56 protein-coding genes and 1 tRNA gene (2 of these 57 running past the window's edge) are annotated in these 55,071 nt (G+C 65.9%); 25 read left to right on the plus strand and 32 right to left on the minus strand.

Annotation, left to right across the window (positions count from 1 at the left end):
• The 3 genes in view from ACP156_RS12710 to dacB are tightly spaced (at most 47 nt apart) and all read left to right on the plus strand, a layout consistent with a single transcriptional unit that may run on beyond the window.
• Positions 1–1,903: the 3' portion of a cytochrome c3 family protein gene (locus tag ACP156_RS12710; protein WP_425051703.1), read on the plus strand. It extends 35 nt beyond the left edge of the window; the window shows 1,903 of its 1,938 coding nt (coding positions 36–1,938); the start codon falls outside the window, past its left edge; the stop codon is at positions 1,901–1,903.
• Between the two features lie 47 nt (positions 1,904–1,950).
• Positions 1,951–2,553 carry a nicotinate-nucleotide adenylyltransferase gene (locus tag ACP156_RS12715; protein WP_425051907.1) on the plus strand — a complete coding sequence of 201 codons (603 nt, stop codon included), beginning with the start codon at positions 1,951–1,953 and terminating at the stop codon, positions 2,551–2,553.
• A 29-nt stretch (positions 2,554–2,582) separates the two neighbouring features.
• Positions 2,583–4,088, plus strand: coding sequence for a D-alanyl-D-alanine carboxypeptidase/D-alanyl-D-alanine endopeptidase (gene dacB, locus ACP156_RS12720; RefSeq protein ID WP_425051704.1), 1,506 nt, complete (start codon positions 2,583–2,585; stop codon positions 4,086–4,088).
• A 144-nt stretch (positions 4,089–4,232) separates the two neighbouring features.
• Here dacB and ACP156_RS12725 read toward each other — a convergent pair whose 3' ends face one another.
• The 4 genes from ACP156_RS12725 to ACP156_RS12740 form a co-directional block, all read right to left on the minus strand.
• Positions 4,233–4,931, minus strand: coding sequence for a helix-turn-helix transcriptional regulator (locus tag ACP156_RS12725; protein WP_425051705.1), 699 nt, complete (start codon positions 4,929–4,931; stop codon positions 4,233–4,235).
• A 4-nt stretch (positions 4,932–4,935) separates the two neighbouring features.
• Positions 4,936–5,301 (minus strand): VOC family protein, encoded by a 366-nt coding sequence (locus ACP156_RS12730; RefSeq protein ID WP_425051706.1) that lies wholly within the window; start codon positions 5,299–5,301, stop codon positions 4,936–4,938.
• 87 nt (positions 5,302–5,388) lie between these two features.
• Positions 5,389–6,144 (minus strand): hydroxypyruvate isomerase family protein, encoded by a 756-nt coding sequence (locus tag ACP156_RS12735; RefSeq protein ID WP_425051707.1) that lies wholly within the window; start codon positions 6,142–6,144, stop codon positions 5,389–5,391.
• Entirely contained in the window at positions 6,141–6,719 is a 579-nt protein-coding gene (locus tag ACP156_RS12740; RefSeq protein WP_425051708.1) for a DUF1285 domain-containing protein, read from the minus strand. The genes ACP156_RS12735 and ACP156_RS12740 overlap by 4 nt, the downstream gene beginning before the upstream one ends.
• 88 nt (positions 6,720–6,807) lie before the next feature.
• On the opposite strand from ACP156_RS12740, the gene ACP156_RS12745 reads away from it, so the two are divergent.
• From ACP156_RS12745 to ACP156_RS12770, 6 genes are all read left to right on the plus strand, one after another.
• Positions 6,808–7,815: an AAA family ATPase gene (locus tag ACP156_RS12745; protein ID WP_425051709.1), complete on the plus strand. Its 1,008-nt coding sequence runs from the start codon at positions 6,808–6,810 to the stop codon at positions 7,813–7,815.
• Positions 7,812–8,687 (plus strand): DUF58 domain-containing protein, encoded by an 876-nt coding sequence (locus ACP156_RS12750; RefSeq protein ID WP_425051710.1) that lies wholly within the window; start codon positions 7,812–7,814, stop codon positions 8,685–8,687. The genes ACP156_RS12745 and ACP156_RS12750 overlap by 4 nt, the downstream gene beginning before the upstream one ends.
• Entirely contained in the window at positions 8,688–11,462 is a 2,775-nt protein-coding gene (locus ACP156_RS12755) for a DUF4159 domain-containing protein (protein ID WP_425051711.1), read from the plus strand.
• An 84-nt stretch (positions 11,463–11,546) separates the two neighbouring features.
• On the plus strand, positions 11,547–13,640 hold the full coding sequence (locus ACP156_RS12760; RefSeq protein ID WP_425051712.1) for a hypothetical protein: 2,094 nt from the start codon (positions 11,547–11,549) through the stop codon (positions 13,638–13,640).
• Between the two features lie 92 nt (positions 13,641–13,732).
• Positions 13,733–15,739 carry an alpha/beta hydrolase gene (locus tag ACP156_RS12765; RefSeq protein WP_425051713.1) on the plus strand — a complete coding sequence of 669 codons (2,007 nt, stop codon included), beginning with the start codon at positions 13,733–13,735 and terminating at the stop codon, positions 15,737–15,739.
• 506 nt (positions 15,740–16,245) lie between these two features.
• Entirely contained in the window at positions 16,246–17,433 is a 1,188-nt protein-coding gene (locus ACP156_RS12770) for a Hint domain-containing protein (RefSeq protein WP_425051714.1), read from the plus strand.
• A 116-nt stretch (positions 17,434–17,549) separates the two neighbouring features.
• On the opposite strand, the gene ACP156_RS12775 is transcribed toward ACP156_RS12770, so the two are convergent.
• Both ACP156_RS12775 and ACP156_RS12780 read right to left on the minus strand, forming a co-directional pair.
• Positions 17,550–17,906, minus strand: coding sequence for a hypothetical protein (locus ACP156_RS12775; RefSeq protein WP_425051715.1), 357 nt, complete (start codon positions 17,904–17,906; stop codon positions 17,550–17,552).
• On the minus strand, positions 17,903–18,601 hold the full coding sequence (locus ACP156_RS12780; RefSeq protein ID WP_425051716.1) for a DUF599 domain-containing protein: 699 nt from the start codon (positions 18,599–18,601) through the stop codon (positions 17,903–17,905). Before ACP156_RS12780 ends, ACP156_RS12775 begins: the two co-directional genes overlap by 4 nt.
• Before the next feature lie 87 nt (positions 18,602–18,688).
• Between ACP156_RS12780 and ACP156_RS12785 the strand changes: the two genes are divergently transcribed.
• The 6 genes from ACP156_RS12785 (at position 18,689) to ACP156_RS12810 (ending at position 25,124) form a co-directional block, all read left to right on the plus strand.
• The gene (locus tag ACP156_RS12785) at positions 18,689–20,122 is read left to right on the plus strand and encodes an FAD-linked oxidase C-terminal domain-containing protein (protein WP_425051717.1); all 1,434 of its coding nucleotides are present in this window, start codon (positions 18,689–18,691) and stop codon (positions 20,120–20,122) included.
• Between the two features lie 80 nt (positions 20,123–20,202).
• Positions 20,203–21,321 (plus strand): glycolate oxidase subunit GlcE, encoded by a 1,119-nt coding sequence (gene glcE, locus ACP156_RS12790; protein ID WP_425051908.1) that lies wholly within the window; start codon positions 20,203–20,205, stop codon positions 21,319–21,321.
• Positions 21,322–21,410: 89 nt separating this feature from the next.
• Positions 21,411–22,709: a glycolate oxidase subunit GlcF gene (gene glcF, locus ACP156_RS12795; protein ID WP_425051718.1), complete on the plus strand. Its 1,299-nt coding sequence runs from the start codon at positions 21,411–21,413 to the stop codon at positions 22,707–22,709.
• Between the two features lie 63 nt (positions 22,710–22,772).
• A complete protein-coding gene (locus ACP156_RS12800; RefSeq protein WP_425051719.1) occupies positions 22,773–23,591 on the plus strand; it encodes a trypsin-like serine peptidase in 819 nt (272 codons plus the stop codon).
• Positions 23,588–24,391, plus strand: a complete 804-nt coding sequence (locus tag ACP156_RS12805; protein ID WP_425051720.1) for a trypsin-like serine peptidase — start codon at positions 23,588–23,590, stop codon at positions 24,389–24,391. The genes ACP156_RS12800 and ACP156_RS12805 overlap by 4 nt, the downstream gene beginning before the upstream one ends.
• Positions 24,392–24,650: 259 nt before the next feature.
• Positions 24,651–25,124: an Hsp20 family protein gene (locus ACP156_RS12810; protein ID WP_425051721.1), complete on the plus strand. Its 474-nt coding sequence runs from the start codon at positions 24,651–24,653 to the stop codon at positions 25,122–25,124.
• A gap of 72 nt (positions 25,125–25,196) precedes the next feature.
• Here the strand turns inward: ACP156_RS12810 and ACP156_RS12815 are convergent, their stop codons facing one another.
• The 15 genes from ACP156_RS12815 to ACP156_RS12885 form a co-directional block, all read right to left on the minus strand.
• Positions 25,197–25,592, minus strand: coding sequence for an ester cyclase (locus ACP156_RS12815; protein WP_425051722.1), 396 nt, complete (start codon positions 25,590–25,592; stop codon positions 25,197–25,199).
• A gap of 53 nt (positions 25,593–25,645) precedes the next feature.
• Entirely contained in the window at positions 25,646–26,419 is a 774-nt protein-coding gene (locus ACP156_RS12820; RefSeq protein WP_425051723.1) for a metallophosphoesterase family protein, read from the minus strand.
• Between the two features lie 151 nt (positions 26,420–26,570).
• Entirely contained in the window at positions 26,571–28,550 is a 1,980-nt protein-coding gene (locus ACP156_RS12825; protein ID WP_425051724.1) for a vWA domain-containing protein, read from the minus strand.
• Positions 28,547–29,086 carry an RNA polymerase sigma factor gene (locus tag ACP156_RS12830; RefSeq protein ID WP_425051725.1) on the minus strand — a complete coding sequence of 180 codons (540 nt, stop codon included), beginning with the start codon at positions 29,084–29,086 and terminating at the stop codon, positions 28,547–28,549. The genes ACP156_RS12825 and ACP156_RS12830 overlap by 4 nt, the downstream gene beginning before the upstream one ends.
• 164 nt (positions 29,087–29,250) lie before the next feature.
• The gene (locus tag ACP156_RS12835) at positions 29,251–29,688 is read right to left on the minus strand and encodes a molybdenum cofactor biosynthesis protein MoaE (RefSeq protein WP_425051726.1); all 438 of its coding nucleotides are present in this window, start codon (positions 29,686–29,688) and stop codon (positions 29,251–29,253) included.
• Position 29,689: 1 nt separating this feature from the next.
• Positions 29,690–29,938: a molybdopterin converting factor subunit 1 gene (gene moaD, locus ACP156_RS12840; RefSeq protein ID WP_425051727.1), complete on the minus strand. Its 249-nt coding sequence runs from the start codon at positions 29,936–29,938 to the stop codon at positions 29,690–29,692.
• The gene (gene pgsA, locus ACP156_RS12845) at positions 29,935–30,606 is read right to left on the minus strand and encodes a CDP-diacylglycerol--glycerol-3-phosphate 3-phosphatidyltransferase (RefSeq protein ID WP_425051728.1); all 672 of its coding nucleotides are present in this window, start codon (positions 30,604–30,606) and stop codon (positions 29,935–29,937) included. Before pgsA ends, moaD begins: the two co-directional genes overlap by 4 nt.
• Before the next feature lie 114 nt (positions 30,607–30,720).
• Positions 30,721–32,028 (minus strand): esterase-like activity of phytase family protein, encoded by a 1,308-nt coding sequence (locus ACP156_RS12850; protein WP_425051729.1) that lies wholly within the window; start codon positions 32,026–32,028, stop codon positions 30,721–30,723.
• A 163-nt stretch (positions 32,029–32,191) separates the two neighbouring features.
• Positions 32,192–34,072, minus strand: a complete 1,881-nt coding sequence (gene uvrC, locus ACP156_RS12855) for an excinuclease ABC subunit UvrC (RefSeq protein WP_425051730.1) — start codon at positions 34,070–34,072, stop codon at positions 32,192–32,194.
• 309 nt (positions 34,073–34,381) lie between these two features.
• The gene (locus ACP156_RS12860; protein WP_425051731.1) at positions 34,382–35,164 is read right to left on the minus strand and encodes an SDR family oxidoreductase; all 783 of its coding nucleotides are present in this window, start codon (positions 35,162–35,164) and stop codon (positions 34,382–34,384) included.
• 13 nt (positions 35,165–35,177) lie between these two features.
• On the minus strand, positions 35,178–36,164 hold the full coding sequence (locus ACP156_RS12865) for a calcium/sodium antiporter (protein ID WP_425051732.1): 987 nt from the start codon (positions 36,162–36,164) through the stop codon (positions 35,178–35,180).
• Positions 36,165–36,170: 6 nt separating this feature from the next.
• Positions 36,171–36,332 carry a hypothetical protein gene (locus ACP156_RS12870; protein WP_425051912.1) on the minus strand — a complete coding sequence of 54 codons (162 nt, stop codon included), beginning with the start codon at positions 36,330–36,332 and terminating at the stop codon, positions 36,171–36,173.
• Positions 36,329–37,129 carry a S49 family peptidase gene (locus tag ACP156_RS12875; protein ID WP_425051733.1) on the minus strand — a complete coding sequence of 267 codons (801 nt, stop codon included), beginning with the start codon at positions 37,127–37,129 and terminating at the stop codon, positions 36,329–36,331. The genes ACP156_RS12870 and ACP156_RS12875 overlap by 4 nt, the downstream gene beginning before the upstream one ends.
• A gap of 105 nt (positions 37,130–37,234) precedes the next feature.
• The gene (locus tag ACP156_RS12880) at positions 37,235–37,996 is read right to left on the minus strand and encodes an ABC transporter permease (protein ID WP_425051734.1); all 762 of its coding nucleotides are present in this window, start codon (positions 37,994–37,996) and stop codon (positions 37,235–37,237) included.
• On the minus strand, positions 37,993–38,925 hold the full coding sequence (locus tag ACP156_RS12885) for an ABC transporter ATP-binding protein (protein ID WP_425051735.1): 933 nt from the start codon (positions 38,923–38,925) through the stop codon (positions 37,993–37,995). The genes ACP156_RS12880 and ACP156_RS12885 overlap by 4 nt, the downstream gene beginning before the upstream one ends.
• 187 nt (positions 38,926–39,112) lie before the next feature.
• Between ACP156_RS12885 and ACP156_RS12890 the strand changes: the two genes are divergently transcribed.
• Positions 39,113–39,952 (plus strand): sulfotransferase family protein, encoded by an 840-nt coding sequence (locus ACP156_RS12890; protein WP_425051736.1) that lies wholly within the window; start codon positions 39,113–39,115, stop codon positions 39,950–39,952.
• A gap of 3 nt (positions 39,953–39,955) precedes the next feature.
• Here ACP156_RS12890 and ACP156_RS12895 read toward each other — a convergent pair whose 3' ends face one another.
• Positions 39,956–40,582 (minus strand): hypothetical protein, encoded by a 627-nt coding sequence (locus ACP156_RS12895; protein ID WP_425051737.1) that lies wholly within the window; start codon positions 40,580–40,582, stop codon positions 39,956–39,958.
• 53 nt (positions 40,583–40,635) lie between these two features.
• The gene (gene deoD / locus ACP156_RS12900) at positions 40,636–41,340 is read right to left on the minus strand and encodes a purine-nucleoside phosphorylase (protein ID WP_425051738.1); all 705 of its coding nucleotides are present in this window, start codon (positions 41,338–41,340) and stop codon (positions 40,636–40,638) included.
• An 81-nt stretch (positions 41,341–41,421) separates the two neighbouring features.
• Between deoD and ACP156_RS12905 the strand changes: the two genes are divergently transcribed.
• Together ACP156_RS12905 and ACP156_RS12910 are read left to right on the plus strand one after the other, a co-directional pair.
• Entirely contained in the window at positions 41,422–41,892 is a 471-nt protein-coding gene (locus tag ACP156_RS12905) for an excalibur calcium-binding domain-containing protein (RefSeq protein ID WP_425051739.1), read from the plus strand.
• A gap of 73 nt (positions 41,893–41,965) precedes the next feature.
• Complete coding sequence (locus ACP156_RS12910) at positions 41,966–42,388, plus strand: zf-TFIIB domain-containing protein (RefSeq protein ID WP_425051740.1); 423 nt, start codon at positions 41,966–41,968, stop codon at positions 42,386–42,388.
• 18 nt (positions 42,389–42,406) lie between these two features.
• Here the strand turns inward: ACP156_RS12910 and ACP156_RS12915 are convergent, their stop codons facing one another.
• On the minus strand, positions 42,407–42,739 hold the full coding sequence (locus ACP156_RS12915) for an EamA family transporter (protein ID WP_425051741.1): 333 nt from the start codon (positions 42,737–42,739) through the stop codon (positions 42,407–42,409).
• A gap of 173 nt (positions 42,740–42,912) precedes the next feature.
• Between ACP156_RS12915 and ACP156_RS12920 the strand changes: the two genes are divergently transcribed.
• The gene (locus tag ACP156_RS12920) at positions 42,913–43,185 is read left to right on the plus strand and encodes a GlsB/YeaQ/YmgE family stress response membrane protein (protein WP_425051742.1); all 273 of its coding nucleotides are present in this window, start codon (positions 42,913–42,915) and stop codon (positions 43,183–43,185) included.
• 6 nt (positions 43,186–43,191) lie between these two features.
• Here ACP156_RS12920 and ACP156_RS12925 read toward each other — a convergent pair whose 3' ends face one another.
• From ACP156_RS12925 to uvrB, 5 genes are all read right to left on the minus strand, one after another.
• The gene (locus ACP156_RS12925) at positions 43,192–43,590 is read right to left on the minus strand and encodes a GFA family protein (RefSeq protein WP_425051743.1); all 399 of its coding nucleotides are present in this window, start codon (positions 43,588–43,590) and stop codon (positions 43,192–43,194) included.
• Positions 43,591–43,688: 98 nt separating this feature from the next.
• Entirely contained in the window at positions 43,689–43,961 is a 273-nt protein-coding gene (locus ACP156_RS12930; protein WP_425051744.1) for a hypothetical protein, read from the minus strand.
• Between the two features lie 316 nt (positions 43,962–44,277).
• Complete coding sequence (locus tag ACP156_RS12935) at positions 44,278–45,033, minus strand: DUF6782 family putative metallopeptidase (RefSeq protein WP_425051745.1); 756 nt, start codon at positions 45,031–45,033, stop codon at positions 44,278–44,280.
• A gap of 66 nt (positions 45,034–45,099) precedes the next feature.
• Positions 45,100–45,453, minus strand: coding sequence for a hypothetical protein (locus tag ACP156_RS12940; protein ID WP_425051746.1), 354 nt, complete (start codon positions 45,451–45,453; stop codon positions 45,100–45,102).
• On the minus strand, positions 45,450–47,642 hold the full coding sequence (gene uvrB / locus ACP156_RS12945; protein WP_425051747.1) for an excinuclease ABC subunit UvrB: 2,193 nt from the start codon (positions 47,640–47,642) through the stop codon (positions 45,450–45,452). The genes ACP156_RS12940 and uvrB overlap by 4 nt, the downstream gene beginning before the upstream one ends.
• Before the next feature lie 511 nt (positions 47,643–48,153).
• Between uvrB and ACP156_RS12950 the strand changes: the two genes are divergently transcribed.
• Positions 48,154–48,465 carry an ETC complex I subunit gene (locus tag ACP156_RS12950; RefSeq protein ID WP_425051748.1) on the plus strand — a complete coding sequence of 104 codons (312 nt, stop codon included), beginning with the start codon at positions 48,154–48,156 and terminating at the stop codon, positions 48,463–48,465.
• Positions 48,466–48,571: 106 nt separating this feature from the next.
• A tRNA-Arg gene (locus ACP156_RS12955) sits at positions 48,572–48,648 on the plus strand.
• Positions 48,649–48,805: 157 nt separating this feature from the next.
• Here the strand turns inward: ACP156_RS12955 and ACP156_RS12960 are convergent.
• Genes ACP156_RS12960 through ACP156_RS12970 form a run of 3 tightly spaced genes read right to left on the minus strand, consistent with a single transcriptional unit; the run spans position 48,806 to position 50,865 of the window.
• Complete coding sequence (locus ACP156_RS12960; protein WP_425051749.1) at positions 48,806–49,993, minus strand: hypothetical protein; 1,188 nt, start codon at positions 49,991–49,993, stop codon at positions 48,806–48,808.
• The gene (locus ACP156_RS12965) at positions 49,957–50,508 is read right to left on the minus strand and encodes a hypothetical protein (protein WP_425051750.1); all 552 of its coding nucleotides are present in this window, start codon (positions 50,506–50,508) and stop codon (positions 49,957–49,959) included. Before ACP156_RS12965 ends, ACP156_RS12960 begins: the two co-directional genes overlap by 37 nt.
• 6 nt (positions 50,509–50,514) lie before the next feature.
• Complete coding sequence (locus tag ACP156_RS12970) at positions 50,515–50,865, minus strand: hypothetical protein (RefSeq protein WP_425051751.1); 351 nt, start codon at positions 50,863–50,865, stop codon at positions 50,515–50,517.
• Positions 50,866–51,264: 399 nt separating this feature from the next.
• Here ACP156_RS12970 and ACP156_RS12975 point away from each other — a divergent pair, with 399 nt between their 5' ends.
• The 4 genes from ACP156_RS12975 to ACP156_RS12990 form a co-directional block, all read left to right on the plus strand.
• A complete protein-coding gene (locus ACP156_RS12975) occupies positions 51,265–52,686 on the plus strand; it encodes an amidase (protein ID WP_425051752.1) in 1,422 nt (473 codons plus the stop codon).
• Positions 52,687–52,968: 282 nt separating this feature from the next.
• A complete protein-coding gene (locus ACP156_RS12980; protein WP_425051753.1) occupies positions 52,969–53,199 on the plus strand; it encodes a hypothetical protein in 231 nt (76 codons plus the stop codon).
• A gap of 12 nt (positions 53,200–53,211) precedes the next feature.
• The gene (locus tag ACP156_RS12985; RefSeq protein WP_425051754.1) at positions 53,212–54,654 is read left to right on the plus strand and encodes an ABC transporter substrate-binding protein; all 1,443 of its coding nucleotides are present in this window, start codon (positions 53,212–53,214) and stop codon (positions 54,652–54,654) included.
• Positions 54,655–54,763: 109 nt separating this feature from the next.
• Positions 54,764–55,071: the 5' portion of an ABC transporter permease gene (locus tag ACP156_RS12990; RefSeq protein WP_425051755.1), read on the plus strand. The gene runs 661 nt beyond the window's last position; only the first 308 of its 969 coding nucleotides appear in the window; it begins with the start codon at positions 54,764–54,766; its stop codon lies off the right edge, out of view.

Here is a 55,071-nt window from a genome sequence, read left to right on the forward strand (position 1 = left end):
CGCCGTGCTGGCGTTGACCGCCGCCGCCGGTGTCGCCGGTGTCGCCGGGGCGGGCGAGATCTACGGCATACCTGTCACCGAAGGGGATGTTCCGGGCTACGTGCCCGACGCCACCTGCGGCACCTGCCATGGCGAGATCGCCGCGCGGTTCCCGACCATCGGCATGGGACGGTCGTTCTACCGACCCTCTGCCGAGACGGCGATCGAGGATTTCGATGCGCCGCCGTTCTATCATGCACCCAGCGACCGACATTACCGGATCGACCTGCGCGACGGCGACTATTGGTTCAGCCGCTGGCGCGCGGGACCTGAGGGCGCGCGGCTTGACCTGTTCGAGCGGCGGATCGACTGGGTCGTCGGCTCGGGCAACCGGTCGCGGGTCTACCTGTACCGGGTCGAGAACGGCACGATGTTCCAGTTGCCGCTGGCCTGGTACTCGCAAGAGGCGAAGTGGGCGATGGCGCCGGGCTTCGAGTTCGCCGACCATCCGGGCGTGTCGCGGCTGGTGCGGCACCGCTGCATGACCTGCCACAACGCCTATCCCGAGGTGCCGCACGGCGCGGGCGATTTCGGGATGCCCGAGGTGTTCCCGGCGGAGTTACCGGAAGGCATCGGTTGCCAGCGGTGCCACGGGCCGGGCGCGGCGCATGTCGAAGCGGCGTTCGACGAGGGGATCTACGGCAGCGACCTCGACGCGGTGCGGGCGGCGATCGTGAACCCCGCCAAGCTGTCAGAGGATCGGGCGCGGGACGTCTGCTATTCCTGTCACCTGCAACCCAGCGTGCCCTTGCCCGCGACTTTGCGGCCCGGGCGCGGAGTTTACGATTTCCGGCCGGGCGAGGCGCTGGACGCGCATATTGTGCAGGTCGATATCGTCGACGCCACCCGCGCGCCGGACGCAAGGTTCGAGATCAATCACCATCCCTATCGAATGGAACAAAGCCCCTGCTTCATCGAAAGCGGCGGCGCCTTCGGCTGCACCAGTTGCCACGACCCGCACGGCAAGGCGCCAGTGGAAGAGCGGCAGGCGACCTACCGGGCGGTTTGCGCCGGCTGCCACGAGACGGCAGAGGTGCATCCCGACCTTGCGGCCGACGCGGACTGCACCAGTTGCCACATGCCCGCGCGCCGCCCGCAGGACGTGCCGGAGCTTTGGGTGACCGACCACCGCATCCAGTTGCCGCCCGAGACCGACCCGCTTGCGCCGCTGGACAAGCGGCCCGCCGAGGTGACCGAGGCGTTCCTGTATCACCCGCCTGCGGACCTGCGCCCCGGCGAAGCGGTGATCGCGCAGACCTTCAGCATCCTGAACTACACCAACAAGACGGCGGATCATGCCGCGGCGGCGCTGGGCCGCGTCTTGTCGGCAGAGGACCCGGCCGAATTCGAGCCGTGGCTGGTCTTCGCCGAAAGCGCGCTGCGGCTGGGAGAGTTCGAGACGGCCTATGCCGCGGCAGAGCAGGCGGCGCTGCTTGCACCGCACCACCCGGTGCCGGTGAAGATGATGGGACTGGCGAAGCTGCAACTTGGCGATCTGGACGCAGCGCGGGCGCTGACCGAGCGCAGCCTCGGGATGGCGGGCGACATGGCGGAGCAGCACCTGAACCTTGGTCTGATGCTGGCGCGGGCAGGAGATACCGAGGCGGCGCTGGCCTCGGCCCGGCGGGCGCTGTCGCTGAACGACACGATACCGCAGGCATGGCGGCTGATCGCGCGGCTGGCCGAAGCGCGTGGCGACCGCGCGGCGGCGGCCGAGGCGTATGAGGCGGCGCTGCGGATCGACCCCGGCGCGATGGCCGACCGCGAAGCGCTGGTGGCGCTGTTGCAGGCGCTGGGCCGCAGCGGCGATGCGCTGTTGCACAGGGCGCTGTTGTTGCGCGATATGCGGACGACGGCGGAGTGATGGAAGAAACCTTGCAGGACGAACAAGTCGAGCCGCGCTGGCCGCCGATGCGGTCGAACATTCCCTGGGCGCGCCCGGGGCTGACGGTCGGTCTGCTGGGCGGGTCGTTCGATCCGCCGCACGCGGGCCACGTGCATATCACCCGGCAGGCGCTGCGGCAGTTCGGGCTGGACCGGGTCTGGTGGCTGGTGTCGCCCGGCAACCCGCTGAAGGCCGAGGGGCCCGCCCCGCTGGCCCGGCGGATGGAGCGGGCGAAGACCCTGATGCGGCATCCGCGGGTCGAGATCACCGACCTCGAGGCGCAGATCGGAACGCGGTTCACCGCGCAGACGCTGGCGGCGCTGCTGCGGCTGTATCCCGGCGTGCGGTTCGTCTGGCTGATGGGCGCCGACAACCTTGCATCGTTTCACAAATGGGAACAGTGGCAGGAGATATTCGAGACAGTGCCCATCGGGGTGCTGGCCCGCCCCGGCGACCGGACCGCCGCGCGTTGCTCTGTTGCAGCAGCGCGCTACGTGAACCGCCGTCTGCGCGCCTCGCAAAGCAGACTGTTGCCTTGGGTGTCGCCACCTGCATGGTGCTTTGTTAATGTACCGATGGTAAATTTCTCGTCTACCGAGATCCGGGCGCGCGGCGATTGGGTGCGCTGAGGGCGGGTGGATAAAAGGTATGAAGACGTATGCGTGACGGATCTTCGCCCCTGCGCCTGACGCGGCGCGCGGTGCTGGGCGCGCTCATGGGAACGGCCGCGGGGGCTGCATTTGCGAATGCCCCGGTCCGTTCGATCCGGCCCGAGCCGCGGGACCCGGAGCTTGCGCGGAACTTCGTGAAGCCGGTTCAGGCCCTGATCGACGAGATCGGGCTGACCGGAAAGGTTGGCTTTCTGGTGGCCGACGCCGAGACCGGCGAGGTGCTGGAGGCGCGCAGCCCGTTGCTGCCCCTGCCACCTGCCAGCGTGACCAAGGCGATCACCGCTTGCTACGCGCTGGACGCGCTGGGACCGGACCACCGGTTCAAGACCCGCATTCGTGTGACCGGGCCCGTGGTCAGCGGCACCGTGCAGGGCGACATCGTCCTGGTCGGCGGCGGCGATCCGGGGCTGGACACCGATGCGCTTGGCGACATGGCGCGCGATCTGAAGGCCGCGGGCGTCAGCGCGCTGACCGGCGCGTTCCGCGTCTGCTCGGAGGCGCTGCCGACTTTCGCGTCGATCGACCCGGAACAGCCGGAGCACGTCGGTTATAACCCGTCGGTTTCGGGGCTGAACCTCAACTACAACCGCGTGCATTTTCAGTGGAAGCGCGAGCAGGGCGACTACACCGTGTCGATGGACGCGCGGGCGCAGCGGTTCAGCCCGACCGTCTCGGTCGCACGGATGCGTGTCGTGGACCGCCGCGAGCCGGTCTACACCTATTCAGACGCAGGCGGATCTGACGAATGGACCGTGGCGCGCCCGGCACTGGGGCAGGGCGGCAGCCGCTGGCTGCCCGTCCGCAAACCGGAAGCCTACGTCGCCGAAGTCTTCGAGGCGCTGGCCCGCGCGCACGGTATCGCGCTTCCGCGCGCGGAGTTCGCGGGCACCCCGCCCGAGGGCGAGGACCTTGTCGTCCGCGAAAGCAAGCCGCTGGACGAGATCCTGCGCGAGATGCTGCTGTGGTCGACCAACCTGACGGCCGAGGTCGCGGGGCTGTCCGCCACCGCCGCGCGTGGCCGACAGCCTGCGACGCTGGCGGACTCGGCCGACGAGATGAGCCAATGGGCGCGGGACGCATTGGGCGCGGGGCACGCGGCGCTGGTGGATCATTCGGGCCTGTCCGACGCCTCGCGCGTCAGCGCCCGCGACATGGTCGATGCGCTGCTGGCCGCGCGGAAGATCGGAGCGCTGCCGGGGCTTCTGAAGGAAATCCCGATGCGCGACGAGGCGGGCAACGTCCTGCCGGACCACCCGGTGAAGATCCGCGCCAAGACCGGCACGCTGAATTTTGTCAGTGCGCTGGCAGGCTATGTCTCGGTCGCGGGGAAGCGCGACCTTGTGTTCGCCTATTTCAGCGCGGACATGGATGCCCGGACCGCGTCCGAGAACAGCGACGACGAGGTTCCGGCGGGCGCGCGGACGTGGAAAAGCCGCTCGCGGCTGTTGCAGCAAAAGCTGATCGAACGCTGGGGGACCGCGTTCAGCGCGTGACCCTACAATGCGCGCGGCGTCTTCGCAGCCGGTTTCGGGTGACGCGAAGGTGGCAGGGGGCGCTGCCCCCGTCGCGCAGCGCGCGACTCCCCCGGGATATTTCCGGACCAAAGAAGCCGGGGTGCGGCGCGCTTTTCCGGGTCGTCAGGGCTCGGGCGGGGCGCGGCGGCGGCGTTCGCGGTCGAGATAGGCGGCGAGGCTGATTGACGGGTCGGGGCGGAACGTGCCCTGCGGCGTCGCGCGGGCGATGCGGTCGAGACGGAACATGCGGAAATCCTCGCGCATTTCGCACCAGGCGAGCAGCGTCCAGACCTTGCCCCAGAAGCCGAGGCCGAGGGGGCGGACGATGCGCAGCGTCTCGGCGCCTTCGGCGTCGCGGTAGGCGAGTTCCATGCGGTTGCGGGCGTCGGTCGCGGCCTCGAGCCGGTCGATCAGGGCGCGGGTCTCGTCCGAGAGCGGCTCGGTCGTCAGCGCGTGGATCTTGACGGCGTCCGCCCGGTGCCGTTCGGCCTCGGGCAGGACGGCGGCGATCTTGACCAGCGCCTCTTCGGCGGCCTGCGCCATCGCGAGACCGCCGAAGGCGCGGATCAGGCGGGCGCCGGCCACGAGAGCCACGACTTCGTCTCGGGAAAACATCAGCGGGGGCATCTCGTAGCCGTCGGCCATGACATAGCCGTAGCCGGACGCGCCCTCGACGGGCACGCCCGAGGCCTGAAGGTCGACGATGTCGCGATAGATGGTGCGTTCGCTGACCTCCAGCGCCTCGGCCAGTTGCCGCGCCGTCCGGAGACGGCCGCCCCGAAGGGCCTGCACGATCCGGAACAGGCGGTCGGCGCGGCGCATCGGGTCAGGCGGCCTTGTGGGGTTCGAACAGGCCGATGCGGTTGCCGTCCGGGTCGTGCACGATCACGTAGCGGCCGGGGCGGACTTCCATCTCGTCGCCCTCGATCTTGGCGCCGGCTTTCTCGGCCCGCGCGCGGGTGGCGGCGAGGCCGCCGGGGGCGAGCATGTGGATGACCGTGCCGCTGCCAGCGCCGGGCGCGCCTTCGACGAGGTTGCCGCCGATGCCGTCCTGACCGAAGGCGGCGACGGTCTCGCCCGCCATCTCCATCGGCTCCATGCTCCAGTTGAAGACGGCGTTGTAGAAGGCGATCGAGGCGGACAGGTCGGAGACCGGGATCTCGGTCCAGACGACGGTGGGTTGGGTGCTCATGGCGATTCTCCGTATGGGCGTTGCGATGGCATCCTTGTCGCACAGGCCCCCTGACAGCGTTCTGTCAGCATCTGTCAGGGCGCGGTTTCAGGCCAGCGACGACAGCCAGCCAAGGCTGCTTTCGGTGTCCTTGTCCGGATTGTATTCGCCGCTGATCCAGCCGTCGTAGCCGGTGTCCCGGATCGCGGCGAACAGGGCCGGGAAATCGACGGTGCCGTTGCCGGGGGTGTTGCGGTCGGGGGCGTCGCCGACCTGCACGTGGCGTACGCGGGGCGCGTGGTCGTGCCAGACCGCCACCGCGTCGCCGTGGATCATCTGGGCGTGGAAGCTGTCGTACTGCAGCCCGACGTTCGGCGCGCCGACGGCGTCGATGATCCCGGCGGCGAGCGCATAATCGTTCAGGAAATAGCCGGGCATCGAGACGGGGTTCAGCGGCTCGATCGTCAGGCTTTGCATGGGGGCTTCGGCGGCGGCCCATTTCAGGTTGGCGATGAAAGTGTCGCGCGCAGCCTCGCCTTCCCCGTCACCGGTCATGATGTGGATGTGTTGCGGTTTCAGGCGTTGCGCATAGCGCATCACCCGCCGGAAATCGCTGCGGAAGCGGTCGGTCAGGTCGGGCACGGCGGCGAAGCCGCGCGGTCCGCCGGTGTAATTCGGCGGCGGCGCATTGATCAGGGCAAGCGGCAGCCCGGCAAACTGCAACCGGCCAAGGATGTCGGCCGCGGGCATATCGTAGGGAAACAGGATCTCGACGCCCTCGAATCCTGCATCGGCGGCAGCCTGGAACCTGTCGAGGAACGGCAGGTCCTTGAACAGGAACGTCAGGTTGGCGCAGGGCTTCACGAGGGAAGCTCCGCCGCCGGGATCACCTGGAAGAAGGTGCCGCCGGACCACAGGCCGAACCAGCCGGTGCCGTCGACGTCTTCCGTCGTGCCAAGGTCGACCAGCCGGTAGAAGCTTTTGCGGTCGATCAGAGCTTCGAGGTTTGCGCGGATCAGGATGTAGGGCGAAGGCTCTCCTGTTTCCGGATCTCGCGCAACGCGGATCGGGTGGTCCGGCCCGGCGGTGGCGACGTCGTCCACGTGGGTCAGGAAGGTGAGGCGCTGGTCCCGGCCTTCCCCCTCGACCTCGAAGTCGATGGCGACGAAGGGCGCGTCCTCTACCCGGATGCCTACTTTTTCGACCGGAGTGACCAGGAAATAGTCGTCGCCATCTTTACGAATTATTGATGAGAAGAGCTTTACCAGCCCTTTGCGTCCGATCGGCGTGCCAAGATAGAACCACGTGCCGTCGCGGGCGATCCGCATGTCGAGGTCGCCGCAAAACGGGGGATTCCAGAGGTGTACGGGCGGCGGGCCCTTCTTGCTTGCAGCCTTCGCCGCCTCGGCGATTCCGTCAGCCGAGGGTCTCACGATCATTTGTGCGCTCTCGCGTTTTGTCATTTGTCTTTTCAGGCGATACCTGCCGATACTGAGTGTCGAGAATAGCATTTGCGGGAGCTTTGTCATGGCCGATACCGAGAACCTCGTCGCCGAGATCGAGGCGCTGGGCGCCAAGATGCAGGAGGCCGAGGAATCGATCGCCAAGCGGTTCATCGGCCAGAAGAAGGTGGTCGACCTTGTGCTCTCGACGCTGGTCTGCGGTGGCCACGGCCTGTTGATCGGCCTGCCGGGGCTGGGAAAGACCCGCCTGATCGAGACGCTGGGCACGGTGATGGGCCTGTCCGAGGCGCGGATCCAGTTCACGCCGGACCTGATGCCCGCCGATATCCTTGGCTCGGAAGTGCTGGAGACGGCCGAAGACGGCAGCCGGGCGTTCAAGTTCATCAAGGGGCCGGTGTTCTGCCAGCTTCTGATGGCGGACGAGATCAACCGCGCCAGCCCGCGGACCCAGTCGGCTTTGTTGCAGGCGATGCAGGAGAAGGCCGTGACCATCGGCGGCCAGCCGCACCAGCTGCCGAAGCCGTTCCACGTGTTGGCCACGCAGAACCCGATCGAGCAGGAAGGCACCTATCCGCTCCCCGAGGCGCAGCTTGACCGGTTCCTTGTGCAGATCGACGTGGAATACCCGACCCGCGACTACGAACGCGAGATCCTCGTCGCGACCACCGGCACCACCGACGAGAAGGCGCATGCCGTGTTCTCGATGGAAGACCTGATCGCGGCGCAGACGCTGGTGCGCCGGATGCCGGTGGGCGAGGGCGTGGTTGAACTGATCCTTGATCTTGTGCGGTCGTGCCGTCCGGGGCAGCCTGAGGCGCCCGAGATCGTCAACCGCTCTGTCGGCTGGGGCCCCGGCCCGCGCGCCGCGCAGGCGCTGATGCTGACGGTGCGCGCCCGCGCTCTGCTGCAGGGCCGTCTTGCGCCGTCCGCCGAGGACGTGCTGGCGATGGCGCGGCCGGTTCTGAGCCACCGTATGGCGCTGACCTTCGCGGCGCGCGCCCGGGGTGAAAGCCTTGGCACGGTGATCGACACCGTGGCCGAGCAGGTGACGCGGGTCGAGGCCGCGGCGTGACCTCAGCCGCCGGGTATCGCCAGCGGGCGGAAACCCTTGCCGGCCCGCTTCCACCGCTACTTGCCGAGGCGGAACACCTTGCGCAGGCGGTGCTGATGGGATTCCACGGCCGCCGGCGCGGCGGTATGGGCGACGAGTTCTGGCAATACCGGCCCGCCCGCGCGGGCGACGAGGCGCGGTCGATCGACTGGCGCCGGTCCGGCCGGTCGGACCAGCATTTCGTGCAGGAAAAGGAATGGCAGGCGGCGCAGTCGGTGTTCATCTGGCTGGACGAGTCGCAGTCGATGGATTTCACCGGCGAGAAGAATCGCGTGACCAAGATCGAGCGCGCCCGCGTTCTGGCTCTGGCCATCGCGATCCTGCTGATCCGGGGCGGCGAGCGCGTGGCGCTTGCGTCGTTGGGCACGCCGCCGCGGTCGTCGGAACTGCAACTGCTGCGGATCGCACAGTCCTTCGAGATGGAGAACGAGCGCCCGGACTACGGCGCGCCGGAAGTGCGCAACCTGCTGCCGCACTCGCGGGCGCTGTTCGTGTCGGATTTCATGGGCGATCTCGGGCCCTTGGAGACGCAGCTTGCGAAGGCTGCCGACCGGGGCGTGCGCGGTGTGCTGTACCAGGTGCTGGACCCGATTGAAGAGGCGTTCCCCTTCGACGGGCGCACCATCTTCGAGAGCATGGGGCACACGGTGCGTCATGAAACGCTGAAGGCGGGCGACCTGCGGGACCGGTATCTTGAACGGCTGGCCGAGCGGAAAGCGCGGCTGGACGAACTCGCACACGTGACGGGATGGCAGTACGCGTGCCATCATACCGGCGACAGCGCCCAGTCGGCGCTTTTGTGGATTTATGGTGCTCTGGAGCACAAGCTGTAGATGTTCACGATCGGCTCCATCGGTTTCACGGCCCCCTGGCTTCTGATTGCGCTCGCCGCGCTTCCGATCCTGTGGATCCTGCTGCGCGCGGTGCCGCCTGCGCCGATCCGCCGGATGTTTCCCGGCGTCGCGCTGCTGCTGGGGCTGACCGATGACGAAAGCCAGACCGACAAGACGCCGTGGTGGCTGTTGTTGCTGCGGACGCTGGCGGTGGCCTTGGTGATCCTTGGGTTTGCCGGCCCGGTGCTGAACCCCCGCGAGGAAGGGCTGGGCGACGGGCCGCTGCTGCTGATGGTCGACGGGACCTGGGCCGACGCGCGCGACTGGGCCGCGCGGATGGACCGCGTCGAGGCGGCGCTGGACGAGGCGGGGCGGCTGGGCCGTCCGGTGGCGTTGGTGTCGCTGACCGATCTGCCTGCGCCGGGCGAGCTGCCGTTCCGGGCCGCCGACGCTTGGGCGGTGGAACTGCCAAGCATGTCGCCGAAGCCGTGGCTGCCGGATGCCGAGGCGGTGACCGAGTGGATCGACGCGCTGCCGGGTGAGGATTTCGACACGTTCTGGATGTCCGACGGGCTGGCCCGCGACGACCGCGCGCCCTTGCTGACGGCGCTGGAAGGGCGGGGCGACGTGACGGTGTTCGAAAGCCCGCGCGCGCTGTACGCGCTGCGGCCCGCCGGGTTCGTCGAGGGCGCGGTCGCGGTCACCGCCGCGCGCACTGTGCCGGGAGAGATGGCCGTCGTGACGCTGTCGGCCCGTGGGCTGGACCCCTCGGGGATCGAGCGGGAACTGGCGCGTGAAGACCTGACCTTCGAGGCGGACGCGACCGAGGCCACGCTGGAGCTGGACCTGCCGCCGGAGCTGCGCAACCGCGTCACGCGGTTCGAGATCGCGGGCGTCCGGTCCGCCGGGACCGTCACCCTGACCGACGACGCCCTGCGCCGCCGCGAAGTCGCGCTGATCGCCGGTCGCGACGACCGCGAAGGGCTGGAACTGCTGTCGCCGCTGCACTATCTCGAGCGCGCGCTGGAGCCGACCGCCGACCTGATCGAGGGCGACATGCTCGACATCCTGCTGGCCAATCCCGACGTGCTGATCCTTGCCGACGTCGCGACGGTCAGCGAGGGCGAGCAGGAGCCGCTGCTGGAATGGGTCGAGAGCGGGGGCATGCTGCTGCGCTTTGCCGGACCGCGCCTTGCCGGGTCGGACGTGAGCCGCGGCACCGAGGACCCGCTGATGCCGGTTCGCCTGCGTGCCGGTGGGCGCAGCATCGGCGGCGCGATGAGCTGGGGCGAGCCGAAGAAGCTGCGGCCCTTTGCCGACACCTCGCCATTCTACGGCCTGCCGATCCCGGAAGAGGTGACCGTGTCCAGTCAGGTCATGGCGCAGCCGGACCCGGAACTGTCGTCGCGGGTGATCGCTTCGCTGGCCGATGGCACGCCCTTGGTGACCCGCAAGCGCGTGGGGCAGGGGCAGGTGGTGCTGTTCCACGTCACCGCCAACGCCGAATGGTCGACGCTGCCGCTGTCGGGGCTGTTCGTTCAGATGCTGGAGCGTCTGGCGGTCTCGACCCGGCCGGCGCAGCCGTCGGAAGAGGATCTGGCCGGAACGGTCTGGGCGCCCGACGCGGTGCTGGACGGCTTCGGCACGGTGCAGGACGCGGGCACGCTGCCGGGCGTTCCCGGCGAGCGCATCGCGGCGGGCGTCCCCGCCGCCGACATGCCGCCGGGGCTTTATACCGGCGAGGACCGGCGGATCGCGGTCAATGTCGTCTCGGCCGACGCCGAGATCGCGCCAACCGCATGGCCCTCGGGCATCCCGGTGGTCGGGCTGGAACTGCTGGACGAGGTGCTTCTGAAGGGCTGGCTTCTGGCGCTTGCGCTGGCGCTGCTGTGCGCCGACATCCTTGCGTCGCTATGGATCGGCGGACGGTTGAGCCGCGCGTCGCGCGGGCTGGCCGCGGCTTTGACCGCGCTGGCCTTGCTGATGCCGCAGGGGGCCGACGCACAGGATACGCCGGACGACGAACTGGCGCTGGCCGCGACCGCCGAGGTGGTGCTGGGCCACGTGATCACCGGCAACGCGCAGGTCGACCGGGTGTCCGAAGCCGGGCTTCGGGGGCTGAGCGAGGTGCTGTGGGCGCGGACCTCGATCGAGCCCGCGAACCCCATCGGCGTGAACCTCGAAACCGACGAACTGGCGTTCTTCCCGTTCCTGTACTGGCCGGTGACCGAGGATCAGCCGATCCCGTCCGACGAGGCCTATGCCAAGCTGAACCGCTATCTGCGGCACGGAGGCATGATCCTGTTCGACACGCGGGATTCCGACATCGCGGGCTACGGCGCATCCAGCCCGAACGGCCGCAAGCTGCAAAGGCTTGCCGCGCCGCTGGACATTCCGCCGCTGGAGCCGATCCCGCAGGACCACGTGCTGACGCGCACCTTCTATTTGTTGCAGGACTTCCCCGGCCGCTACATGGGCCGCGACGTTTGGGTCGAGGCCTCGCCGCCGGACGCCGAACTGGTCGAGGGCATGCCGTTCCGCAACCTGAACGACAACGTGACCCCGGTGGTGATCGGCGGCAACGACTGGGCCGCCGCATGGGCGGTGGACGAGAACGGCGGGCGCATGTTCCCCATCGGCCGCGGCTTTGCGGGCGAGCAGCAGCGCGAGGTTTCGCTGCGGTTCGGGGTGAACCTGATCATGCATGTGCTGACCGGGAACTACAAAAGCGACCAGGTGCACGTTCCGGCGCTGCTGGACCGCATCGGACAATGACGCTGGGGCTATGAAACTGGGGCGAGGCCGGGGGCGCCGCCCCCGGACCCCCGGGATACTTGAGGACCAAAGAAGGGCATCTCCTTGACCGGCTCGATCATCTTCGACCCTCTTCTGGAATGGCCGCTCGTCTGGGCGGCTCTGGCCGTTGCCGTGCTGTTCGTGGCCGCCGCCGTCTGGCGCGGTCTGTCCGGCTGGTGGCTGCGCGGACTGGCCGCGGCGGTTCTGGTGGTGGCGCTGCTGAACCCCTCGCTACAGCAGGAAGAGCGCGCACCGCTGTCGGACATCGTGATCCTCGTGGTCGACGAAAGCGCCAGCCAACGCATCGCGGGACGTCCCGACCAGACCGCCGAGGCTATCGCTCGGGTCGAGGCAGAGGTTGCGGGGCTGGAGAACACCGAGTTGCGCGTCGTGCCGCTGGGCGATGGCGAGGGCGACGAGGGCACGCTGCTGATGACCGCGCTGGCCGAGGCGATGGCCGAAGAGCCGCGCGCGCGGCTGGCCGGCGCGATCCTGCTGACCGACGGGCAACTGCACGATGTCGACCGCACGCCCGACCTGCCGGCGCCGCTGCATGTGCTGCTGACCGGGGAAGAGACCGACTGGGACCGCCGCCTGATGGTGACCAACGCACCGAGCTTCGCCATCCTCGGCGAACCGGTGACGCTGACGCTGCGGGTCGAGGATCAGGGCGCGCTGCCGGAGACAGAGACCGGGTTCGCGCCGCTGGAGATCGCCATCGACGGCGGCGAGCCGCAGCGGTTCGACGTGCCCGTGGGCGAGGATCTGGAACTGCCGATCACGTTGCCGCATGGCGGGATGAACGTGATCCAGTTCACCGTGCCCGAGGCCGAGGGCGAGTTGACCGACCGCAACAACGCCGCCGTGGTGCAGATTAACGGCGTGCGGGACCGGTTGCGGGTGCTGCTGGTGTCGGGCGAGCCGCACCCGGGCGAGCGGACGTGGCGCAACCTGCTGAAATCGGACTCGTCGGTGGATCTTGTCCACTTCACCATCCTGCGTCCGCCCGAGAAGCAAGACGGCGTGCCGGTAAACGAGCTTTCGCTGATCGCCTTCCCGACGCGCGAGTTGTTCATCGACAAGATCGACGAGTTCGACCTGATCATCTTCGACCGCTACAAGCGGCGCGGTATCCTGCCTTCGCTGTATCTCGACAACGTGCGCCAGTATGTCGAGGACGGTGGCGCGGTGCTGGTCGCGGCGGGCCCGGACTTTGCCACTGCGAACTCGCTGTATCGCTCGCCTCTGGCCGAGATCCTGCCGGCGGCGCCGACAAGCATCGTGCTGGAGGAAGGCTATAAGCCCGAGATCACCGAGTTGGGCGAACGCCATCCGGTGACCGCCGGGCTGGAGGCCTATTCGCCGGTCGAGATGGTCGAAGGCGAGGGCGACGCCGAGGATGACGGTCCGCGCTGGGGGCGTTGGTTCCGGCTGGTCGATCTAGAGGCGACCTCGGGCAATACCGTGATGAGCGCCATGGACGGCCGCCCCCTGCTGGTGCTGGACCGCGTCGGCGAAGGGCGTATCGCGCTGCTTGGCTCGGACCATGCGTGGCTGTGGAACCGGGGCTTCGAGGGCGGCGGGCCGCAACTGGAACTGCTGCGGCGGCTGGCGCACTGGATGATGAAAGAGCCCGAGCTTGAGGAGGAGGCGCTTAGCGCCACCGCCGAGGGGCAGACCATGACGATCGTGCGCCGCACGCTGGAGGACGGCGTGGGCGAGGTTGAACTGACCGCGCCCGATGGCACCGTGATGATGGTGCCGCTGGAAGAGGTTCGGCCTGGACGGTGGGAGGCCACCGTCGAGGGACCGGAGATCGGGCTGTACCGCCTGCGCGAGGGCGAAGAAGAGTCCGTGATCGCCCTTGGGCCCGCGGCGCCGCGCGAGTTCGAGGCGACCATCGCCAGCGACGAACTGCTGGCGCCCGAGGTCGAGGCGACGCGCGGCGGGGTCGCGCGGATCGAGGACGGTGTGCCCGACCTGCGCGCCGTGCGCGCCGGACGCCCGGCATCGGGGCGGGGCTGGCTGGGGATCACCCCGCGCGAGGCTTATCTGACCGCTGACGTGCGGCTGACACCCTTGGTGTCAGGCTGGCTGTTCCTGCTGCTGGCGGGTCTGTTGATGGTTGGCGCCTGGCTGCGTGAAGGGCGGAACTGAGCTTAGGTTGTGCTGTCATCTGGGTTTCGCGTGACGTAAGGGTAGCGCTCGCCTTAGGCTAACCATGTTCAGTTTACATGGGGGCCTTTCAGATGCGATTCGACGAAATCATTGCGACCGTTGCCGGCTTGCTGGCCCCCGATCCTGCCGCGGACGGGTTTCCCGAGCTTGTCGCCGGCGGTTTCGATCCGGCCTATCCGGTCGAGATCGCCCCCTGTCCGCGACCGCTGTTGGCAAGCGAGATCGAGGGCGAGACCGTGATCTGCGGCAGGATCTCGATGCCCGAGGATCACGACGCGCCGGACGGTCAGCGCGTGAGGCTGTTCTTCACGGTGCTCAAATCGCATTCCGACTATCCGTCTCCGGACCCGCTGGTGCATCTGCACGGCGGGCCGGGAAGCGGCATTCTCGGCAGCTTCGCCGGGTTCTCGCAGTTGTTCGACCCGTTCCGCCAGACGCGTGACGTGGTGATGTTCGACCAGCGCGCCGCCGGTCTGTCGGGCACGAGCACCAGCTGTTTCGAGGCGCTGCGCGCGCATATCGACGTGCTGGTCGCGCCGGGCTTCGATGGCTACGGGGTAGAGCCGATTGCCGATGGCGAGGGGCTGACGGCGGCTTGCTCGGCGGAGTTGCGTGCGCAGGATATCGACCTGTCGAATTACAACACGCTGGAGAACGCTCTGGACGTGCGGGCCGTGATGGCGGGGCTCGGGTACGAGACCTACAATCTTTACGGCATCTCTTATGGCACCAAGCTGTCGCTTGAGGTGATGCGCTCGGCGCCCGAGGGGCTGCGGGCGGTGATCATCGATGGCGTCGCCCCGCCCTCGGTGAAGCTGTACGACACCGTCGCGCAACCGCTGGACGAGGCGATCCAGATGGTCGTCGATCTGTGTGGCGCCGATGCGGACTGTGACAAGGCCTATCCCGATCTGGGCGGTGTCATCCGGCAGGTGCTGGAGACCGCAGCCGCCGGGGATCTTGTGGTGGCGGGCGAGCCAATGCCGGTTGAGGGCGCGATGTTGCCGTTCATGATCCGGAACGGCGCTTACCGGAAAGAGAGCCTGACGCCCTATATCCCGGCGCTGATGTATGAATTGACCGAGGACGCGCAGCCGGTCTGGGAGTCCCTGATCGCCAAGGGCTTCGCGTTCGACACGCTAAGCGACCTGCAGGCGGAAGAGGTTCGCAAGAAGGTAAAGGGGCTGGAGGGCGACCCGCTGCGCGCTGCGGAAACGGTGCTGGCCGAGGCCGATCTGTTCAAGGCGGCGGAAGTGGCGCTTGTCGGGTCGATCGAGGAACTGCGGCTGGCGATGCAGCGGGATCGGGAACTGGGCCCGCTGGGGGCCTTGTTCGACCGCGAACTGGAACGCGCGGGCGGGGCGTGGACCAGCGACCCGGAAGCGGCTTTGGCGGTGGCGCGGGACTATCTGGCGTTGCAGACGGGGGCGGGCGACAAGGCGCGTCTGCTGGAGTTCGTCACGCGCCACTTCGATGACGATGTCCGCTTGCGGGCGCTGATCGAAGCGATGAACGAGGCTGAACTGGCGCAGGTGTTCCGGGTGATCGCTTTCGCGGCCGACCGGCCCGAGCACGAGTATCTGAAGAACGTCCACCTTGGGATATATGCCTGTCAGGAGGATGTCCCCTACAACTCGATCGACGGCTACAAGGAGGTGTCTGCCGGGCTGAACTTTCCCGCCATCACTGAAATCTGGCTGGCCGAGATGGGGCGGTTCTACGAGATGTGCGCGACGTTCGAACCCGCGCCGCGCGACGGGTTCCACGATCCGATCGTCAGCGACATTCCCACCCTGTCGATTGGATCGGGCTGGGATATCCAGACGGCGGCCAGCTGGGCCGAGGTTGCGGTAGAGCCTTTGACCAACGGCCAGTCGATCATCATCCCGGAAGCGGGGCATGGCGCGATCATCTATCAGCCCTGCGTGGTGGATATGAGCGTGGCCTTCATCAACGACCCGACGATAGAGATCGACGACCGCTGCCGGATGGCGGCAATGCCGGAGTTCTGGATCCGGCCCGTCAAGGAAGACGCGGCGGGCGAGGATCTGGATAGCGCGTCCGAAGCGCAACCTTGACGTGCTGCAGGGGCATCGTCCAGGCGATGCCCTTGCGGTTGTTTCGGGCGCGGGCGGAAGATTGGGGCTTGCGTCAAAAGTATTGACAATAGATTAATTCGTTAATCGAACGGCGACATCAGTCCTTCCATAAATTGTTGATGTGTAAACGGTAATTGAAAATGCAATTAAATTGATTCGTCTGGCAGGCACCTTAATGAATAATTAATCAGGCCAATTTGTTGATTGCCTGTGGACAAAAATCGGATCCGGTCTTCTTTGAAGCTCGCCCAATGCGTGTTTCGACCCCAATTGGCCGGATTCGATGCCAATTTCCCGAAACCCATGGCTAGCGCCGAGGCCGCCGCGTTCTAATGCTCTTAAGGCGAACGTTCGAAGAAGACCAAGTAGTCGGTTTTGCAAATCCCGCAGTTTGTTCAGGGGAGCGCGGTTAAATGGTTACGATTAATGTCGATCTCGGGTCCCGGGACCATAGGATAGATCGGAAACGTGCGTCGGACGGGGATGTGATCGTCATCACCGCCCTCGGTTCGCACAAGCTGACAATCGATGGTGTCCAGGTCGAGATACGTGCCGTGTCCGGTGCGAAGCCCGGTGCCCATCCGACATTCGCTGCCACTCACGGAGCCTGTCTGTCGATGGATCACGGGTTGCTGGATGGCGGCACGCTGTCCGGTGTCACCTATGCCGTGTCGGGCGGGTCGAACATCGCGCTGGAAAGCGGCGAGGTGTCCACGGACCGGCCGCTTCTGGCGCATGCGATGGTCTCGTTCTCGGGCGACGAGGACTCGAACTTCAGCTATGACCCCGCGACGGTCCCCGGACTGCCCGCGATGGTGTTCGAAGCGTTCGGGCTGCCCTCGGTTCATCAGGTCGTCTTTGTCGGCCGCCGCAATCTGGAATTCGCCTTCGATCCGGCTAATGGCGCTGGCGTCCTTCGGTCTGCCTCGGCGGTAGGGCAGGAGGTTCGTTGCGTGATCGAGGATGTCGAGCAGGCAGAGGCCGACATGATCGCGGCCGATATCGCCGACCTTCAGCTTGACCCGACCACGGGGCCCGAGCCGATGCCCGCCCCGGTCTGCCTTGCCGCCGGCACGCGTGTTCTGACGCCCACCGGCGACCGCGCGGTCGAGACGCTGAAAGCGGGCGACTTGGTCGTCACGATGGATCGCGGCGTGCAGCCGCTGCGCTGGGTCGGCTCGCGCCGCTGTGGCGCGAAAGACCTTTCCGATCCGGCGAAACGCCCGGTGCGCATCAATGCGGGCGCGTTGGGCGACGGGACGCCGGCCAGCGCCCTGGTCGTCTCGCCCGAGCACCGCGTGATGCTGTCGTCAAGCATCGCCCGCAGCATGTTCGGCACCGAAGAGGTGCTGGTGCCCGCGTGGCGGTTGCTGGAGCTTCCGGGCATCGAGATCGCGCACGAGGTCGCCGAGGTGCAGTACTTTCACCTGATGTTCGACCGCCATGAACTGATTTTCGCGCAGCACGCCCCGGTCGAGAGCGTGCCTGCCACCCCCAGCATCACCGCCGATATGTCGGCAGAGCAGGTGGCAGAGCTTATGGACGTCTTCCCCGAGATGTTCGAGCTGGCCGCCCCGGCCTCGCGCACCGCGCGGCCCGTGCCCGAAGGGCATCGGCAGGAACGGCTGGTGCAGCGGCACCGCGCGTACGGAAAGATGCCCCTGGCATCCTAGAGAAAGGCCCCCGCAGAAGAGGCCTTTACCAAGGGCGTCATCCCCGTGACGCCTGCTTCGAAACGGTCATCCCCAATGGCCGTAAGACCCCCCCCTCCGGACCTGGGCCGCTTTTTTCAGCGGTCCAGGTCCTTCCTGAAGGTCTCGGCGGCCCAGCCGTCGACCGAACAGCGGGGCCGTATCAGCACATGGTCGATGCCATCGGGAATTGTGACGCCCGACAACGAGCGTGTGAACGGTTGTTCATCGACATGCGGATGCAGAAGCTTGCGGAACCCGAGCCGCGTTCCGTCGGGCGCCAGAACCTCCCAGCCGTCGGCGTAGTGATCCCAGCCGGTGTCGGGGTGCGACAGGGTCACGGAAACGGTCCAGGTCGAACCCGACGCGCGTAGCGTCACATCCTCGACCACCGGATCGTCGGCAAGGGCCGGCGACGCGGCCAGCAGCATCAGCGGCAATAGAAGGCGTTTCATGTGGGCGAGTCCTCCATCAGCACGCGGCGGGATTGCGAGGCGAACTCGCGCCGCAGCAGCATAGCCACCGTAAGAACGGTCGCGCCGATCAGCGCTTCGGGGCCCAGAAGCCATGCGGCGGCGCCAAGCGCGAAATAAACCGCGCGCAGGCCGCGATTGAAACTGCGGGCGGCAGAGTTGGCGATGTGGGCGGCCTGTTCCGCGCGGTGATAGGCGGCCTTGCCCTCGTCGTTGGGGGCGGCGCCCATCACGATCAGGCAATAGCCGAACAGCCGGTAAGACCAGATGAACTTGAACAGGGCGTTGGCGAGGAACAGCAGCATCAGCAGGATCTTCGCGTCCCAGATGATGTCGGGCGCATCTTCCAGCGACAAGTCTTCGGCGATGCCCAGCAGTTGCTCTCGGTTGCCGATCAGCGCCATGCCGCCCCCGATGGCGATCAGGCAGGTCGAGGCGAAGAAGCTGGCGCCCTGCCGCAGGTTGCCCATGACCATCGAGTCGAACACACGCGGCGCGCGGGTGATGTAGTTTTGCAGCCAGATCTGCCGATATCGTTCCATCAGGATCGCGGTCGAAGGGCGTCCGGCGGGCGGTTTCTCGATCGCCCACGCCACGCCGTACCACGCGATCAGGATCAGGAAGACGGCGGCGGCGTCGAGCAGGGTGAAAAACTGAAGGCGATCGGTAAGGGTCATGCCGCGAACCTACCGCGCGGCTGTGTCCCTTGCCAGACTTGCCGCAGGGAGAGTATCCCGGAGGTCATCCCAAGGGAGGGTTCCGTCATGGAGATGCCACAGCCGCGCGCAGACATCCTTGCGAAGAAAGCCCGCGTGGTCGACCGCCTGCTGGCGGTGCTGCCGGAAGACGCGGTGATCTTCGAAGAGCACGAGGTGCGCGCCTACGAGTGCGACGCGCTGACGGCCTACCGCTGTCCGCCGCTGGCCGCCGTGCTGCCGTCGTCGACCGACGAGGTCTCGGCGGTGCTGAAGGTCTGCCACGAGGAAGGCGTTCCGGTGGTGCCGCGCGGGTCGGGCACGTCGCTTGCGGGCGGCGCGTTGCCGACGGCTGACAGCGTGATCCTTGGCGTGGCGCGGCTGAACGAGGTGCTGGAGACCGACTATGACAACCGGTTCATCCGGGTGCAGACGGGCCGCACCAACCTGAGCGTCTCGGGTGCCGTGGAAGAGGGCGACTTCTTCTACGCGCCCGACCCGTCGTCGCAACTTGCCTGCGCCATTGCCGGGAATATCGCGATGAACTCGGGCGGGGCGCATTGCCTGAAGTACGGGGTGACGACGAACAACCTGATGGGCGTGACGGCGGTGTTGATGGACGGCACCGTGATCGAGATCGGCGGCGCGCATCTGGACGCGGGCGGGCTGGACCTGCTGGGCGTAATCTGCGGGTCAGAGGGGCAGTTGGCGGTGGTGACCGAGGCCACGCTGCGGATCCTGCGCAAGCCCGAGGGCGCGCGGCCCGTGCTGATGGGCTATGACAGTTCGGAAGTGGCGGGGCAGGTGGTATCGGACATCATCCGCGCCGGCATCCTGCCAGTCGCCATCGAGTTCATGGACCGCCCCTGTATCCGCGCCACCGAGGATTTCGCTCATGCGGGCTATCCCGATTGTGAGGCGCTGTTGATCGTCGAGGTCGAGGGCTCGGACGACGAAATCGCCGCGCAGCTTGGCGTGATCCTTCAAATCGCCCGCAAGTACGATCCGGTCGCGATCCGCGAAAGCCAGTCGGCGGACGAAAGCGCGCGTATCTGGCTGGGCCGCAAGTCGGCCTTCGGGGCGATGGGGCAGATCAACGACTACATGTGTCTCGACGGCACGATCCCGGTCGACAAGCTGCCGCATGTCCTGCACCGCATAGGCGAGATGTCGGCGGAATACGGGCTGGAGGTCGCCAACGTGTTCCACGCGGGCGACGGCAACATGCACCCGCTGATCCTGTTCAACGCCAACCAGCCGGGCGAGCTGGAAAAGTGCGAGGCATTGGGCGCCGACATCCTGCGGCTTTGCGTCGAGGTGGGTGGCTGCCTGACCGGCGAGCATGGTGTGGGCATCGAGAAGCGAGACCTGATGGGTGTGCAATATGCGCCCGACGATCTGGAAGCGCAGATGCGGGTGAAGGATGTGTTCGACCCCGCGTGGCTGCTGAACCCGGCGAAGGTGTTCCCGCTGACCGTCAGCGCCCCGCGACGGGCCGCCTGACATCCCATGACCATTGCCCGCCCCAAAGGGGTGTGGCACATCGAACCACCACGCGTATCCCGGAGGAGGGGACAGGCATGTTGCAGCCCGCGACCGAAGCGGATCTGGCAGAGGCGGTCACATCCGCCACCGGCCCCCTGCGCGTGGTCGGCGGCAGCACCCGCGACATTGGACGGCCCGTGGTCGGCACGGCGCTGTCGGTCGCGGGACTATCCGGGATCGACCTGTACGAACCCGGCGCCCTGACGGTGGTGGTTCGGGCGGGCACGCCGCTTGCGGAGCTCGAGTCGGTTCTGGCCGCCGAGAACCAGCGCCTGCCGTTCGAACCGATGGATCACCGCCCGTTGCTGGGCACCACGGGCGCGCCGACGATTGGCGGTGTGGTCGCCGCCAACGTCTCGGGCCCGCGCAGGGTGCAGGGCGGGGCGTGCCGGGACTTCCTTCTGGGTGTGCGGTTCGTCGATGGGTCCGGCACCGTTGTGAAGAACGGCGGCAGGGTGATGAAGAACGTCACCGGCTACGATCTCGTGAAACTGATGGCGGGAAGCTGGGGCACGCTGGGCGTTCTGACCGAGCTGTCCTTCAAGGTGCTGGCCCGCCCCGAGACCGAGGCGACGCTGGTGGCCGAGGGGCTGTCGGCGAAAGACGGCGTGGCCGCCTTGTGCCGGGCGCTGGGGTCTCCGTTCGATGTTAGCGGCGCCGCGCATGTCGGGGGCGGACGAACGCTGGTGCGGGTCGAGGGGCTTTCGGGTTCTGTCACCTATCGCGCCGGGCGTCTGGCGGACTTGCTGCCGGGGTTCGAGACGGTCGAAGGCGAGGCGAGCGCCACTTTGTGGCGCGATGTGCGCGACGTGACTGCTTTTGCGGGCCACGACGGTGCGGTGTGGCGAGTGTCGGTAAAGCCGACGGACGGGCCTGTCCTGTCGGCGGCGCTGGAAACGGCGGGTGTGCCGCACGAGGCGGTGTTCGATTGGGGCGGCGGGCTGGTTTGGCTGTCGATGGGCTCTGCTTCGGCGGACACGGTGCGGCGCGAGGTGGCGGCGCTGGGCGGTCACGCGACGCTGGTGCGCGCGACGCAGGCAGAGCGAGCCGAGGTGCCGGTGTTCCAGCCGGAGCCCGCGCCGCTGGCCGCGATCACCGCAGGACTGCGGCAGCGGTTCGATCCGCGCGGGATACTGAACCCGGGATTGATGGGGTGAGCGCGACCGCGCCCCCGTTCGAGACATAGAATTCGGCTCGACGCCGGCGTTGAGCCGGGACGGGCTGTGCGGACAGACGGAATGGGAAGATGCAGACGACCTTTACCGAAGATCAGCTGAAAGATCCGGGCACCGCGCGCGCGAACGAGATCCTGCGGGCCTGCGTGCATTGTGGCTTCTGCACCGCGACCTGTCCGACGTATCAGGTGCTGGGTGACGAACTCGACAGCCCGCGCGGGCGGATCTACCTGATCAAGGACATGCTTGAAAGCGGGCGGCCCGCCGACGAGAAGACCGTCAAGCACATCGACCGCTGCCTGTCCTGCCTTGCCTGCATGACGACCTGCCCTTCGGGCGTGCACTACATGCATCTCGTCGATCACGCCCGCGCCTATATCGAGCAGACCTATCGCCGTCCGTGGCGCGACCGCGCGCTGCGCTGGGTGCTTAGCCGGGTGCTTCCCTATCCGGGGCGGTTCCGGCTGGCGCTGCTGGGCGCCAAGATCGGACGGCCCTTCCGGGGGCTTCTGCCCGACCCGCGACTGCGGGCGATGCTGGAGATGGCGCCGAAGCAGGTACCGCCGGTCAGCCGCAACGACGACCCGCAGAGCTTTGCCTCGACAGGGCCGAAGAAGCTTCGCGTGGCGCTGATGACCGGCTGTGCGCAGAAGGCCCTGAACACCGACATCAACGACGCCACGATCCGGCTGCTGACCCGGCTGGGCTGCGAGGTCGTGGTGGCCAAGGGCATGGGCTGCTGCGGCGCGCTGGTGCATCACATGGGCCGCGAGGATGAAAGCCACGCGGCGGCGGCCGCCAATATCGGTGCATGGATGGCCGAGGACCGAAGCGCCGGATTGGACGCCATCGTGATCAACACCTCGGGCTGCGGCACGACGGTCAAGGATTACGGCCACATGTTCCGCAATGACGCCGGCATTGCCGCCGACGCGGCGCGGGTGTCCGAGCTTGCAACCGACATCACCGAACTGCTGATGCGCATCGGGATTCCCGAGGGCGCACCCAAGGACCTTCGGGTCGCCTATCACGCCGCCTGTTCCCTGCAACATGGCCAGAAAGTGACGGGCGCGCCGAAGGAATTGCTGCGAAAAGCCGGATTCGAGGTCGTCGAGCCCGCCGATCCGCACCTGTGCTGCGGCAGCGCCGGGACCTACAACCTGATGCAGCCCGAGATCTCGGGGAAACTGAAATCCCGTAAAATAAAGACCCTCGAGGCGAAGAAACCGAATCTCATCGCCGCCGGGAACATCGGCTGCATGATGCAGATCGGGTCCGGCACCGAGGTCCCGGTCGTTCACACGGTGGAGCTGCTGGACTGGGCAACAGGTGGCCCGAAACCGCCATCATTGTTCACCACATCGACCTAATCGAGTCCGAAAACGGCCCCCTGCGGCGCTTACCCCTTAGCTTAACGAGCAAGGGGAAGCCCAATGAAACGCGGACTTATCTTTCTGATCCTTCTGGCCATCTGGGGCAACGATCTTCGGGCCGGAACCGAATCCGAACTGCGCACTCTGCTGACCGGCGACGACAGCCGCGGCTGGAGCGGCGTGGGCCGCCTGAACTTTGCCGACGGCAGCTTTTGCACCGGGGCGCTGATCGCGCCGGATCTGGTTCTGACCGCCGCGCACTGCATGTACGACGGCAAGACGGGCCGCCGCATTCCCGACGCCAACGTTGAATTTCTCGCCGACTGGCGCGGTGGCCGCGCCTCGGCCTATCGCGGTGTAAGCCGGTCCTTCGTGCACCCCTCGTTCAACCCCGCCGGCGAGGATTTCGTGGCCCGCGTGGCGCATGACCTTGCGCTGCTTGAACTCGACCAGCCGATCCGCAACACCACGGTCACCCCTTTCGACACCAACGCCTCGCCGCACACCGGCGAAGAGGTCGGCATCGTCAGCTACGCCTACGACCGCGCCGACAGCCCCTCGCTGCAAGAAGTCTGCAATGTACTGGGCGAGCAGGGCGCCTCGCTGATCCTGAGTTGCGACATCGATTTCGGCTCGTCCGGATCGCCGGTCTTCGTGCTGCGCAATGGCGTGCCGCAAATCGTGTCGGTCGTGTCTTCCAAAGCCGAGATGAGCGGCCAGAAGGTGGCGCTGGGCATGAACCTGCAGGCGCCGCTGTCCGAACTGATGGCGATGCGCGGTGCCGGCGACGGTGTGTTCGGCAACGCCGAGCCGGTGGTGCGCCGCCTGACCCTGACCGAAACCCGCAACGACACCGGAGCGAAGTTCGTCCGACCATGATCCTGCTGCGAAAGATCGCGATTGCTACGGCGCTGGTTCTTTGCGGGACCGGCGCCTTCGCGCAGAACAGTGGCCTGATCCGCTTGACCGAACGCGACGACCTGTTCGGCTACGAGGCGGTCGGCAAGCTGCAACTGGGCGACGGATACTGCACCGGCGTCCTGATCGCGCCGGACCTCGTGCTGACGGCGGCGCATTGCGTCATGGAGCGCGACGGCACGCGGCGGTCGGACATGGTGTTCAAGGCCGGACTGAGGGACGGGGTGATGGTGGCCGAGGCGGTGGCCGAAAGCACGGTCGTGCTGCCGGAATACGATCCGCGCGATCCGACGGCGCGCCGTATCGCCTATGACGCCGCGCTGGTGAAGCTGGCCACCCCGATCCCCGCTGCGGTGGCCGCGCCCTTCCTTGTCGACACACCGTCTGGCCCGAGGGGCGAGGTGAGCGTCGTGTCCTATGCGCGCGGGCGCGATGACGCGCTGTCGCGACAGGCGACCTGCCGGATGCTGTGGCGGCAGACCGGGCTGATGGCCTTCGATTGCGACGTGACCTTCGGGGCCTCGGGCGCTCCGGTGTTCGAGCGCGTCGGCAACCGGGGACGGATCGTTTCGCTGATCTCGTCCGGGTCGCGGATCGGGGGGCAGGCGGTTGCCTACGGAATGGAATTGCCGGCGCTGGTCGCGCAGTTGAAACGCCAGCTTGCCAGCGGCGAGGGTGTCTGGCCGGAGCCCGACTTCTCGGCCCGCCGTATCCGGGTGGGCACGGATACGGGCACGGGGGCCAAGTTCGTCCGGCCCTGAGCCGAACCGACCGGACCGGGGGGCTTCCGTTGCGGGTCCGGTCTGGTCGGGCGTCCCTTACGGAAACCGCCGCGCGCCACGTCCTTCCCCTGTGACTGTCGTTTCTGATCAAAGGCTTGGCGGCTTTCCTCGGGCCCTTGAAATGCGGTTTTGCGCTTCCCACATGTCCTTTGCCGGATGCCCAAAAGGGGCCGGCAGACTGGTCCGTCCCGTCGGGAGGGCCGCTGACATATAGTTATCGCTCAATGGAGGATGACCCATGCGTAACTTCGATCTTGCACCGCTTTATCGTGCAACCGTTGGCTTTGACCGCATTGCCGACCTGATGGACCGGGTTCTGACCAACGACATGGCCCAGCCCGGCTACCCGCCCTACAATATCGAGAAAACCGCTGACGATGCGTACCGCATCTCGCTTGCCGTCGCCGGCTTCACCGACGAGGAGCTGTCGGTCGAGGTTCGCGAGAACGCGCTGATCGTTTCGGCGAAGAAAAATGACGAGGCCACCGGCCGCACCTACCTGCACCGTGGCATCGCGACCCGCGCGTTCGAGCGCAAGTTCCAGCTTGCCGACCACATCCGGGTGAACGGCGCCGTGCATGAGAACGGCATGCTGCACATCGATCTGGTCCGCGAAGTGCCCGAGGCGCTGAAACCGCGCCGGATCGAGATCGCGTCGTCCAAGACCGTGGATGGTAACGCGGTCGAGGCAGAGCAGGTCGCCGTCAACTAAGCTGACCCAACCGCTTTCGTGTGGAGAGGGGCGTGCCTTTCGGGGCGCGTCCCTTTTTCGTTGGGCGAGGGCCTAGTGTAGCTGAAGCTGCGATGCGATCGCGTGGACGTCCACCGTCGACCAGCCGCGCGAGATACGCCCCTGGTCATAGCTGTAGAAGGCATTGGCGCTGAACAGGACCCGGCGGCCATTCACCGGCAGCCCGTAGATCTTGCCGCAGGGCGTGCAGTTGAAGCACAACCGAACCGCGATCATCGGCGGCTCGCTGACCATGAAGTCAATCTCGTATTTCAGGTCCGGAACAAGTTCCAGCCTTTCAAGGAACTTCGCCTGCATTTCCGCAATGCTGTGCAGGCGTCCGTTGTAAAGGATGGATTCGTGAAGGTGCTGACCAAGGGATGTCCAGTCTTTCGCGTTGACGCATGCGACGAAGTCGCGGAAACGCTTTGCTAAGTCTTTCTGGCTCATTTGTTCTGTCATTTGTCCTGAAGGATATAAAGCTTGCGTCAACAACTCAGACGTTAGACTGCAAGCCATCCCGTTTCCAGTGCCGTCGCCCAGTCCTCGCGATTTTCATCACGGGCCAGCGCGGCCATGCGCGCGGATTCGTAGGGAACGGAATGAATCGTGACGCTCCAGCGGTCGCCGCATCTGACAAGTTCGGCATAGCTGGCGTCGGGGGTTCCGGTCTGCATCACATGCGCGACCGGGGTGTCGTCGTCATAGGCGGGCAGGCCAACGCTGCCCGGATTCACGATCTGCGGCCCGCCGGGAAGGGTCACGACGCGGGGCAGGTGGGTATGGCCGCACAGGATCAACCGCGCGTCCGTGCTGCCAGCCAATGTGCGGATGCCGTCCAGCGGGCGGGGCCCGGTGCTTCCGTCGGGGCGCACCTCGTCCAGCCAGTAGGTCTGGTCGTCCTGCGGCGTCGCGTGACACAGCAGGATCCCGTCCCCAGTCCCGGCCCCCATCGCGGCCGTCGGCGGAAGAGACCGTAGCCAATCGAGGTGCTGCGGCTGCAACTGGCGATAGGCTACGGCGTCCGAGCGGTGCATCTGGTGCGGGGGATGTTCGATCAGATAGCGGTCGTGGTTGCCCCGCACCGACAGCATCGGACGCGACAGAAGGATCTCGGCCGTTTCTGCCGCGGCAAGCGGGCCGCTGAAGTGGTCGCCGAGGTTCACGACCGTGCCGATGCCGCGCGCGTCGATATCGGCCAGCACCGCCGACAGGGCGTCGGCGTTGCCGTGGATATCGGCGATGGCTGCGAAATGATCAGTCTTAGGTTTCGGCATGGCGACGCATGTAAGCGCGGCCTCCCGATCCCATCAACTGGTGGAATACCTGACCTTCAATTGATCGTGGCCCCCTTCCCGGGACGACGGAAAGGGGGCCGGCAGGGGCCAGGGGAGAGACAGTTTCAGGACGGCCCCCGCAAGCAGAGGCCTATTGCGAAAGGCTTTCCGCAAGCCGCATCAGGTTGATCGCTTCGCGGCGATAGCCGAAGGGGTCGTCGCCCTGCGCCGAGTTGGCCAGCGCGATGGCATCGTCCCAGCCCCAGTCGCCGACGTAACGTCCGTCGCGCAGCAACTGGCCGAACCCGGCGATGGCGGCGGCCCAGCTGGCTTCCTGGCTGGCGCTTGCCATGCCTTCGGTCACCGGCACCTCGATCAGGGTCGAGGCCGCTTCGCCCGGCTCTTTGTAGCGCACCCGCAGGAAGGCCAGTTCGTCGCTGTCACCAGTCGCCGTAGAGGTGTCGTCGCCCGCATAGCGCAGCGGGTCGTTCAGCACCGCAGGCGAGCCGACCGGCGTGATCTCGTAGATCGCCGTGACCGCGTGGCCCGCGCCGATCTCGCCCGCGTCGACCTTGTCGTTGTTGAAGTCCTCGCGCCGCAGGGCGCGGGTCTCGTAGCCGATCAGCCGGTACTCGGCGATCTGCAAGGGATTGAACTCGACCTGGATCTTCACGTCGTCGGCGATCGGGAACAGCGCGCCGGTCAACTGGTCGACAAGCACCTTCTGCGCCTCGTTCAGCGTGTCGATATAGGCGGCGGTGCCGTTGCCGGTCTGGGCCAGCGCCTGCATCGTCGCGTCCTGCAGGTTGCCGCGACCGAAGCCCAGCACCGACAGGTAGGTGCCGCTGTCGCGCTTGTCCGCGATGTAATCCTCCAGCGCATCCGGGTCGCTGAGGCCGACGTTGAAGTCGCCGTCGGTGGCAAGGATCACGCGGCTGACGTCGCCGTCCTCGGCCATCGCCTCGGCGACCGAATAGGCCTGTTCCAGACCGGCCTGCCCGGCGGTCGAGCCGCCCGCCTCGAGCCGGTCGAGCGCGGCGAGGATCGTGTCGCGCTCGGAGGCCGGCGTCGCTTCCAGCGCCAGACCCGCAGAGCCCGCATAGGTGACGATGGCCACCTGGTCCTCGGGGCGGAGTTCGCCCAGCATCAGGCGGAAGCTTTGCTTCAGCAGCGGCAGCTTGTCGGGGTCCTGCATCGATCCGGAGGTGTCGATCAGGAAGACGAGGTTCAGCGGCGGCCGGTCCTCGACCGCGGGAAGCTGGCCCTGAAGGCCGATGGTCATCAGTTGGGTGTCCGGGTTCCACGGCGTCTCGGCGATGGTCACGGTCGGGCTGAACGCGCCGCCGTCCGGGCCGGGGACCGGATAGTCGTAGGTGAAATAGTTCACCATCTCTTCGATCCGCACCGCATCGGCGGGCGGAAGCTGGCCGTTCATCAGCGAATTGCGGATCACCGAATAGCTGGCGGTGTCGACGTCGATCGAGAAGGTCGAGACGGGCTCTTCGCCCACCACCTTGACCGGGTTCGAGTCCTCGTTGGCGAAGGTCTCGGTATCCGTCTGCGGCGGCACCAGCGCGTCGGCGGGGGCGGGATAGGGCGCGGGGGCCACGATGCCACCCACGAGCGCGCCGCTGCCGGCACCGTCCATCACGACCGACGGGGCGGGCGACGGGGCGGGCGGCGGGGCGCTGCGCAGGGCGGGCTCGACCATGATTTCCGGCGCCGGGGCTATGGCTTCGGCTTCTTCCATCGGCGCATCGGCGGCAGCCATGTCATCGGATTCGGTGCGCATCTCGACCACGGGCTCTGGCGCGAGTTCCGGCTGGGTCAGGCCGCGCAGTCCGGGGCCGTCGCGCAGAACCGGAATAAGCGCCACCACGCCCACGGCGACGATGGCGGTGGTGGCCGTCAGTCCGGCCCGGGATGTCAAAGCGGTCAGCATGTATCGAACTCCTGCAAATATCCCCGCCCTTTGCGGACGGTCAGGAGTAGGACGCGCGGCATCGGCCGATCCTTGGGCGCGGTCGAAAATTTCTTGCGCGCGGGCCAGATCGCGCGCCTTTTTCTCCGCCTCGGGGGCGGGGGTCGCGGCCTCGAAGGCGCGTTTCAGATCGTCGAGCGGGTCAGTCATGCACTCAGTTCCTCATCCCGCATCGCCTTCAGGCGCTTGCGGATTTCCGAGAGCCGCCAGCTGACGGTCCCCTCGGATATGCCCAGCGCCTCGGCGGCCTCGGCATGTGTCATCTCGTCCCCCATGGTCAGCGCGGCGGTGTCGCGCAGATCCTCGGGCAGGGCGCGCATCGCCGCCTGCAGCCAGTCGAGCCCCTCTGCCGTCTCGGCGTCGGTGGCGCGCCGCGCGACTTCCCAGTCGCCCCAGCCGTCGGCGGCCTTCGCCCGGGTCGCGGCGCGGCGGCGGGCGTCATGCGCCGCGTTCACCGCGACGCGGTAAAGCCACGTGGAGAACTTCGCCTCGGCGCGGAAACCCCGCAGCTTCGTCGGCAGGGCAAGGCAGATGTCCTGCGTCAGGTCCTCGGCCATGGGGCGGCTGCCGGTCAATCGGAAGCAGACACGGAACAGCCCGTCGTAATGCCGCGCGAGCAGGGCCGAGAACGCGTCTCGGTCGCCACCGGCGGCGGCGCGGGCAAGGTCGCTGTCTGCGGTTTCCATGCGCATCACGTTTGGTTGGACGCGGGCCGGGGGTCAATCCTTGGGCGGAGCAGAAAATAAATCTGATGCCGGTCCCATGGCGGGCGGTGCAAGGGGGCGCTGCCCCCGTCACCTTCGGTGACTCCCCCGAGGTATTTCGAAAGAGAAGAAGGCGCGGGGCGGTCTTACCAGCGGTTCAGCGCGGTCTCGTCCTCGTCCTTGGCGGCGACCCATTCGGCCCCGTCGGCGGTGACTTCGCGCTTCCAGAACGGGGCGCGGGATTTCAGGTAGTCCATAAGGAACTCTGCGGCCTCGAAGGCGGCGACGCGGTGGCCGGCGGCGGTGGCGACCATCATGATCTGTTCGCCGGGAGCCAGTACGCCGTGGCGGTGGATCACCAGCGAGGCCTTCAGGTCCCAGCGCGCGATGGCCTGATCCTCGATCCCGGCGATCGCCTTCTCGGTCATGCCGGGATAGTGTTCGATCTCCATGTGGCGCAGGCCGCCGTCGTCGCGGACAAGACCGGTAAAGCTGACCTGCGCGCCGATGTCGGTGCGCCCGGCGGCGAAACCGGCAAGCTCGGCGCCAAGGTCGAAGGGGTCGGTCTGTACCCGGACGGTCACGTCAGCCCCCGGTCATCGGCGGGAAGAAGGCGACTTCGCGCACCCCGGCGAGCGGGGCGTCGAAATCCGACAGCTCCTGATCCAGCGCGACGCGCAGGGCGGAGACATCGGCGAAGGCGGCCTCGTAGCGCGCCTCGCGCGCTTTCAGTTCCTCGACAAGGCCGGCGACGGTTTCGGCGGAGGTCTCGACCTTTTCCTTCGGCAGGCCGATGCGCTCGCGCACCCATGCGAAATACAGGACGTCGATCATTTCGCGGTGTCCTCGCGGAAGAAGGGCAGCGACTTGCGGAAGTAGTCCCAGCCGGTGAGCAGGGTCAGGACCGCAGCGATCCACAGCAGCACGACGCCGCCCCACCAGCTGTACCACGCGGCGGCCACGTTCCATTGCAGGCCGACCACGTCGGGGATCGCGCCGGACATGATGCCGTCCACGGTTTCGCGGTCCATGCCGACGGTGCGGGCGATCATGTTGTGTTCGAAGATGCCCTTGGCGAACAGCACCGCGATGGCGACCATCTGCGCCATGGTCTTCCATTTCGCGAGCTTGGTGACCTTCAGTGTCGACGCATGCGCACCGAGGAATTCGCGCAGGCCGGACACGAAGACCTCGCGGAACAGGATCATGGTGGCGGGCAGCAGGATCCACGGGTCCATGCCGGAGAAGCCGGTGATCACCAGAAGCGCGATCACCACCATCGCCTTGTCGGCGATCGGGTCCAGCATCGCGCCGAAGCGGCTTTCCTGCTTCCACAGGCGCGCGAGATATCCATCGAACCAGTCGGTCACGGCGGCGCTGATGAACAGCAGCATCGCGAACCAATCGGCCCAGGGGCGCACGAAGTACAGGAACATGATCGCGACGCCCGGCGCTGCCAGCAGCCGGAGCACGGTCAGGATATTTGGGATCGTCCATGCCATGCCGACTTACCTAGCCCGTCGAGGGGGTGCTGGAAAGGTGTCAGCGTCGCCGCACCCGGCGGAAAAATGAACGGCCCCGGCGGGTGGCCGGGGCCGTCCTTTGCATCCGTCGGTTTATTCCGCGTTCAGGAAGTCGGCCACTTCCAGCAGGATGAACTCGTTGTCATCGGCGCGGCCCTCTTCGCGGCCCACCGAGAACGGGTAGTTGTTGTCGTTCGCGACCACGATGTGAGTCTCGTCGACGCGGTCGACGTCTTCGATGGTGACAAAGGGGAAAGTGAACACGCCGTCCACCGTGCCGCGCGGAGCGACGCCGTTCGGGTCGGCGATGTTCATCAGGTCGATGTAGGCGATCTTTTCGAGGACACCGTTCTCGTCGGTGCGGTCGAGGTCGACGAGGTAGATGCGTTTGAACAGCGCCGGAGTGCTGGCCCAGTCGCCGCCCTGGCCGCTGTCACGCTCGATGATCAGGGCGCGGGTGCCGTCGATGATGTTGAAATCACCGATAGCGTGGCCCGCGTCTTCAAGCGGGTAGTAGCGGACGGTGTTCGCCCATGCGTTCGCATAGGTGTCGAACTCGAACATCGACAGGACGGGCTTGCCCGAGACTTCCATCGGCGCGCTGGTCTTTGCATTCCACACCGGCTTTTCCAGCAGCGGGTACAGGGTCTTTCCGTCTTCCGACAGCGCCATCCCTTCATAGCCGCCGGAACGCATCGAGATGACGTTGTCGGGCAGGTCGCCGCCCGCGTTGGGCGCGGCGACGAAGGCGTTGTCGGGCGCGCGGTAAAGCGTGCCGTCCGGCTCGGTCGCGATGACCTGCAGGACGCGGCCCTCGGCGTCGGTCTCGATCAGCCAGGGGCCGAACTCATCACCGATCCAGTAGTGGTCGCCAATGGGCTGGATCGACTCGATGTCGAAATCGGCGCCGGTCAGATAGCGGCTTTCGGTCGCTTCGTTGACGATCGGAAACGGCACGACGCGGTCGGGGTCGGACAGCCAGACGGTCTGTTCCGGCATCACGCGGCCCGAATCCCACTCGACATGCATCGTGTTGAACATCAGCAGCACGTCGGCCGAGTTCATCTTGTTGCCGAAGCCGTTGTCGGTCAGCACGAGGAAGCGGTCGTCGCCAAGGCTGCGAATGCCCGAAAAGCCCTGCAGCGGCTGGCCGGGGAACGGGCGGGCGAGGCCGGTGGTCTCGTCGAAGATGCCGTACAGCTGTTCGACGCGGTCGCCGCCGGTGAAGCGGCCCGAGACGTTGAACATGGCGGGCGCGTCGGCCGGCGGGGCAAGGAAGGTTTGCGCCGGCAGCTGCGCGTGCTCGGTGAGCGTGGCGGTGTATTCCTGCTGGGCAAGGGCGGCGGCGGGCATGGCGGCAGTCGCCAACAGCGCCGCGATCAGGCGGGGGGCAAGGGTCATCGGTGTCTCCAGTTTGTCCGAGTGCCGCATCGGTCGCGCGGATCGGTAACAGGCCGGTGGCGTTGAGTTGACCGATTGGTGAAAGCTGCAGCGGCTGACGCATGGAGAGACGCCCAAGCGCCTTTGCGTCCGGGCGGCCGGATGTGTCGGGGAAGGCCGGGGCCTACGATTTCTCGTGGAAGAAGTCGTAGATCGCTTCTGCCAACTGGCCCGAGATGCCGTCCACAGCCTTCAGGTCCGACAGGTTGGCGCGGCTGACCGCCTTGGCAGAGCCGAAATGCGCCAGAAGCGCGCGTTTGCGGGTGGCGCCGACGCCGGGCACCTCGTCCAGCGGGTTGGCCATCTGCGACTTGGCGCGCTTGGCGCGGTGGGTGCCGATGGCGAAGCGGTGCGCCTCGTCGCGAAGGCGCTGGACGAAATACAGCACCGGATCGTTGTGGCGCAGGGCGAAGGGGCGGGTGCCGATGCGGTGGAATTCCTCTTTCCCCGCGTCGCGGTCGACGCCCTTGGCGACGCCGACCATCGCGATGTCCTCGACCCCCATCTCGGCCATGATCGAGTGCACCGCAGACACCTGCCCGGCGCCGCCGTCGATCAGCAGAAGGTCCGGCCACATGCCGCGCTCTCGGTCGGGGTCTTCCTTCAGCAGGCGCTTGAACCGGCGGGTCAGCACCTCTTTCATCATGCCGAAGTCGTCGCCCGGGGTCAGGTCGTCGCCCTTGATGTTGAACTTGCGATACTGGTTCTTCATCAGCCCCTCGGGGCCTGCGACGATCATCGCACCCACCGCGTTGGTGCCCTGAATGTGAGAGTTGTCGTAGACCTCGATCCGCTGCGGCGCGCTGTCGAGTCCGAAGCTTTCCGCGATCCCGGTCAGCAGTCTCGCCTGCGTCGCGGTCTCGGACATCTTGCGGGCAAGGCTTTCGCGGGCGTTGCGCAGGGCGCCGGCCACCAGTTCCTGCTTCTCGCCGCGCTGGGGCACGAGGATCTCGACCTTGCGGCCCGCCTTCTCGGCCAGCGCCTCGGCCATCAGGTCGCTGTCCTCGATATCGTCCGACAAGATCAGCTGACGCGGCGGTTCCTTGTTGTCGTAGAACTGGCCGATGAATGCCTGCAGCACCTCGGCCGCGCTTTCGGTGCCACCCAGCCGGGGATAGTAGTCGCGGTTGCCCCAGTTCTGGTTGGCGCGGATGAAAAAGACCTGCACGCAGGCCTGACCGCTTTCCATGTGCAGCGCGATCACGTCCGCCTCGGCCACACCGCGCGGGTTGATGCCCTGGCTGGACTGCACCTGGGTCAGCGCGCGGATCCGGTCGCGCAGGGCGGCGGCGCGTTCGAACTCCATCGCGTCCGAGGCTTTCTGCATCTCGTCCGCCAGTTCGGCCTGCACCTTGGTGGATTTGCCCTGCAGGAAGCGTTCGGCGTCCGACACCAGTGCGCCATAGCCTTCTTCGTCGATGTAGCCGACACAGGGCGCGCTGCAGCGCTTGATCTGGTACAGCAGGCAGGGCCGGGTGCGGCTGTCGAAGGTGGCGTCGGTGCAGTTGCGCAGCAGGAAGACCTTCTGCAACTGGTTCAGCGTCCGGTTCACCGCGCCGGCGCTGGCGAAGGGGCCATAATACGCGCCCTTCTCTTTCTTCGCGCCCCGGTGCTTTTTGATCTGCGGGAAGGAATGGTCCTTCGCGACAAGGATGTTCGGGAAGGATTTGTCGTCGCGCAGCAGCACGTTGTAGCGCGGCTTCAGCTGTTTGATCAGGTTCTGTTCAAGCAGCAACGCCTCGGTCTCTGTCCGCGTCGTCAGAAACATCATCGAGGCCGTCGCCTGGATCATCCGCCAGATGCGGGGGCTGTGTCCGGCGGGGCGTGCGTAGTTCGAAACGCGCGCCTTTAGGTTGCGCGCCTTGCCGACGTACAACACCGCGCCCTTGGCATCGAGCATGCGGTAAACCCCCGGCGAGGCGTCGAGGGTCTTGAGGTAGGACTGGATGACGGCGATGCCCGTGGGCTTGGATTCCGCCGGTGTCTGGCTGCTCTGATCGGTCATGGATTCAAGATCGTGATTCTGGGCTCTGGCTGCAATCTCCGCCGGGCGAGAACAAGGGGAATTGTGTCCACGGAATCTGGGGATAAGTCTGAAGAGAACTCCGAGACAGCGCGATTTTTTCTTTGTTTTTATACGGTTTCGATGATCTGCCTGTTTTTTACTCAGATTTACAAGGTGTTGTTATTGAAGGAAAAATTTATGAACAGAATGTAAATGCTATTGAATTATTAAGAAAATGCTTCGATTTCATGACATTGCCGGGCCCCGTGTACAAGTTTCGAGGGCCCGGACGCGTGGGCATTGAAAGGGTCACAGATCCTTGTCGATCTCTGGCGTCTTCCACGCAAGGTGCTGTCCGCCGTCGACGCACAGAAGTTGTCCCGTAATCGCCGGTGCATTCAGGAAGTAACGCAGGGCACCGACGATGTCCTCGGGGTTCGATCCGCGCTCCAGCACGGTGTTCTCGCGCTGTTTGCGGAAGTGTTCTTCTGGTTGATTGGCACCCTGCAAAGTGGGGCCCGGACCGATGGCGTTGATCCGTACTTTCGAGGCCATGGCCATTGCTGCGGTCTGCGTGAAGGCCCACAGGCCCATCTTGGCGATGGTGTACGACATGAAGTGCGGTGTCAGCTTCCGGACCCGCTGGTCGATCATGTTGACCACCAGAGCTTCGGCGCGGGGCTCGCCCATTTGGTCGGTCGACGGGTCGGGGGCCTGTTCGAACAGGGCCTGCGTCAGCACGAAGGGCGCGCGCAGGTTCGATTCAAGGTGCCGGTCCCAGCTGTCGCGCGTCGCGGACTTCAGCGAGTCGTATTCGAAGATCGAGGCGTTGTTGACCAGCAGGGTGATCGGGCCCAGCGCCTCGGCCGCGCGGGGCAGCAGCGCCTGCGTTTCGTCCTCGACGGTCAGGTCGGCTTGCAGGGCGACGGCGCGGCGGCCCATCGCCTTGATCTGATCCACGACGTCCTGCGCCGCGTCGGCGGACCCGGCATAGTGCACCGCAACGTCGAACCCGTCCTCTGCCAGCGCCAGCGCCATGGCGCGGCCCAGTCGTTTCGCGGCTCCGGTGACTAGGGCGTGTCGGGTCTGCATGTAGGGCTCCGGTTCAGTTCATCACGAGGATCATCACGACGTAGACGGCATAAAGCGCCGTCAGCACCGCACCGGTTATACGGCCCATGTCCAGCCGCCAGATCACAAATGGCGCCATGAGTATGCCTGCGCCCAGCATCACCCAAAGGTCGAAACGCACGAAGGACGGGTCCACCGGGATCGTGCCGAACATCGTGGCGACGCCGATGATGACCAGAAGGTTGAACAGGTTCGAGCCGATCACGTTGCCCAGCGCCACGTCCGCCTGCCGGCGCAGTGCGGCGGCGACGGTGGTGGCGAGTTCGGGAAGCGAGGTGCCGACCGCGACCAACGTCAGACCGATCACGGTCTCGCTGACGCCCCAGCGCGTCGCGATGTTGATCGAACTGTCGACAAGCAGTTGTGCGCCGAACGGCAGGCCGGCAAGCCCCAGCACAAGGAACAGGCCGACTTTCCAGCCCGCAAGGTTCGGGTCGGCGCCTTCGGGGGCTTCCTCTTCGGCCCCATCCTCGGCGGCGGCTGCCGCTGCGGCGGCGGCGTTCTTCATCGCGCGGCGGTGCTTCAGGGCCGACATGATCTGTTCGCCAAGGATAATCGCGAAGACGCCCAGCAGGATCAGGCCGTCCAGCCGGGTCAGCGGGCGGATGTAGGCGAGGATGATGAACAGCACCGAGGCGATCAACATGATCCAGTAGGACTTGCGCGTATCGTGGGCGCCGGTCGCAAGTCCCGTCATCAGGGCAGGGATACCGAGAACCAGCAGGACGTTCGCGGTGTTGGATCCGACCACGTTGCCAAGCGCCAGCCCCGGCGCGCCGTCCAGCACCGAACCGACGGCGATCACCAGTTCCGGTGCAGAGGTGCCGAAGGCCACCACCGTCAGGCTGACGATCAGGGCGGGGATGCCAAGCCGAAGCGCAAGGTTGACGGCGCCCCGCACCAGAAGGTCGCCGGCCACGAGCAGTATGACGAGGCCGGCAGCGGCGATCAGATAATCCAAAAGTTCCTATCCCCGACCGCAGTCGCATGGGCCCTTGCCGATGCGGTAGCGGCCGCAGCGGGGGCATTTCTTGTTCGCCAGGTATTTCTGGCCCGGAAAGCGCAGGCGGCCGAACATCGCCAGCACGCCCATGGCGACAAGGAAAAGGACGACGACCTTGACGATCACAGGCCGAACCGCGCGTAGGCGCCGCGCTCCTCGATCGCTGCGATGGCGTCTTCGGCCATGGTCATGCCGAACCGCGACAGCAGTCCGCGTTTCGGGCCATAGGCCTGTAGCTTCACCTTGTCGCCGAAGATTTCCTTCATCTTCGGCACCACGTGTCCGACGCCGTCGGCCAGCCCGACCTCGACCGCCTTCTTGCCGATCCAGATGTTGCCGGTGAACATGTCGGGGTCTTCCGCCAGCCGGCTGCCGCGCCGGTCCTTCACATAGTCGATGAAGGTCTCGTGGATCTGCTCTTGCCAGCCCTTGAGCCGTTCGACGTCGTCCGGGTTTTCCGGGCGGAACGGATCGAGCATGGATTTCGAGCGGCCCGAGGTGTGCACCCGACGCTCGACGCCGTGGCGCGCGATGAAATCATGCAGGCCGAAGCTGGCCGAGATGACGCCGATAGAGCCCACCACCGACGACGGGTCGATCCAGATCTCGTCCCCCGCGCAGGCCAGCCAGTAGCCGCCCGAGGCAGCGACGTCTTCGGTGAAGGCGTAGACCTTCACGCCCTTTTCCTTCGCCAGCCGCCGGATGCGGGCCGCGATCAGCGAGCTTTGCACCGGCGAGCCGCCCGGCGAGTTGATGACCAGCGCGACCGCGTCAGGCTTGCCGCGCGAAAAGGCGCGCTCGATCGTTTGGGCGGTGCCCGCGTCGTTCAGGGCGCCGCGGCGGTTGCCGGATGCGATCATGCCGTTCAGGCGGACAACGGCCACGGTGGGCTGCGATTTGACGAAAGGAAGCCAGCGTTTCATGCCAAGGCATGTAGCTTCGAGGGGGCGGTGCAACAAGGTCGCCGCTTTGCTTTATTGCCGCGTTGTGGGGCCTTTGCCCGCCGGACACAGCCCTCCCGGCGCGCGTCAGGTCTTGATCCGCCAGCCGGTGCGGAAGATCCACCAGATCGCGGTCAGGCAAAGGCAGGTGAAGGCCAGGATCGCCAGCAGCGACCAGCCCAGCGCCACGTCCGCGACGCCGAAGAAGGACCAGCGGAACCCGGACACCAGGTAGACCACCGGGTTGAACAGCGTCACCGTCTGCCACGCGGGCGGCAGCATCGAAATCGAATAGAACGAGCCGCCAAGGAACACGAGCGGCGTGACGATCAGAAGCGGCACCAGTTGCAGTTGCTCGAAGTTCTTGGCCCAGATGCCGATGATGAAGCCGAACAGCGCGAAGCTGAGGCAGGTCAGCAGCAGGAACGCGATCATCGCGAGCGGATGCTCGATGCGGATGTCGACGAAGAAATTGGCGGTGATCAGAATGATCACGCCGATCATCAGCGCCTTGGTCGCCGCCGCGCCGACATAGCCGATCACGATCTCTATGAAATTCACCGGCGCCGACAGCACCTCGTAGATGGTTCCGACGAACTTGGGGAAGTAGATCCCGAAGCTGCCGTTCGAGATCGACTGCGTGATCGCCGACAGCATGATCAGCCCCGGAACGATGAACGCGCCATAGCTGACGCCCTCGACCTCGTCGATGCGGCTGCCGATGGCGGTGCCGAAGACCACGAAGTACAGCGAGGTCGACAGCACCGGCGACACGATGGATTGCCAGATGGTGCGGAAGGTGCGCGCCATCTCGAAAAGGTAGATCGCCCGGATCGCGTGCCAGTTCATGCTGCGCCCTCCTTGTGAACCAGACCCACGAAGATTTCTTCGAGGCTGGATTGCCGCGTGGTCAGGTCCCGCAGACCGAGTCCGGCAGTCTTCAGGTCGGCGAACAGCCGGTTGATGCCGGTGCGCTCGGCATGGCCGTCGTAGGTGAAGACCAGTTCGTTGGGCGCGTCGCCGTGTTCCAGCGACCAGTGCGACAGCGCATCCGGAATCGTGTCGACCGGGTCGGTCAGTTCGAGGATCAGCCGTTTGCGACCCATCTGCTTCATGAGGGCGGCGGTTTTCTCGACCAAAAGGATCTCGCCCTTGTTGATCACCCCGATCCGGTCGGCGATGGCCTCGGCCTCTTCGATGTAGTGGGTGGTCAGGATGATCGTGACGCCCTGCGCCTGCAGGTCGCGCACGATGTCCCACATATCCTTGCGCAGTTCGACGTCGACGCCCGCGGTCGGCTCGTCGAGGAACAGGACGCGCGGTTCGTGCGCCAGCGCCTTGGCGATCAGAACCCGCCGCTTCATCCCGCCCGACAGCGAGCGGATCGGTTCGTCGCGCTTGTCCCACAGGGACAGCCGCCGCAGGATCTCTTCGATCTTGCCGTCCTTCGCCGGCAGCCCGAACAGGCCACGCGACAGCCGGACGGTGTTCTGCACCCGCTCGAAGGGCTCCAGCGCGATCTCTTGGGGCACCAGACCGATCAGGCGGCGTGCGGCGCGGAAATCCCGGATCACGTCGTGACCGCCCACGGTGACCGAACCGCCGGTCATCGTGGACAGGCCGCAGATGATCGAGATCAGCGTCGTCTTGCCCGCGCCGTTGGGGCCGAGCAGGGCTAGGATCTCGCCCTCGGCGATCTCCAGCGATACACCTTTCAGCGCGTCACCGCCGCCTTGATAGGTTTTTCGGACGTCCCTCACGGACAGCATTGCGCTCATGATCTCCTCCTCGGGCGCCGGATACATAGCGCCGGGGCCGCGCAGGGCAAAGGAAAACGCCTGACCGGGGCGCGATTGCCGGTCCGCCCCGGTTGCGGCAGGATGCCGTCACGGTCGCGCCGCAGTCGCGGGGCAGGACGGCGGACAGCGGCGGACGGCCGGGCAGGAACAGGCGGAGATCGGGCAGATGGCCGAGGCAGGGCAGGGGCGCAAGCGCGCGACGCGGTACAATTTCATCGTGGGTCTGCCGCGCTCTGGGTCTACCATGCTGGCGGCGCTGCTGAACCAGAACCCAAGGTTCCGCGCCTCGGGCACCAGTGCGGCGCAGATCATCTTCCAGATGCTCTATAACCAGTTCTCGGGCGACAGCGAGCTGTCGGCCCTGCTGGACGACGACCAGCGCCGCGCCGTGATGCACGGCGTCGTCGACGCGGTCCACCATGACCGGGGCGAGGCCGAGGTCGTGTTCGACACCAACCGGCGCTGGCTGTTGCGCGCGGAACAACTGGTCGCGCTGTATCCGTTGTGCCGGTTCATCATTACCGTGCGCGACCCTGCGAAGGTCGTCAGTTCGCTGGAAAAGGCGCGGCGGTCGCTGACGTTCCGCCAGTCCAAGCTGTTCGACCCCGACACGACGCTGGCGCAGCGGGTGAACCGGCTGATGTCGGATGACGGCATCGTCGGCCATTCACTGAACCTTGTGCAGGACGCGCTGATGGGGCCGCTGTCGGAACGGATGATCGTGATCGACTACGACAGCCTGCTGGCCGCGCCGGTCGAGACGATGGAGTTGCTGTACAAGTTCCTGCGCGAACCGGCGTTCGAGCATGACTTTCAGGACTTCAGCTTCGACCTGCCGCGGCTGGACACTTTCCTGAACACGCCCGGCCTGCACAGCATTCGCGGCCCGCTGCGCCCGGCGACGACCGAAATGCTGCTGCCCGAGAAAATGGCGGAACGGCTGAGCGAACGCGCGGTCTGGAAAGACGTGCCCGGAACCCAGGCGGTCAGGCTGCTTGCGGACTAGCCGTCAGAGCCCGGCCCAGCGGTTCGGCTTCTTCAACTCCGGCACCTTCGCGGCGGCCATCGCCCATGCCAGCTTGAACCGCCGCCGCGACAGCGAGGTGCCGATGCGGCCTCGTGCGATCTCGCGGGTCACAAGCTCTCCGGACTCGGCCATCGACAGGATCGTGCGGGCGCCGTCGATCAGCTCCTTGTCCTCGGTTAGATCGTCCTTCACCTCTTCGGCGAGATAGCCGATGGACGACTGGAACGTGTTGGTCGTGATCACCACCGGCAGGTTCAGGAACGGGCCATAGCGCGCCACCAGCGTCTCGGTGTCGGGAAGGTCGCCGTGCTCGTCCAGCAGGTCAGACGACCCCACGGTGCCGACCTGAATGTTGACATGCTCGTTCGACAGGCTGGTCGGGTCCGCCCACATCACGACGTCCTTCGACACCGACACGGCGGTGCCGTCCGGCGCGGTCACGGCAAGCTTGGCGGAAGCCTCGCACACGTCCCAGACCGTCACCGCAAGGATGCTGCGCAGACTGCCCTGACCCTTGCCGATCTTGTTCTCGGCCTTCAGCGATTGCAGCCGCCGGAACACGTTGCCGGTGACCTCGCCCAGGGGAATCCAGCCTTCCTCGAAGAACATCGCCTACCTCGTCCGTCCGCTTTGCACCCTTTCTGCCGCGTCAGGCCGGGGGGTCAAGCGAAAGCGGCTTCCAGCGCGATCTCGACCATCTCGCCGAACGACCGTTCGCGGTCGGAAGACGGCAGGTCCTCGCCGGTCAGCAGATGGTCCGAGACGGTCAACACCGACAGCGCCCGGCAGGCATGACGCGCCGCGAGGATGTAAAGCTCGGCGGTTTCCATCTCGACGGCAAGCACGCCATGGCGGGTCATCGCCTCGTTCAGGTCGGGCCGCTCGTCGTAGAACACGTCGGAGGAATAGATGTTGCCGACATGCGGCGACAGTCCCTTGCCGCGCGCGGCGGTGACGGCGGCTTCAAGCAGGCCGAAATCGGCGCAGGGGGCGAAGTTCAGCTCTCGCAGGATGCCGGCGGAGGGCGTCGACAACGTGGTCGAGGTCATCGCGATGACGATATCCCGCAGCGCCACGCTTTCCTGCATCGCCCCGGCGGAACCGATGCGGATCAACGTCTTGGCGCCATAGTCGCGGATCAGCTCGTTCACGTAGATCGACAGCGAGGGCATACCCATCCCGGTGCCGTGGATCGTCACGCGGTTGCCGTTCCATGTCCCGGTGTAGCCCAGCATGCCACGGACCTCGTTCACGCAAACAGGGTCGTCGAGGAAGGTCTTCGCCGCCCATTCCGCCCGGCGCGGATCGCCCGGAAGCAGGACGGTCTCGGCGATGTCGCCTGGCTTCGCGCCGATGTGAATGGTCATATGGCTGTCTCCCTTTCCGTGTCCGGGCAGCTTATCCCGGCCGCCCCACCTGCGCCATAATCGAAGGGTAGGCGGTTTGCCATGGACGCAACGACACCCCGCCAGCAGCGTCGCGCCCGCCGGGCCGAACGTCGGATCGCGCAGGCCGAAGCCTTGCGGCGCAAGGCGTTCTCGCCCCTGCGCATCGCGGGCCTGATCGCGGGCGTGCCGTTGGTGGCGACGGCGCTGACGGTGTCGATCTTCATCCGCACATCAGAGTTTTCCAACGTCGACGCGGTCCGGCACCTTTATGCGCTTGCGGGGTGCGACCACGCCCGCAAGGTTGGGCTTGCGCCGGCCGCGAAGGGCTTCCCGGGCTACCATCCGCGCTATGACGTGGACGGAAACGGCATCGCTTGCGAAGGCGTGGGGCTGATGACGGGGCCGCGGCTGGTGAATCTTCCTGCCGCTGCGCCGGTCCCGGTGGCCGAGGCCGCGCCGGAAGCCGCACCGCTGCCCGAGGCCGAAACGCCGCGGCGGATGGACGGCGGGGCCAAGTTCCTGCGTCCCTGAACCTTTCGTGTGGTGTCGTTGCGTTGGCGGCCTGCGGCTCCCATGTCGGCTGCGACACAAAGGAGACCCGCGTATGAAATGCCCCACCTGTGACGCCGATCTGGTTATGACCGAACGCCACGGAGTCGAGATCGACTATTGCCCGAAATGCCGGGGGGTCTGGCTTGACCGGGGCGAACTGGACAAGATCATCGAGAAGGCCACCGGCCCGCTGGTCCAGCCCGAGCCCGAGCCGGAGCTGCCCCCGCGCCGCGCACCCGATCCGCAGGTCTGGCAGGAGCCCTACCGCGAGCCCCCGCGCGAATATCACGAGCGCCGCGACCGGCCTGAAACCCGCTATGGAGACCGGTACGAGGACCGGGGCGAGCGGTACCGCGAGGATGACCGCAATCGGGATGACGACGATTACCGGTATGACGACCGCCGCCGCGACGGGAAGCACTACAAGAAGCGGCGGCGCAAATCGATCCTGTCCGAGATCTTCGATTTCGACTAAGCCGCCGGGCGCGGCAGGCTAGCGCACCATCAGCACGATGGCCGCCATGGCGCAGCCGATGCCGCCGACCTCGCGCCAGCTGATGCGCTCGCCAAAGAACACGCTTCCGATCACGCACAGCGCCAGAAGACTGAACATCGCGTAGGCCACACCGGCCTGCGCAAGAGAGATATGCCGCATCGCGAGAAACCACGCGACGGCAGAGATCGCGTACAGCGCGCAGCCCACGGCCAGCGGCATCGAGGCAAGGCCGTGCCCCTTGTCGGCGGCGAGTTTGAGAAGCGTGTCACCGATGATGACGATCAGCGCGCAAGCCAGCGCGAATATGTAACCTGTTGCAAAATTTATCATTTAGGAACCCAAAGGACAGAAAGCGCCCGGACTGAAGCCGGAAACCGTGTGGCGTTAAATAACTTGGTACATAAGTATTTCGGGCAAAGCGGGTGAGGCAAAGTCTGGTATTCCACCGTAATGGGCTAGGTTGCCGCTTTGGATCGAATGCAGGATCGAATGTGGAGGCAAGGATGGAAGGTGTACTTGGGGCCATGGGGGTCATGGCGCTTGTCATCATGGCGGTGATCGGCCTGCTGGCCGGATGGATCGCCGGTACGGTCGCAGGGCGGAACCGTGGCATGTACATGCTGCTGGGCGTCGTTGGCGCCTGCGCCGCGCCGTTCCTGTTCGCGGCGCTGGGCATCGGACTTCTGGCCGCGTGGGGCGTGTTCGCGATCATCGTCTTCGCGCTGATCGGCTCGGTGGTGGTGCTGTTTCTCGGAAAGCTGCTGTTCGACCGCTAGTGGCGGTCAGTACCACATGTCATGGACCGTGCGCCCGTCCATCGGCAGATCCTCGAACGTATCCAGCCCGTCGAAATGCCGGATCGGCAGGTGCGCCACCGTGTCCGGCTCGGACAGTCGCACGTTGACCGCGATCCGGGTGCGTCCGTCCGGGTCGGGCTTCAGCCCCTTCCAATGGGTGACGCAGCCGCAGGTGGGGCAGAAGTGGAAGCCCAGCGCGGCATCCTCGCGCGGGCGGACATAGGCCCGCGTCTCGCCGGTGACGGTGATCCGCTCGTCCACCCAGTCATAGATCCACAGCGGCGCATAGCGCCTGCAGGCGGTACAGTTGCACGCCGTCGCGTCGCCGGGGTCTCCGTCGAACGTCCAACTGACAGCGCCGCACAGGCAGGTTCCGGTGAGCATGGGCAGGACCCTCCTTCACCGGAACCGAAACCTATCCCGCGGCGTCGGGCAAGCCTTGTGCGCCGCGCCGCGGGAAATGCGCCGAAATGCGCCTTGGGTCAGCCTTTGGCGCCGTCCAGAGGGACAAGGCGGCGCACGGTCTGGATCGCCTGCCAGCCGTTGTCCGAGTTGGTGGTGTAGTTGATCTGAAGCACATCGCCGGGGACGACGCCCAGCGGCATCTCGAGGCTGGCGGGCAGGTACCACACAGTGTGGTCGGTAAAGGTCAACTGGTGGCTGGCCGCATCGTAAAGCGCGACGGTGCCAGAGGTCTGGTCGGCCAGCGCGGGAGCGGCAGCAAGGAGAAGGGACGCGGCGAGAATGGCGCGCATGTCGATGTCCGTGATGAGGGGGTGGCCCTGGGGGAAACCCTTGCGGCGGCCGTGCGGAGCCTCTGCGCCCCGGCTGGCGACGCATATACGCTCAAATCGTGAGTCGTGGAAGTGGGATTGTTGCGCACGAAACCGCCGCGGAGAGTGGCACGGCGGTTTCGAGGAAGCTTCTCGGCGCGCATTCGACAGGGTAATTCCGGGGATGAGGCGCTGTAGACTCGCTTCGTGGAACGATCCTACCAGAAAACGGACCGAGTCGCGACGGGGTCTTCGGGAAAGCAGGGGGGATGCGTTGAAAACGCACCCTACGGGACATTCATTCCGGGGGGGCGCAAACGTACTCGGTTCCGTCCGGCAGCCTGCACAGACGGCCGAAGAACGCGGGGTCGACCGTCCCGTAGCTGGGCAGGCGGTGTTCCCTTTCCTGCTCTTCCAAGAACAGCAGGCACGAGTCGACATAGTACAGGTCTTTCCGCGTCTCGTTCGCGTACCACTGGTCGAACGCGGCCGAGGCGGCGAGGGCGACGTCCTGCCCGGCCGCGCGCGCTGTTGCGTAGGCGGCGAGGATGTCGGCCTGCAAAGGCCAATTCGCCAGTGCATTCCACATCGCCGGATCGCCGTTCGCCCGAAGCGCGTCGGCAATCACGACGGTTGCCACAGAGGCGTCGGCTTCCATCGCGAATATCACCTCGGCGTGCTCCCGCATGGACAGGCCGGGGACGGGGCAGGCGTCGATGGCGAATTGCTGGGCGTGGCGAAGCTCGTGAAAGAAGACGGCCTGCTGCAACCCGACCGGAAGATCGGCGGCAAAGACCATGTGCCGGGTGTCGGGTTCGAAGAAACCCTGCGCGCCGACCGGCGGCTCGGCGATGCAGACGGCCTTGACTGCGGCGTGGAAGGCGTCGGCAAGGTTCGGATAGATGCCGTCCACCTGATCGAGAGCGGTCTGAAGCGCGGCGAGCGCGGGTTGCTCTGCCAGCGTGGGGGTGCAGGTCATCTCTTGCGCTTGGACAGCGAAGGGCCATGCGACGCAGGTCGCGGCAAAAAGGGCCACGGTCGCGGTCCTGATCAACGCGTGCTCCTCCCCCTATTTCTTACCCGCTCCGCCTTTGGCGCAAGGCGTCGCGTCCCCTCACGTCTAGCCGCAGGCGTCGATTGCCTCGCGATGCGCCTTGCCCGCGTCGTTCATGCGGCTGCGCAGGTCGGACGTGCCCAGACCGTGTTCGTTCGCGACCAACTCCAGTCCGGCGTCCCAGGCGTCGGCCATCTCCTGACCCGCCGCCATGTTCGCAATGTAGAGGGTGCCGATCTTCGTGTAGAGATCATAATCCTCTGCGGCGAGCGTTCCGGCCAGCGTCTCTTCGGCGCAGGCGCACTGGTCCTCATCCGTGCCGCTCATGTCGAGGCACATATCCGTCGAGCCGTCGGCCAGCACCTGCGTGCCGGTCAGCATCGCGGCCAGAGCCACGGCTTGCGTGATCGTGCGTCTCATCGCTTCCTCCTCTTTACGTTGCCTCCGCGCTGCCCCGGCCTCCCCGCCGTGCTGCGCCCTTTCACGCCGACAGCGGCCTCTGCGGCGGCCTCCACCGCAGACTGCCGCGCCAGCGGGTCGTCGTGGATGGCGAGGTCGACAGCTTCCAGCCGCTTGATCTCGTCCCGAAGCCGGGCGGCCTCCTCGAATTCGAGGTTCTCGGCCGCCTTCCGCATGTCGTCGCGCAACCCGTCGAGATGCGCCTGAAGATTGCCGCCCGCCACCTTGTCGACCTTGGCGGTGACGCGGTTCATGTCGGTATCGCCCTGATACAGGCCCGCCAGCACGTCCTCGACGTTCTTGCGGACCGTCTCTGGGGTGATGCCATGTTCCTCGTTATAGGCGATCTGCTTTTCGCGGCGGCGCTCGGTCTCTCCCAAAGCGCGCTCCATCGAACCGGTGATGCGGTCGGCGTACATGATCACCCGCCCGTCCGCGTTCCGCGCGGCGCGGCCGATGGTCTGAATCAGCGAGGTTTCAGAGCGCAGGAAGCCTTCCTTGTCGGCGTCGAGGATCGCCACCAGTCCGCACTCGGGGATGTCGAGGCCCTCGCGCAGCAGGTTGATGCCGATCAGCACGTCGAAAGCGCCCAGCCGCAGGTCGCGCAGGATTTCGATCCGCTCGATCGTGTCGATGTCCGAGTGCATATAGCGCACGCGGATGCCCTGTTCGTGCATGTACTCGGTCAGGTCCTCGGCCATCCGCTTGGTCAGCGTGGTGACCAGCGTGCGATAGCCCGCGTCGGCCACCTTGCGGACTTCGTCCAGCAAGTCGTCGACCTGCGTTTCGACCGGCCGGATTTCGACCTGAGGGTCCAGCAGGCCGGTCGGGCGGATGACCTGTTCGGTAAACACGCCGCCGGTCTGTTCCAGTTCCCACGATCCCGGGGTCGCCGAGACGTAGACCGACTGCGGGCGCATCGCGTCCCATTCCTCGAACTTCAGGGGGCGGTTGTCCATGCACGAGGGCAGGCGGAAGCCGTGTTCTGCCAGCGTGAACTTGCGGCGATAGTCGCCCCGGTACATGCCGCCGATCTGCGGCACCGAGACGTGGCTTTCGTCGCAGAACACCAGCGCGTTGTCGGGGATGAACTCGAACAGGGTGGGGGGCGGTTCGCCCGGTGCGCGGCCGGTGAGATAGCGGGAGTAGTTCTCGATACCGTTGCAGACGCCGGTCGCCTCGAGCATCTCGATGTCGAAGTTGGTGCGCTGTTCCAGCCGCTGCGCTTCCAGCAGCTTGCCTTCGCCGACCAGCTGATCCAGCCGCTGCCGCAGCTCTTTCTTGATGCCGATCACGGCCTGATTCATCGTCGGGCGGGGTGTCACATAGTGGCTGTTGGCGTAGACGCGGATGCGGTCGAAAGTGTCGGTCTTTTCGCCGGTGAGCGGGTCGAACTCTGTGATCGACTCCAGCTCTTCGCCGAAGAACGACAGCCGCCACGCCCGGTCTTCAAGGTGCGCGGGGAAGATCTCGAGCACGTCGCCCCGGACACGGAAACTGCCGCGCTGGAATGCATGATCGTTGCGGCGGTACTGCTGCGCCACGAGGTCGGCCATCACCTGCCGCTGGTCGTATTCCTTGCCGACGTGCAGGTCCTGCGTCATCGCCCCGTACGTCTCGACCGAGCCGATGCCGTAGATGCACGAGACCGAGGCCACGATGATCACGTCGTCGCGCTCGAGAAGCGCCCGGGTGGCCGAGTGGCGCATCCGGTCGATCTGTTCGTTGATCTGGCTTTCCTTCTCGATGAAGGTATCGGTCCGCGGCACGTAGGCTTCGGGCTGGTAGTAGTCGTAGTAGGATACGAAGTACTCGACCGCGTTGTCGGGGAAGAAGCCCTTGAACTCGCCATACAACTGCGCCGCCAGCGTCTTGTTGGGTGCAAGGATGATCGCCGGTCGCTGGGTTTCCGCGATGACCTTCGCCATCGTGTAGGTCTTGCCGGTGCCCGTCGCGCCCAGCAGCACCTGGTCGCGCTCGCCGTCATAGACACCCTGCTTCAGCTCCGCGATCGCCGTCGGCTGGTCGCCGGCGGGCTTGAACTCGGTCTGCATGACGATCTGCTTGCCGCCTTCCAGCTTCTCGCGGGTGCGCACATCCGCGGCTGCGGCGTGCAGGATCGGCATTTGGTCGGGGCGATTGTTGTGCATCTGCTGATTCCGGCTGGGACAGGATCACAATTGTGTCTGCCGCGGCGGGCTTCAACCCCCGGCCACTGACACCGTCGTGTCAGCAGCTGTCAGCGAGAGTCAGCCGATGCAGATACCGTACGGGTCTGGTGCCGCAGTTCTGCCCAAATTCGTCAGCAATGTTCGAATCGTGCAGCGCCAGAGGCCGTCGGTATGTGCCCGCAGCCTCGTCCTGCAACAGTTTTCCCAGCCAAGCGGCGGCAACACGCCAAAGCGTCAGCAAGAAGCCGCTCAACCTATGGTTTAATTCTTGTTGATCTTAACGCCGATGACGGTTACGTTGATTGTGCAAGCAGCAGCACGCTGTCGGACGCCCCCGTTGCACCCACCCCACCCCTCAAAGACTACGCGGGCGTCCGACAGCACCTAAACCCCCGAACATCCCCACCGATCCCGCAAAAGCGCCGCATTGCGCAGTTGCGATCCCGGCGCTATCTCTGCCATACCGTCGCCAGACGTCAGGAGATCGCCGATGACCGCCCGCATCTACAAGCCCGCCCGCAACGCGATGCAGTCCGGAACCGCCAAGACCCGTGACTGGGTTCTTGAATTCGCGGCCGACAGCGCGCGCGAGGTCGATCCGCTGATGGGCTGGACCTCGTCCACCGACACGCAGGCGCAGGTACGGATCCGGTTCTCGACGAAGGAAGCGGCGCTGGAATACGCCGAAGAGCACGGCATCGACGCGCAGGTCATGGAACCGCAGTCGCGCAAACCCAACATCCGCGCCCGCGGCTATGGCGAGAACTTCGCCACCGACCGCCGCGGCCCCTGGACCCACTAAACCCCGATCAGGGACGCGGCCTGTGGCCGCCCCTGTCCCACGTTTTGCCACAAGCCGCGCAACGCGCCTTGATCTGCCGCGCACCGTATCGCAAAACACCGCCAGCGGTCCCTTAGCTCAACTGGATAGAGCAGCTGACTTCTAATCAGCAGGTTCGGGGTTCGAGTCCTCGAGGGATCGCCAGTTCTTACAGTTCTTATTGATGCGGTGCAGGCGGGCATCCGACGCGCGCTGAGGTGTTGCGGGTGCTACCTGCATCGGTACTGCCAATCTCTCAGCAGAGCGGCATGGTCCGTCCGGCCGTACCAATGCGTTGCGTCCTTTCGGCCTTCACCGCCTGTCATTTGTCCGGCACCGAGATCCGATTTTCATACCGGTCGAGGAAACCCATCTGCATGCAGAAGCTGCCGCCATGCCGCTCCAGCATTATCTTCATGACGCGCATACGGGCTGGGTCTGCAGCGGTCTCACTCGGTATCGCGTTTCCGATGGCGTCGGCCAAGCAAAGCTCTTCCAGACCCGGATATGTGAAGGCGAGCCCGTCCGCGGCCGTCATGAAGCCTATGACCATGTCGGCGTTCGTGTGCATGTCTTCGAGATAGGAACGGACTTCGGCGTAAAGCTCCGAATCTTCCGGAACGGGCATCCCCATGAAGGCCAGACGGTGAAAACCAAGACGGCCGACGGCATTGTCGCCGACGATGCGAAGGGTCCCTCCGATGAACATAAGCGCACAAGCGGACTCGCAATTGCCAAGAGCGGTGGTGAACACACCGCGATCGCGAAGCATGCGGCCCGCCTTTATCGCCTCTCTGAAGTCGGTGCCGCCCACGGAACCAAGGTTGAGCATCTTGAGGAACTGGTTGCTGTCGAGTGCATCGCGCAGTTGCTCGGTGAACCCGGGCTCGATGACGCCGGAAATGGTCATCGTACTTTGCGCCATATCCAACTGGGTCTCGAAACCCGACGGGGCCGCTGCATTTGCCTCGACCCGATCGGTTCCGAAGAACCCTGCGCACCTGGAGTTCCAGTATATTGCCGGTTCCGATTTCGGCTCCCACTTGTCGTATCCATAGCCTGCTTGCGAGATTTGCCCGACAAGCGATTTTATACGCCACGTGAAACGCACCATCTCGCCGGCCGCCGCGTCGTCCTGCAAGTCTCGCCAGGTGGTCCGGAAGTAGGCTACGATTTGGCGTGAAAGCTCGGGGTCGCCCATCTGGCGCGCTTTCCGAAAGCACTCCCCAGAGCCAGAGATGTCAGCCCGCAGCGTCTCCCAGTCCGCGCTTTTGGCTTCGGGCGTATCGGGCGCCTTCCAGTCCCTGAACTTCTCGACAATGCCGCGGCATGGTCGAATGGTCTCAAGTTCCTCCGGCTCTACATCCGGCACGACGGCGCGCTCCAGCGCTTCGAAACAGGCCTGAAACGCCTGGTCGGACCCAACAGGGTCGATGTCGGCCTGCGCCAGAAGCGGGGTGGCGACCGTCAGGCTCAGGAGGACTGCGCAGAGTTTTCCAAGTCCAGGCATATTGACGAAAGCTCCTTGGCCCCGGTGTAAAGATCGCGCCCGATAAGACGCGCGTCGTGCTCTCTTAGATACCGGAAATACCCGCGCTCCTGACCGATGGCCTGGGGGCAGAAATACTCAAGCACCATCGACCTGTCGCACGTCCGGGACTGGTAGCAGAAATAGAGTTCATCGAGAAAATAGCCGATCCGCATCGTCGCAGCGCGCGCGGTTTCTTCCTTGTCGAGCTGCTCTATCAGGAAAAACCCATAGTTGTCGGCGGACACAGCGCCGGTCGACACAAGTTCTGCGAATTCGCCGCGCTCGCGCCAAAACTGTAGCAGCTCCATACGGGCGTTCAGCATCTCGTCTTCCGCGAAGCGTTCGATATACGAGATCGCCTCTAGCCTGCGGCTGTCAATCTTGCTGCGGTAGATGTCGATCGAGTACTGGGCTGCCGCGAAAACGGCGACGAAGACCGTCGCGATCTTGGACCACTTGTCAATCTTGCCGGACGGTTTGGAGACGTCGCTCATGCAGGCTCAGCGCGCAAATGTGCAGGCTTCGAGGTCGATGGAGATCAAAGCTTCAGCCTCCACCTCTTCGGTCTCTGTCGCGATCTTTTGCAGGCAGGGCAGCATGCGGACAGGGACGAGAATGGCTTCGGGTTGTGCATTCGGGTCCCGATCCGGCACGTTGACGAACTCGTTGCTGACCGGGCCCTCGGACACGTCCGGGACGTCGGGGCATTCTGCCGGACGAATGACGGTGAAATCATAGACCTTCGCAGCTTCGTAAGCGCTGGCGTTCTCTGCGATGCAGGCGATGGCGGTGCGCGACAGGACGAACTGGAGAGACTGCGCGGATGTCGAAACAGAAAGGGCAAAGACCATCGTCAGGCCGCAAAGGCCCCGGAGTACGAAACTGGATCTTGCCATTGTCGGCCCCTGCAATCACGGCATCTGAAACGGTGCAGCCACTCAGAATCCGTTGAGCGACACGCCGAAAATAACAATGAACCGAAGGCTCTTTGCAACCTTGTTTGAAGGTTAGTCTGCGTATGCACACGTCGACCCTGACACAAAGTCAGCGGACCGGCTGCGATTGTCTGTATTCTTGACCCGCATTTCTGCAAGCTTGCGGGGAAGAGGTCGAGTGACGGACGTGCGGAAGAGGCTTCCAGTTCCCTTTTCACAAGAGCGCGTCTTGCCGGTGTGCTTCAGACCGGGCAAGTCTGTTTGCAACGCCCGGCGCCACCTGACCGGACCGCCGGAACGATCGAAGGAACGCAGATGTCGAAGACCGCCCCCTTGTGGCAATGGAGCGCGACCGAACTCGCCGCCGGAATACGCTCGGGCGCGGTTTCGGCGGTCGAGGCGACGGAAGCGGCTCTTGCGCGGATGGACCAGATCAATCCGCAACTGAACGCGGTGGTCGAAAGCCTTGCCGACGAAGCCCGCGCAGAGGCCGCGGCGCTGGATGCGGGTGGTGTGTCCAACGGCGCGCTACATGGCGTGCCGGTGACCATCAAGATCAACGTGGATCAGCGCGGCCACGCCACCAGCAACGGCGTGACCGCGTTCAAGGACGTCATCGCGCCGGATGACGCGCCCGTCGTGCGGAACCTCAAGGCCGCGGGCGCCATCGTGATCGGGCGCACCAACACGCCGGAGTTTTCCTTCCGCGCGGACACCGACAACCCGCTGTTTGGCCGAACGATGAACCCCTGGGGCAGTCACCTGTCGCCGGGCGGTTCGTCGGGCGGCGCCGGGGCAGCCGTGATGGCCGGGATCGGTGCTTTGGCGCATGGCAACGACATCGGCGGGTCGCTGCGTTTCCCGGCCTCGGCCAACGGTGCGGTCACGGTCAAACCCGGACTGGGGCGCGTGCCGGCTTGGAACCCCAGCCAGAAGGCCGAGAGGGGCCTGCTGGCGCAGTCGATGTCGGTGCAGGGCCTGATTGCCAGGACGGCTTCCGATCTGAACCTGTCGATGCCCGCCCTCATCGCGGCCGACCCCCGCGACCCGTTCCACGTTCCGATGCCGTGGCGCGGCGCGGCGCTGGACGGCCCGGTGCGCGTCGCCGTCTCGCGGGATGATTTCGGCTTCGGTTTGCATCCGGACGTGGCGACCGCGATCGACAAGGCGGCGTCGGCCCTGTCCAATGCCGGCTATGACGTCGTCGAGACAGAGCCTCCGCTGGCGCGCGAAACCGGCGAGATCGGGTATCGGGCGCTGATGGGCGAGGTGAAGGCGCTGCTTGGCGCCGATATCCGGACCTACGGTTCTGACGATCTAAACGTGATCTTCGACGCATATTACGACGAGTTCCCGCCGTTCGAGGGAGACGAACTGCTTCGGATGCTGGCGCGGCGCTCGCACTATGCGCGCGCGTGGTCGCTGTTCCTTGAAGACCATCCCCTGGTGCTGACGCCGTTCCTGCTGGCTCCGTTCTTCGAGGCGGGGCGGGACACTGAAGGCCCCGAGGGCGTGCGCGAGGTTCTGGGGCGCGCGCATTGGTCGTTCATCATGAACTTCACCGGATTGCCGGCGGGTAATTTGCCGACGCATATCGCCGAAATGCCCAAGGGCCCCCAACCGATCGGCGTGCAGATCGCGGGGCGCAGATGGCGGGAAGACCTGATCGTCGATGCAATGCAGGCCATCGAGGCAGAGATCCCTCCGGTCTGCACGACGCTGTGGGACAGGCTCTGACGCGGCAGGCGAGAGATGCAATAGCGGCCTGCAACAGCGCGACCCGTATTCAGGTGCGGGCATGCTTCCGCGAGCCGAACCAAGACGCAGGCAATCGCCCGGCAAAGCCCCCAGGTGCGATGACGGCGGGGAACGACGGCTTTCGGACCGGACGGAATTGTTGACAAATCCTGTCGGATATTGAAAGTCACATGCGCGAGAACGCATCTGTCACCGTCTTCCGCTGCGCCATACCCAACCCGATTAGGCACTGGTGCTCGTTGGTCCCCAAGGAGCCCGCCTATGAACACCAGATTCCTTTCACTTGCTGCCGCGATGCTGTTGACCATGTGTCACGGCGCTGCGGCTCAGGACATCCGCGCCGGCGAATCCGGCAACGCGGTTCCGCCCGCGATCTTCATGAGCGCCGAAGACCATCAAGGACCGGTCGAGGCCGAGGAACTGACGCTGGGTATGTGGGTGAAGGCGGGCAACGTCACCACCTACACGATTGGCAACAGCTGGAACGACTAGGTTCTCTGGCTGATGTACGACAAGCTGCGCGAACCGTCTCCGTATGTGGGCAAGGCCGAGGACTGGCTGGCGACCTCGATCGAGCAGGTGTCTGACGACGCGACCGTGTGGGAAATCACGCTGCGCGAGGGCGTGACCTGGCATGACGGCACCGAGTTCACCGCCGAGGACGTGGCCTTTACCTTCGAGTACTACCGCGAAGGCCCCGCGAACCGCTGGACTCACCACGCCAGTTCGGTGCCGCGCATGGTCGGGATCGAAGTGCTGGACAAGTACAAGGTCCGGCTGACGTCCGAAAAGCCGATGCCGAACTTCGACCGGATCACCGCGACCGACCTGCCGATCATCCAGAAGGCACAGTGGGAAGGCGTGGAAGAGCCCCGCAGCTTCACCGAGATCGGCATCGGCACCGGGCCCTACAAGCTCGTCGACTACGAGGCCGACCGGTACTATCGCTTCGAAGCGAACGAGGACTACTGGCGCGGTGTGCCGACCGTGAAGAAGCTGAACCTCGTGATGATCAAGGACCCGCAGACCATGTTCACCGCCCTGAAGACGGGCGAGATCGACGGCGCGGCGCGTCCGGTGCCGCCGGAACTGGTGCTTCAGTGGCAGAACGATCCGGATCTCGAACTGATCAGCGCGCCGACCCTTTGGGGCGTCTGGCTGGACATCAACGTGGCGCGCGAACCGTTTGACGACCGCGACCTGCGCCGGGCCATCACCATGGCCATCGACCCGACACCGATGCTGGACCGCGTGGTGCTGGGGCAGGGCAAGTCGGGCGCAAGCAGCTGGCCGCACGTCGACAGCTTCTGGACCAAGCCGGACCTTGCCGCGCCGAATGATCCCGAGGGGGCGAAGGCGCTTCTGGACGAGTTGGGCTATGTCGACACCGATGGCGACGGCGTGCGTGAAACGCCCGAGGGCGAGCCGCTGGTCTGGGACCTGAAGATCGCGTCGAACCAGCCCCTGTTCCTGCGCGCCGCAGAGATCGTCGGTCAGCAGCTTGGCGAGATCGGCGTGAATGTCGAAGTCGCGTCGATGGATCCGGGCGCGCTGGCGGAGCTCTGGCGGACCCGCGAATTCGACCTGCGCATCGCTGACATCACTCCGCACGGCATCGCCGACCAGGACATGCTGATCATTCTCTACCGGGGCGATGCGGGGCGCGAGATGGTCGTCGACGAAGAGAAAAAGGCCATCGTCGACCGCTGGCTGGAGGCCCAGACCCGCGAAGAACGCCTGCGGATCAGCTACGAGTTGCAGGACTATCAGACCAAGTATCCCAACCGCGTGATGCTCTGGTACCCGGAGTCGGTCTTCGCCTACCGGTGGGACTCCTACGACAACTATGCGCCGTCGGCGGGTTACGGGATCTTCCACAAGTATTCGTTCCTGCCGGGGGAGGTGCGTGAAGGCACCGTCGATCCGCTGATCATGGAATCGAACTAAGGCGGTGGCGGGGGAAACCCCGCCCCACCCACCCATCAGTTTTATCGAGATGCGGGACGCGTTCTGACCCGTGCCACCCTTCGTGTCTGCATCCGGGACCGCTGCCTTCATGGTCTATCTCCGCATCATCCTGCAATACGCCGCCGTCCTTGCGGTGGCGCTGTCGCTGAACTTCCTGCTGCCCCGCATCGCGCCCGGCGAGCCGATCGACTTTCTGCTGCCAGAGGACGTTCTGGCCGAGATGACCCCCGAGGACGAAGCGCGGGTGATGCGCGAGTTCGGTCTGGACAAGCCGATCCTCGCGCAGTTCGGCGACTACGTCGCGGGCGTGTTCTCGGGCGATCTGGGTACTTCGGTCAGCTACGGGATGCCGGTGTGGGACATCGTCTTCGACCGTCTGCCCTGGACGCTCTTGCT

Origin of the sequence: Psychromarinibacter sp. S121, assembly GCF_049801035.1 — a bacterium.
Lineage (GTDB): Bacteria > Pseudomonadota > Alphaproteobacteria > Rhodobacterales > Rhodobacteraceae > Psychromarinibacter.

Excerpts from the sequence above, each read along its gene's own strand:
- ACP156_RS12740 (WP_425051708.1), bottom strand. The coding sequence starts at position 6,719 with ATGATCGTGAGACCCTCGGCTGACGGAATCGCCGAGGCGGCGAAGGCT.
- ACP156_RS12830 (WP_425051725.1), bottom strand. The coding sequence starts at position 29,086 with ATGGAAACCGCAGACAGCGACCTTGCCCGCGCCGCCGCCGGTGGCGAC.
- ACP156_RS12785 (WP_425051717.1), top strand. The coding sequence starts at position 18,689 with ATGGAGATGCCACAGCCGCGCGCAGACATCCTTGCGAAGAAAGCCCGC.
- ACP156_RS12820 (WP_425051723.1), bottom strand. The coding sequence starts at position 26,419 with ATGCCGAAACCTAAGACTGATCATTTCGCAGCCATCGCCGATATCCAC.
- ACP156_RS12895 (WP_425051737.1), bottom strand. The coding sequence starts at position 40,582 with ATGTTCTTCGAGGAAGGCTGGATTCCCCTGGGCGAGGTCACCGGCAAC.
- ACP156_RS12715 (WP_425051907.1), top strand. The coding sequence starts at position 1,951 with ATGCGGTCGAACATTCCCTGGGCGCGCCCGGGGCTGACGGTCGGTCTG.
- ACP156_RS12725 (WP_425051705.1), bottom strand. The coding sequence starts at position 4,931 with ATGCGCCGCGCCGACCGCCTGTTCCGGATCGTGCAGGCCCTTCGGGGC.
- glcF (WP_425051718.1), top strand. The coding sequence starts at position 21,411 with ATGCAGACGACCTTTACCGAAGATCAGCTGAAAGATCCGGGCACCGCG.
- dacB (WP_425051704.1), top strand. The coding sequence starts at position 2,583 with ATGCGTGACGGATCTTCGCCCCTGCGCCTGACGCGGCGCGCGGTGCTG.
- ACP156_RS12745 (WP_425051709.1), top strand. The coding sequence starts at position 6,808 with ATGGCCGATACCGAGAACCTCGTCGCCGAGATCGAGGCGCTGGGCGCC.
- ACP156_RS12975 (WP_425051752.1), top strand. The coding sequence starts at position 51,265 with ATGTCGAAGACCGCCCCCTTGTGGCAATGGAGCGCGACCGAACTCGCC.
- ACP156_RS12965 (WP_425051750.1), bottom strand. The coding sequence starts at position 50,508 with ATGAGCGACGTCTCCAAACCGTCCGGCAAGATTGACAAGTGGTCCAAG.
- ACP156_RS12805 (WP_425051720.1), top strand. The coding sequence starts at position 23,588 with ATGATCCTGCTGCGAAAGATCGCGATTGCTACGGCGCTGGTTCTTTGC.
- ACP156_RS12885 (WP_425051735.1), bottom strand. The coding sequence starts at position 38,925 with ATGAGCGCAATGCTGTCCGTGAGGGACGTCCGAAAAACCTATCAAGGC.
- ACP156_RS12875 (WP_425051733.1), bottom strand. The coding sequence starts at position 37,129 with ATGAAACGCTGGCTTCCTTTCGTCAAATCGCAGCCCACCGTGGCCGTT.
- ACP156_RS12970 (WP_425051751.1), bottom strand. The coding sequence starts at position 50,865 with ATGGTCTTTGCCCTTTCTGTTTCGACATCCGCGCAGTCTCTCCAGTTC.
- ACP156_RS12765 (WP_425051713.1), top strand. The coding sequence starts at position 13,733 with ATGCGATTCGACGAAATCATTGCGACCGTTGCCGGCTTGCTGGCCCCC.
- pgsA (WP_425051728.1), bottom strand. The coding sequence starts at position 30,606 with ATGGCATGGACGATCCCAAATATCCTGACCGTGCTCCGGCTGCTGGCA.
- ACP156_RS12800 (WP_425051719.1), top strand. The coding sequence starts at position 22,773 with ATGAAACGCGGACTTATCTTTCTGATCCTTCTGGCCATCTGGGGCAAC.
- ACP156_RS12915 (WP_425051741.1), bottom strand. The coding sequence starts at position 42,739 with ATGATAAATTTTGCAACAGGTTACATATTCGCGCTGGCTTGCGCGCTG.
- ACP156_RS12850 (WP_425051729.1), bottom strand. The coding sequence starts at position 32,028 with ATGACCCTTGCCCCCCGCCTGATCGCGGCGCTGTTGGCGACTGCCGCC.
- ACP156_RS12950 (WP_425051748.1), top strand. The coding sequence starts at position 48,154 with ATGACCGCCCGCATCTACAAGCCCGCCCGCAACGCGATGCAGTCCGGA.
- ACP156_RS12905 (WP_425051739.1), top strand. The coding sequence starts at position 41,422 with ATGGACGCAACGACACCCCGCCAGCAGCGTCGCGCCCGCCGGGCCGAA.
- ACP156_RS12880 (WP_425051734.1), bottom strand. The coding sequence starts at position 37,996 with ATGAACTGGCACGCGATCCGGGCGATCTACCTTTTCGAGATGGCGCGC.
- ACP156_RS12980 (WP_425051753.1), top strand. The coding sequence starts at position 52,969 with ATGAACACCAGATTCCTTTCACTTGCTGCCGCGATGCTGTTGACCATG.
- ACP156_RS12940 (WP_425051746.1), bottom strand. The coding sequence starts at position 45,453 with ATGAGACGCACGATCACGCAAGCCGTGGCTCTGGCCGCGATGCTGACC.
- ACP156_RS12920 (WP_425051742.1), top strand. The coding sequence starts at position 42,913 with ATGGAAGGTGTACTTGGGGCCATGGGGGTCATGGCGCTTGTCATCATG.
- ACP156_RS12780 (WP_425051716.1), bottom strand. The coding sequence starts at position 18,601 with ATGACCCTTACCGATCGCCTTCAGTTTTTCACCCTGCTCGACGCCGCC.
- ACP156_RS12755 (WP_425051711.1), top strand. The coding sequence starts at position 8,688 with ATGTTCACGATCGGCTCCATCGGTTTCACGGCCCCCTGGCTTCTGATT.
- ACP156_RS12730 (WP_425051706.1), bottom strand. The coding sequence starts at position 5,301 with ATGAGCACCCAACCCACCGTCGTCTGGACCGAGATCCCGGTCTCCGAC.
- moaD (WP_425051727.1), bottom strand. The coding sequence starts at position 29,938 with ATGATCGACGTCCTGTATTTCGCATGGGTGCGCGAGCGCATCGGCCTG.
- ACP156_RS12775 (WP_425051715.1), bottom strand. The coding sequence starts at position 17,906 with ATGAAACGCCTTCTATTGCCGCTGATGCTGCTGGCCGCGTCGCCGGCC.
- ACP156_RS12925 (WP_425051743.1), bottom strand. The coding sequence starts at position 43,590 with ATGCTCACCGGAACCTGCCTGTGCGGCGCTGTCAGTTGGACGTTCGAC.
- uvrB (WP_425051747.1), bottom strand. The coding sequence starts at position 47,642 with ATGCACAACAATCGCCCCGACCAAATGCCGATCCTGCACGCCGCAGCC.
- ACP156_RS12815 (WP_425051722.1), bottom strand. The coding sequence starts at position 25,592 with ATGAGCCAGAAAGACTTAGCAAAGCGTTTCCGCGACTTCGTCGCATGC.
- ACP156_RS12910 (WP_425051740.1), top strand. The coding sequence starts at position 41,966 with ATGAAATGCCCCACCTGTGACGCCGATCTGGTTATGACCGAACGCCAC.
- uvrC (WP_425051730.1), bottom strand. The coding sequence starts at position 34,072 with ATGACCGATCAGAGCAGCCAGACACCGGCGGAATCCAAGCCCACGGGC.
- ACP156_RS12930 (WP_425051744.1), bottom strand. The coding sequence starts at position 43,961 with ATGCGCGCCATTCTCGCCGCGTCCCTTCTCCTTGCTGCCGCTCCCGCG.
- ACP156_RS12860 (WP_425051731.1), bottom strand. The coding sequence starts at position 35,164 with ATGCAGACCCGACACGCCCTAGTCACCGGAGCCGCGAAACGACTGGGC.
- ACP156_RS12890 (WP_425051736.1), top strand. The coding sequence starts at position 39,113 with ATGGCCGAGGCAGGGCAGGGGCGCAAGCGCGCGACGCGGTACAATTTC.
- ACP156_RS12825 (WP_425051724.1), bottom strand. The coding sequence starts at position 28,550 with ATGACTGACCCGCTCGACGATCTGAAACGCGCCTTCGAGGCCGCGACC.
- ACP156_RS12960 (WP_425051749.1), bottom strand. The coding sequence starts at position 49,993 with ATGCCTGGACTTGGAAAACTCTGCGCAGTCCTCCTGAGCCTGACGGTC.
- ACP156_RS12985 (WP_425051754.1), top strand. The coding sequence starts at position 53,212 with ATGTACGACAAGCTGCGCGAACCGTCTCCGTATGTGGGCAAGGCCGAG.
- deoD (WP_425051738.1), bottom strand. The coding sequence starts at position 41,340 with ATGACCATTCACATCGGCGCGAAGCCAGGCGACATCGCCGAGACCGTC.
- ACP156_RS12810 (WP_425051721.1), top strand. The coding sequence starts at position 24,651 with ATGCGTAACTTCGATCTTGCACCGCTTTATCGTGCAACCGTTGGCTTT.